The sequence below is a fragment of the Acetonema longum DSM 6540 genome (assembly GCF_000219125.1).
GTDB lineage: Bacteria > Bacillota > Negativicutes > Sporomusales > Acetonemataceae > Acetonema > Acetonema longum.
Genome location: NZ_AFGF01000050.1, coordinates 1 through 57,671 on the forward strand (window position 1 = coordinate 1; position 57,671 = coordinate 57,671).

Sequence of the window (57,671 nt, forward strand, 5' to 3'; positions counted from 1 at the left end):
TTTTTAGTCGTGATCATACATCGCAATAACCTTTCCTTATTTATTCGTACTGTCTTTTTCTCTATCAGAATCGCAAAAGATCTGACTCATAGGAAAGACCCGCTTTCTTGCCTGGAAGCGGGTCTTGTTAACATTCTTTTTTTCTTATTTCGAGATATTTCTTCTTTCTTTTGGTATCCGGTCCTCACAGGGCACGCCGGTCTGACATTTGCCGCAGCCGTAGCGTGGCTTATAGCGGGCCAGCATTGCATCCACATAATCGGAACAAATGGCGTTATCCTTACCGTTCCTGTTAATAGCCTTAGGTGGACAGCGGCGGATACAGGCGCTACAGTGGCTACAGTTGGCGTCAAACTCCTCGTAATCCCGGAGCGTGGGTTCCAGTTTCAGACTGGTAATCACACTGCCCAGGCGGCCGGCGGAGCCCTTTTGGCTAATGAAGGAACGGCTCAGGCTAAAAGTGCCTAAACCGGCTACAAAGCCCACATGCCGCTCTGACCAGTTGCTGCGGCGATTGACCACAGCCATTCGGCTGTCAAGGGCCGGCGCTACAGCCTGGTATCCTTCCTGCTGCAGCCACTCCACCAGAAATTGGCGAAGGGCGTTGTTCATCATTTCCCCTTCGATCCGGGCGTACAGCCACTCAGCGGCAGGCAGGTCCCCTTGCCGGTTGGCAGTCCTTACCCTTTGGCTAAAAGGCAGGAACCAGGAAATAACCGACTGTCCGGCAGGCAGCCATTCCTGCGGCAACAGATGCTGCGGACCGACGACCTCTTCCTCCTTCAGTCTGCCGAACAAGAGGTCATCGGTACTGGCCACTCCTATCAGCGGAGTGTCATAAATGCGCATAGAACTCAATTCCGGCACGATATTTAGGGGGCTTTCCCGCAAGAACCCGGTCAAAGCCTGCTCCACATCCGAAAAATGCATGTCTTTACCCTCCCGTACGATGGTATTGATTTGGCAATTCGCCATTGGTTTATTGCATCCTGCTGCCAAAGCATCAATATCCCGTTCAGTTCTGTTCGGCTATTTTACGACCGGTCCGCGCCAGGAATTCATTCCACCGGTGATATTGTACACATTGCTGAAGCCTTTGGCGCGCAAAAGCTTTGTGCCCTGACTGCTGCGATTGCCGCTGCGGCAGATCAACAGTACTTTTTTATCCTTGGGGATTTCACGCAAACGGCTCTCTAACTGATCCAACGGAATGAGGGGAACCTCCGGAATGTGGCCATCCCGGTATTCCTCCGGAGTCCGTATATCAATAATGGCCGCCTCTTTGTTTTGCCACAGTTCCAAGGCAGTATGAATGGAGACATTGACATCCTCCCGGTTCGCTCCTGTCCTGCCGCAGCCGGCCAGAGCAACGAAAAGCAAAACAGCAGCTAATAGTATAAAGGTAAAAATAAGTGTCTTTCCCATAAAATCCTCCCCAAAAATGATCAGTCTAAAAACGTCATTCTCTTCGCCAAAACTCCCTGGCCCGGCTGACCACTTCCGAAGCGCCCCCCACTCTGGCCACAGGCTTCCACCATTCCGGCAGCAGGGTCCGGTAGATGCCGCGCTGAAATCTCTCGTCCACCAGCAGCACCACACCTTTGTCGGTATCGGTGCGAATTACCCGTCCCGCCGCCTGCATGACTTTGTTCATGCCCGGATAGGTGTAGGCGTAGTCAAAACCCTGACTATTTTGGCTCTGATAGTAACTTCTGATAATCTCCCGTTCCAGGCAGACCTGGGGCAGGCCTACGCCTACAATTATTGTTCCGGACAGGCGTTCTCCCGTCAGGTCGATACCTTCGCCGAAAATCCCGCCCATAACGGCGAATCCTATCAGGGTTTCGGACTGATCCGGCACAAATTGCGCCAGATATTGCTCCCGTTCCGACTCCGGCATCCCCGCTTCCTGGAGGATAGTCCGAACAGAAGGGTATTGAGCGGCAAAGCGGGCGGCGATTTCATTCATATATTGATAGGAAGGAAAGTACACCAGGTAATTGCCCTGTTTTTGGCCCGTCAGAGCGGCGATCAGGCCGGTTACTCCGTCATAGGTGAACTCACGGGCTTTGAAGGTGGTCTGAATCCGGTCGGCCACCATAACCATCAGGTTTTCCCGGGGAAAGGGGGAGCCGGCTTTGATCCGGTAATCGTCCGGGTCCCCGCCCAGAGTAGTAAAGAAATAATCCAAGGGGGTCAATGTGGCGGAGAAGTAGACTGCCGCTCTTCCTTGAAGCAGAGCCTGCCGCAGCAAATGGGACGGATCGATGCAAAATAATTTCAGGGATAAATCGGCGCCTTTTTTTTCGATATAGGTCACATACCGCTTATCATAGAGATCGGTAACCCGCAGAAACCAGGTTATGGCGAAATACAGCTCCAACAGTTTTTCCCGGTATGGCGCCGATTGGTTGCGGACCAGCCATTCATCGGTCTTTTGCACCACCCGCCATAAAGGGGTCAGAAGATCCGGGGGAAAATCCGGCTGAACCAGAGAGTCCGCCCCCTGCGCTTCACAGCGTTTCCTTAAATCGATAAAACAGTTGTTCACCCCCTGAAGGGCTTTAGACAGGGAAGGATTGTCACTTTGGACCAGCCGTTTCATTTCCAGCACTGATCCTTTGTCCAGACAGGCCGAGAACATTTCTCTGGCCCGTTCGGGCAGGTTGTGGGCTTCATCCGCTAAAAAGCAATAGCTGCCGCCGGTTTCACTAAAAAACCGTTTCAGGGACACCCGGGGGTCAAAGACATAATTATAATCGCAGATAATGCAGTCAGCCCACAGAGCCAGATCAAGCGACAGCTCAAAGGGGCAGACCCGGTGCTGCCTGGCGCAGGCCTCAATAGCCTGACGGGAAAATTCCTGTAAAGGGAAAATAGCCTCAAGAGCCTGGTTGACCCGGTCAAAATGGCCGGCGGCATACTCGCATTCATCCCCGTTGCAGCCTGCGCCGGGGGTAAAGCAGATCTTGTCTTTAGCGGTAAGGCACAAAGATTTTAGAACCAGTCCTCTGTCCTTAAGTTTAGCCAGCCCTTGTACCGCCACTTCCTGAGTGACGGTTTTAGCCGTCAGGTAAAAGATCTTTTCAATCTGCCCTTCCCCCAAAGCCTTAACAGCCGGAAACAGTGCCGCCAGGGTCTTGCCGGTGCCGGTGGGTGCCTGAGCGAACAGCTTTCGGCCTCCCAGGATGGTCTTATAGACGGCCACAGCCAGCTCGCGCTGGCCTTTACGATAGGATGAATAGGGGAAATCCAGGCTGCGGCTGGTCTTATTCCGCTGGCTTTGATGCGCCTCAAGGGTTCTGGCCCAAGCAAGATAACGGTCAGAAAGATCCTCAAAAAATAATTTCAGCTGTTCAAAAGTGAACTCCTGCCGGAACTGGAGGATTTCCCTGGTCTCAATGTGGCTGTAGGTAAGCTGTACCCGAATGATTTCCAGGCTGTTCTGGGCAGCGTAGATATAGGCGTAGCACTTGGCCTGAGCCCAATACAGCGGATTGTCCTCTTCCCGGATTTCCCCCAGTTCTCTGGCTGTGCTTTTAATCTCATCCACCGTCACGCCGTCCCGGCCGGTGATAATCCCGTCAGCCCGGCCGCTAATTTCCAGAACCAAACCGTCAGCTTCCCGGCGAAACGACAGGCTTACCTCTTGGCGGTATTCTTCCGGCTGGTCTTTCTGTACCCTTTTGTGGGCCTTAATTCCTTCCAGTGCCCGGGACCCGCCGGCAAAGCCGGAGGTCAAATCCCCGGAGCGCAGAATGAATTCCACCAGGGTACGGACGGAAACCTTTATTGCTTGTATGGATTGGTTGCCTGTCGTTGTCATACTTCATCCTTTTTCATCGCTGGATTTTGCCGTACTCTTAACAGCAACCGGGGTATGGGCAATACTGCCTACCGATTCTATCTTCTATATCTCTATATTACACAATTAATTCCCTAGAGACTAGCGTTTTAAGCTGTCGGCAAATAAATTAAAGGAGCATTTAATGTCAGTTAAATACTCCTTTAACAGCAACTGCAATGTGCAGGTATATAAAAGTTACTTGATAGGATCAGCTGGGGGCGAGCCAAACACCATAAAATCAACCACTAGGCTGCATATCTCACCCTGGGCGTCGATTCCCCAGTAGCAGGGATAATAACCGTCCCCGAAACCGGAGTGGAACATGACCACATTGTGCTTTTGATTTTCGGCGCCTGGCACTGCAAAGTTCAGCCAGTCTCCAATATCATGGGGATCGGACGGGTCTTTGGCGTTGGCCTTAAAGGCCGGATCAAAAAAATCATCATAGATGTTGTCCTGGGGATGAGAGGCATAGAATTCCCTGACAAACTGAATATAGGCTTCCTGGGCTCTGGAATCGCAAAAGCAGCCTAAGCCGGCGTCAACGGGAAAACCGAAATAATCGTCCTCATGTTTTAAGTCATTGATATCATTTTCATCCGTCAGGGCCATTTCCCATTTTACTGGCAGTTGATCGGAGAATTTGACCATTACGGCGGCATAGCGTTCTCCCATATCTTCCGTTGACGCCACACTGACGATCACATCGTAGTCGCCGGGTTTTACTGTCTTGATAAAGGGCAGGCTCACGCTTAAATAGACCAGCGGGTCAGCCGCGACAATTTTGCCGGAAGCAAGATGCAGTTTGCCCACGGGCAATTGTTCAACGGCGATTCCGTCTATTTGTTGAGCTGTAAAAAACTGCGTGTAGTCGATTTTGGCCAAAGGCCCTGCAATATTTTTTTTGCCAAATAGATCTCCAAACATGCCTATTCCTCCCTTTACTGCATACTTTCGTTAAACTCCGAAATCTACTATAACTCTTTCTTTTTTGACAATTATCCACCTTTCTCCTTTTCCCTTGAGACCTTTTTCCTAAAGAGAAGCGAAGTTTATTGGGATAGGGAAAAAATAAGTCACTTTCAGGTAAGCAGCAAGACGCCTGGACTGGCCTGAGTCTGAAAAGTGACATTTCCCAAGTCTACAACAAAATACAAAGCGGCAGAAACGCTATCGCCTTTTCCGCCGCTTTGTTCAAGGGACAATATTTTTTATTGACCGTCACGGGAATCACAGGACAAAAAGCCGCCTTCGTTCAGCAGATATTGCATCCGCACATCATGTTTCTCTGCGGGAAGGCTGTCAACCAACTGAAACTGCCAGGCCAGCCCCAGCCGGATGCACTGCGGGGTCTGTGGTAAAAAGCGGTCATAATAGCCGGCCCCCATCCCCAGCCGGTTGCCGCTGCGGTCAAAGGCCACAGCCGGCACCACGACCAGGTCGATAGCGGCAGGCGATATGATTCGCGCTTTATCCGGGTCGGGCATTTTCAGCTCCAGCTTGCCGGTCACCAGATCATCCAGACCTGTGATCTCGGCCGCAGTCATTTCCCCGTATTTTTCCCCCAGCAGCGGTACACATACCCGCTTATGCCGCCCCAGAGCGTCCTGAATCATCTGCTCGGTTTGAGGTTCATCGGGCATGGCCAGATAGAACATCACCATTGCGCTCTTTTGATACACCGGCCATGAACAGAAAAAGGCAGTTATCTGTTCACTCCCTGCAGCCACTGTCTGGGCCGAGCGGCGACGGCGTTCTTCCCGCATGTACCGACGCAGCTGTTGCTTTGCTTCCTGCAACTCCATGATGTCACCTCTTTTGAAAAAATGGGTCTAACACAGCATTTGCTTTTTGATTTTGTCGTATTCCACGATAACATATTGCTCTGCCCAGCGCTGATCAGCGATCTTATCCACTCTGACGGCGCAATACTTGTACTCGGGGGTTTTGGAAATGGGGTCCAGATGGTCAACGGTCAGCTCGTTGCAAGCGCCGACCCACCAGTGATAGGTCATGTACACGGCCCCGGCATTGATCCGCTCACTGGCCATGACCCGGGCCATCACCTTCCCCCGCCGGGAGGATACCCATACCAGGTCCTGATCCTCCAGTGCAAGACGCCCGGCATCCTCCAGGCTCATTTGCACATAGCCGGGTTCATCGGCCAGCTGCTGCAAAGCGGCGCAGTTGCCGGTCATGGTCCGGGCGGAGTAGTGGCCGGCCTCCCTGACAGTAGACAGGATAAGGGGATACTTTTCATCCGGCAGTTCCCGGGGCGGCCGCCATTCAGCGGCGAACAGCCTGCCTTTGCCGCTGGGGGTATCAAACCGGTTGCCCTTGTACAGATAAGGGGTTCCCGGATGATCTTCCGAAGGGCAGGGCCACTGGATGCTTCCCAGTTCATCCAGACGCTTGTAGCTGGCGCCAGCGAAGCTGGGACACAGATGCCGCATCTCATCCCAGATCTCTTCGGTATTATTATACCTCATAGGATAGCCCATGGCAGTAGCTACTAAGGAAATAATCTCCCAGTCAGGTTTGACGTCGCCTTTAGGCTCTATAGCCTTGTGGAAATGCTGAAAACCCCGGTCAGCAGCAGAGTAGACTCCTTCATGTTCGCCCCATGAGGTAGCCGGCAAAATCACATGGGCGTGCAAAGCAGTCTTATTCATAAAGATATCCTGAACCACGACCAGGTCCATACTGTCAAGGGCTTCCCGCACGGCGGCGGCGTCCGGGTCACTCTGCACCGGATCTTCGCCGAAAATATAGTAGGCCTTGATTTTACCCTCCCTGGCTAAATGGGGCACTTCCGTCAGATGATATCCCGGCTTGGCGGGAAGGTCCTCCACTCCCCAGGCTGCCGCGAATTTCTGACGGACCTTTTCGTCGGTGACCGGCTGGTAGCCTGGGAAGACGTTGGGCAACGCGCCATGATCGCAGGCTCCCTGCACGTTATTTTGCCCCCGCACCGGACCGATTCCCACATTGGGCCGGCCAAAGTTACCGGTTAACAGCGGCAGGGCCGCCAGTCCCTTGACCACATCCACCGCCTGACCGTAATGGGTCACCCCCATGCCGTAGAGGATAAAGGCGCTGGAGGCCGCGGCATAGATGCGCATGGCCTTACGGATATCCCCGGCGGGGATGCCTGTAATTTGAGCCGCATACTCCGGTGTATATTTTGCTACCATGGTCCGGTATTCGTCAAAGCCTTCGGTGTATTTTTCGACATAGTCCTGATTATAGAGCCCTTCCTCGACGAGAACATGGCCAAAGGCATTGACCAGGGCCATATTGGTGCCGTTTTTGATGGGCAGCCACAGGTCGGCAATCCGCGCCGACTCGGTAAGCCGGGGATCCGTCACCACGATTTTGGCGCCTTTCTGCTTGGCGTTCACGATGCGGCGGGCCACAATCGGGTGAGAATCGGCGGCATTATAGCCAAAGACAAATACGCACTTGGTATCTTCTATTTCCGGAATCGAATTGGACATCGCCCCGTTTCCCAGTGTGTAGGCCAGACCGGCCACAGAGGGAGCGTGTCAGACACGGGCGCAGTGATCAATATTATTGGTGCCGATCACTGCCCGAACAAATTTCTGCATGCAATAGTTGGCCTCATTGCCCGGCCCCCTGGCCGATCCAGTGGCCATAATCGCGTCAGGACCGTATTTTGCCTTGATTTCCTGCAGTTTGCCGGCCACGAAGCCAATGGCTTCCTGCCAGGATACCGGCACAAAGTCGCCATTTTTCTTCAGCAGAGGCTTAGTCAGCCGGGAAGTCAGCCGCCTGGTGTCATTCAAAAAATCCCAGCCGTAACGCCCTTTCAGGCACAAAGTGCTTTCATTTGTGCGGCCGGGAGCCGGTTCGGCGCCGGTGATCGCCCCGTTGTCCACTGTTAAGTAGATTTTACAGCCAGCCCCGCAATAGGGACAGACTGTCAGTACTTTGCTAGCCATCAACTCAACCTCCCTGGCGCCGGTGCATGCTCCGCCGCCTGCGGCGGCAGGCGCGACAATTCGACTGCACAGGCCTTTCTTCTTTGCTTGGCATATAGAGATAATGTCTGGCCGGCGACGGGTTTAAATGCTTGGGTGGGACAGACGCCGGCGCAGGCCGGGCCTTCGGGCCGCTCCCGGCATAAATCGCATTTATAGGCTACCAGTTTTTCTTTGGAACGGCCACCGGCGGCATCTACCACTTTCAGGCCCTCCTGCAGCACTGTTTCGCCCTGCATCACCTGGGGCGCCAGCTCCATGACGCCGAAGGGACAGGCCAACAGGCAGCTCTTGCAGCCAATACAGGCCTCTCCTTTGACCTGAATGCTGTGATGTTTATTAATGATCGCGCCTGTGGGGCAAACGTTGGCGCAGGGAGCGTCCTCACACTGGCGGCATTGGACCGGGACTGTGACGGCCGCAATTTTAACCACCTTGAGCCGCGGATGGAAGTCCTGGTCCAGGGTCCCGGCGATAAGGGCATCCTTAGCTGCATGGGCCAGGGCGCAGGCAATTTCACAGGTCCGGCAGCCGATACATTTATCGGGGTCAGCTACGAGAAAATCATTCACCCGAATTCCCCCTTTGTCGGTATTGGCAGGACTTGTTAACGTCTGCCGCGGCAAAGACCCCTAATGATCCGCGCGGCTTCCAGATTCTTTTCCCGCCTTTCTTGCAGCGGTTCAACCAAACGCAGCGCCTTTTCCGGGCAGGATTCCACACAAACCGGCCCCTGATCCCGTCCCCGGCAAAGGTCGCATTTGTCAGCAACCCAGCTCGGGCGCAGACTGCCTGCTCCTCCCTGCCTCTTCGGCGCCAACCGAATCGCACCGAAAGGACAGGCCAGCACACAGTCCGGACAACTTTGGCAGAAAGCAGTATCCACCCGGACCCGGCCATCACAAAACCGTACGGCTCCCCGGGTGCAGCTCCCGGCACAGGGAGCGCCCTCGCACTGCCGGCATGATTCCGCTGTACCCCCGGCCTGCGTCCGCCTGATCCATATCTTGGGCAAAACCGGACCGGTTGCCGTACCGGCTGTCTTTCCCTCTGGATGATGCCAGGCATGGCAGGCCACTTCACAGGTCTTACAGCCGGTACACCGGCTCTGGTCAGCTATGATAAAGGACAGCAGATGCTGCTTCATACTTTGCCCCCTAAGCTCCGCACCTAGATTGTCGCTCATTCCTCCTGGCGCCGGGACGTATAATGGGTATGTAACAGATGATGCGATTCTGAACCCAGGGGCTTTCCCAGGAAGGCTTCATATAACTTTTGAATTTCAGGGTTGTCATGGGATTTTCTGAGAGATAACGCCGCATCGTGGTTATAAATGCTGCCCTTCCGGCCGGCGTAGGCAGCAGGCTTGTCGCCCGGGATCAGTACCTTGGGTTGGCCGCCGCCGCTGACACAGCCGACGGGACAAGTCATAACCTCTATGAAATGGAAGTCCGCCTTGCCGGCCTTGACCTGTTCCAAAAGTTCCCGGACATGTTTTAGTCCGGCCACAACGACTACTTTCAGTTCCAAGTCCCCCAGCTTCACAGCCGCTTTTCTGACTCCTTCCCCGCCGCGGACGGTTGTAAAATCCAGTTCAGGCAAGGACTGACCCGTGACCCATTCGTAAGCGGTCCTCAAGGCAGCTTCCATGACGCCGCCGGTAACGCCGAAAATGGCGCCGGCGCCGGTATAAGTCCCTAAGGGCTTATCGAATTCGGCTTCCGTCAACTTGTCAAAATCAATGCCGGCATCCTTCAACAGCTGGGCCAATTCCCGGGTGGTCAGTACGGCATCCACGTCATGGTAACCGCTAGCCGCCATTTCCGGCCGTTCACACTCAAATTTTTTACAGGTACAGGGCATCACCGACAGGCTGTAGACCCTGGCCGGCTCCACTTCGTCCAGCTTGGCGCCGAAGGTTTTAAACAGGGCCCCCGCCATCTGCTGCGGCGACTTGCAGCTGGAGAGATGGGGAATGAGTTCGGGATAGGTATCTTCCACATATTTCACCCAGGCAGGACAGCAGGAGGTAAACATGGGCATTCTGCCGCCCTGAGTCAGCCGCTGCACCAGTTCGGAGCTCTCTTCCATGATTGTCAGGTCAGCCGCAAAGTTTGTGTCATAAATCCGGTCAAAACCGGCTGTTTTTAAGGCCGCCGCCATTTTACCGGGAGTCAGGCTGCCCAGAGGCAGGCCGAACTCTTCGGCAATAGCCACCCGCACTGCCGGCGCGCACTGAACGATCTTAAACAGGCCGGGATCAGCCAGAGCCGCTTTCACCCGGGGCGCATCCCCCCGGTTATAGGCCGCAAATAAGGGTTCCCGCACTGATGGCAGCAACCCGCGTTCGGCCAGTTTTTGCTCCCGGGGCGCAATCTCTTCGTCAAAAATAGAAGCATAAGCGCTGCAGATCTGAACGCACTGGCCACAGACAATACATCGTTCCCGGCTGATCGTATGGGGCTGGCCTTTTTCGCCTTCAATGGCATCAACCGGACAGACCTGGACACAACGCCGGCAGCCGGTACAAAGTTCCCGGTCAATGTGAATGAATGGGACTACCGCCATATTGTCAGCCTCCCATAAAACTTTTCATGGAATGCAGCAGATTGAGAGCCGCTTCCCGGTTGCGCCTTTTTTGGTCTTTTGGCGGATAAATCACCGTCAGAGCCTTCTCCGGACAGGCTTCCACGCAAGCCAGCCCGCCGTCGCGATCATGGCACAGGTCGCATTTATTGGCCACAATCCATTCTTTGTCCCGAAGACCGGCCTGACTTTCCACCTTCAGGGCACTCTGACTGACCGGCTTGCCGCCGCGATACACAGGCACCAGATCAATCGCCCCAAAGGGGCAAGCCAGCATGCAGGTCTTGCAGCCGATACAGGTATCGGCGTCGATCAGAATGGTGTGATGGGTCTGAGTAATCGCCGCCACCGGACAGGCATTGGCGCAGGGAGCATCTTCACAGTGACGGCATTGGACCGGCACGGTCACTTCCGGTGTCTTAACCAGGTACAATCTGGGAATGACCGGCGCCGTCAGCGTTCCGACCGTGGCCCCCGATTGATCGGAATGAGCTACCGAGCAGGCTAGCTCGCAAACCCGGCAGCCGATACATTTTGCAGGATCAGCCGTGACAAACGCATTTAATTTGTTGTCCACCCTATGGCCTCCCCTCATATTGATTGATCAGTCGGCTGAATCGCCAAGCGCCGATTGGCAGTCCTGCGAAAGCCGTTTGTTCCGGCTCCCGCTGATGACTGCCAATCAGCTGATTTTACTCGTTTCCTTCGAGAATAATCCGATGATCCACCAGCAGTAACTCTTTAATTTTACCTTTAACGATTTTCTGCTGGCCGAAAATATTCCGCAAATGCACTTCTGTTCCGGTAGGAACCACATAAAGCACATCTTCCATGATCAATTTTTCTTTGCCGTTTTCATACAGATAGGCGTTGGATTCGCACATGATTTTATCCTTCCCTCGTTCTTCTTATCAAAATCAATGAGCGGAATGCTGCCGGAATACCTTTTGGTAGGAATCGCAGTAGATGTCTTTATTGAGGATCAGCCGGGCCGTGGCAATAGCATCCACCATCGGGTCATCCATCACGTCCATAATGGCCGAATCCAGACCGGCGCCCATGGCCATAACGGCAAAAGTACGGTTGATCAGCGGGCGATGAGGGGTTTTCTGGGATACATTGCTCAGACCGATGGTGGTCCGAGGCGCCGGATTGGACAGGGTTTTAATCTGGCGCAGGGTCTCCAGGACCTCAATAGCATGTTCCTGGCCTACGTTGACCGGCAGACAGATGGGGTCCAGGTAGAGGTCTTCAAAAGGCAGACCGTAGGCATCGGCATTGGCCACCAGTTCCATGGCAAAGGCTGTCCGGTCTTCGGCGCTTTTAGGCACGCCCTTGTTGGTCATGCACAAGCCGATGAGAGCGGCCTTATGTTCCACCGCCAGCGGGAACAGCCGGTCGATTTCCGCCTGTTCGCATTTGCAGGAGTTGATCATGCCCGGTCGCTTGAGGACTTTCAAGGCGGCTTCAATGGCGTCAAAGTTAGTGCAGTCCAGACACAGGGGCAGGTCAGTGACTTCCTGGACCGCCTGGGCCATCCAGGGCAGGGTTTTCACCTGATCTTCAGCATTAGGCCCGGTGTTCACATCCAGGTAGTGGGCCCCCGCCGCCTCCTGTTTTTGGGCCCATTCCTGCAGCGGTTTAGGATCCCATTCGATTACGGCTTTGCCAATATCCTTAAACATCCCGTTAATTCTCTCACCAATTAGGATCATATATGCTCCTCCTTTTATTCATTGTACGAAAGTCTTATACTGCCTGCGGCACCATCAGCTCGGCGATATTTTTCCGCACTAACTCAATCGCTTCCGGGTGGCGCATAATCAGGATATGAACGCCGCCTTGCAGAAGAGCGGTAGCAGTCATAGCTTCCCAGAGGATGCCCCGCTCAGCCTGGTCTCCCCAAGCCGGGAAGTCGCTGTGAGGGGCATTGGCCTCTTTGGCTCTCCAGGCTTCGTAGCCCACGCTGGCGATAATCGGCGTGGACAGCATCCGGTCGCCCTGCAGCGCCCCCAGACGGCCCCGTTCCAGAATGGAATAAGTATACTCAATGCCGTATCCCAGTCCGCCGGCGCCCGGATCAACCACGATCTTATCCAGGGGCAGACCCATTTCGGTAATCAGGATGTTCAGCTGTTTGCAGATATTAATATCGCAGGGAGTCAGGGCAATGACATTATGCTTGTGGACCATAGCCGCCGCCACTATGGACTTGTAGTTTTCCTGCTCCGCCACGCCGAGAAGCAGGTTTTCGCCGCTGGTTGCCTCTGCCACTAAGGGCATGACCTGATTGTCTTTTTCTTCATTGCCGCAGCCTGATACAATAAGGGGTACGCCCACTGCCGCCAGCACGTCTTTAACGATTTTGACGCATTCCTCGGGACTGTGATTTTCCAGGTCCGGGTCAGCCCCGGCCAGTTTCAGATAGATCACTTCCGCCCCGTATTGTTCGACGCATTTCTTGGCCCAGGCTGCAGGATTGGCCACCACATCGGCAAAGGGAGCCTTCACGACTTCATTCCACTGTTCCGGCACCCGGCTTTGTACCTCCATAGCAATCACCGGTTTGTAAGGAAACTCTCCTTCAAATTGCAAAAAGGGCAGGGCTGTATCGCCGCCCACTGTCACTACGCTGGTCCGGGTCCCTCCTTGTTCTTTGGTGGCGCCCAGAACCACAGAAGTAATTTTTCCTGAATTTCTTTCTTTAAGAATTTGCAGGGCCATAGTCATGCTCCTCTCTCACTTATTCCTATAAATTTACTTTGTCGCAAATGGCATTAACCGCTGTCACGGCCGGAGAATCCTCCGGCAGGTCGAATAAAGGCTTGCTCTCCAGATCATAGCGTACGATGCAGGCGTCATAGGGGATCACTCCGATGAGAGTCAGACCGGTGGCGGCGATTTCCGCCTGTAAGGCTTCCAGGTCCCCGGTCTGGTTCTTGGTCACGATGAGATAGATCTCCTTGATCCGGGAGCTTAAACTCCGGACCAGGCTGTGGACCCGGCCCGCCGAGCGGATGCCTCTGGCTGAGGTATCGCTGACAATAAACAAAATATCCACAGCGCTGGTCACCCGGCGACTGATATGTTCCATGCCGGCTTCATTGTCCATAATGGTATAATTATAACCGTCACTCAAATTCTCCAGGTGCTTGCGCAGGATGTTATTGGGGAAACAATAGCATCCTGGCCCGTCAGGCCCGCCCATGACCAGTAAATCCACGTCCTTGGTCTCGACCAGAGCTGACTGCAGTTTGTACTGGATAAAAGTTTCCTGGGTCATGCCCGCCGGCAGGCCTTCAGCAGATTTGGTCCGGGCAATGACCTCGGAGATGGTTTCTCCCAGTTTCAATCCCAGAGCTTCGTTTAAATTGGCATTGGGATCGGCATCCACCGCTAAAATAGGTCCTTTTTTCTTTTCAATCAGGTAGCGGATCAGTAAGGAAGTAAACGTGGTTTTACCGGTGCCGCCCTTGCCGGCTACTGCAATTTGTCGTGTCATGATATGTCTGCCTCCCCGATTCTATTACTTGTCGATAGACGGAAACAAAGTCAGGTCTGTATGGGGCAAAAACAGCGCCGCCATGAATTCTTCCATAAAGCCATTCCCCAGGGATAATTCCAGGTAGGTCATTCGCCGGGCCAGATCTTCGGCGGCGACAACAGCCCCTGAGGAAACTAAGGCAGTATAAGCGCCTTTGACTGAGGTATTGCCGAGGAAATGATATTTTTCCGGCGCAACATCCGGCAGCAGTCCGATCTCTACGGCCGCCGCCACATTGAGGCAATTGCCGAATCCGCCGGCAATACAGATCCTTTCGATGGAGTCCAGTTCCAGGTCCACCGCCTTGAGCAGGCTGCGCAGGCCGGCATACACAGCGCCTTTGGCCCGCAGCAGATTTTTCACGTCAGCCTCAGTGATGACGATATCCCGACCACCGGCTGTCTCACCTGCCCAGACCAGCACATACTCCATGCCGCCGTCGGACCGGCGCAGCCGGGGCGTGGCCAGATCCTGAATCTTTCCGGCCCGGTCAATGATCCCGGTCTGGCGCATGGCCGACAGGGCATTAATGAGGCCGGAGCCGCAGATTCCCACCGGTTTAGCGCCGTCAATGGCAAAACAGGTGACTTCATAAGTTGCCGGGTCGATGCTAATCCCCTCAATGGCTCCCGGCATGGCTCGCATGCCGTCGGTGATGCCGGCGCCTTCGAAAGCCGGGCCGGCGGAGCAGGCGCAGGTCACGATCCAGTCCTGGTTGCCCAGTGCCATCTCCCCGTTGGTGCCGATGTCGAGGAAGAGAGTTAATGCTTCTGACTCGGTCATGCCATTAATCAGAGAACCGGCGACGATATCGCCGCCCACATAGCTGGCCACTGCCGGAAAGGCATAAACCAAGGCCTGTGGATGAACCGTCAGCCCCAGTTCCCCCGCTATTAGGACAGGAAAGCTGCTGACTGCCGGCACATAAGGCTCCAGCCGGATATAGCGGGGCTGAATGCCAAAAATCAAATGGGTCATGGTGGTGTTCGCCGCCACGGTAACCGCCTTGATCTCTCTGGACTGAATCCCCTGGCGGCTGATTAGGTCTTGAATCAAACCGTTCATGGTGTCCAGCACGGCCTGCTGTAGGTCCGCCAGTCCATTTTCCTGCTCATCGGCGTAGATGATACGGCTGATCACATCATCGCCGAACTGAGCTTGTTTGTTGTGGGTTCCCGCCTGGCCGGCAACAGTGCCGGAAGCTAAATCTACCAGATAAACCGCCACCGTGGTGGTTCCCACATCCACGGCGATTCCCCAGGAGCCGGGGGCAGCATCACCGGCGGGAACCTCCAGGCCGATCAGCCGGGCAGAATCGCCAACGATCCCGTAAGTCAGGTCCAGACGCCAGTTATTGCGCCGCAACAGGTCCGGCAGGGAACGGATCTGCTCCAGTTCCAGCCCGGCCAGCTGCAAGCCGGTGGCTCTGGCAAAGGCCAGGCAAAGCCGGTCCAGGTCATTGCCGGGATCAGTCAGGCTGGGAGGAACAACCTCCAGCCTAACGGTCCGGCACAGAGGTTTAAGAGGAAATGAGGCTGGCAATGCCGGCGCACCGGCCAGCAATACCTGATGTCCGTTTAGCCGGGAAGAAGCCGGTATTTCCACCACCGGATCATCCAGTACCAGTGTCTGGCAGGCAGCCACCCATCCGTCCTGAGTCGGCTGGTCCTGGTAATCTACCGAACCTTTGACCACCTTTACCCGGCATTTACCGCAGCTGCCTTTGCCGCCGCAGCTGGCTTTCATTTCAATGCCAGCCTGGCGGGCCGCTGTCAGGAGATCCGTTCCTTTATCCACTTCTAACCGGATGTTGTCAGGCTGAAACAGTACGGTGCATTGTTGCATAGCAGCCACCCTCACATATGTTATATCAGGCAAAGCGCGCCTTAGCGAAAGTCGGTATGCCGGCAGCTTCCTGAGGCCCCACCAGCACATTCCAGCCGGATTTTTCCTTCAGTTTTCCGCTGAGTACGGCGGTATGGCCGGGGATCACGCAGGTGGTATGATCAATTTTGCTCTTGATGCCGGAACTTTCCAGAAAATCGGCGATGGAATCGGCGCTGAATTTGCCCGAGGCCCAGGATGTGAGCACCGACGTACCGTCGGTATCCACCGGTAGGATATAACCGGGGATCTTGCTGGCAGCCACTTCGCCTTCAACTGCGAAATAGGTCAAAGCAAAGTTGGTGCAGACATAAACCGGCGAGGCAGGAGTGACGGCACCGATTTCATAGATCTTCGCCTCCACCGCAATGGGTTTTTGCGGGTCGGTAAACACATTCTGCCGCCAGGCCAAAAGAGGCAGGATTTGGGACTTTTCGTCAGCCTTCATGACGATAATGCCGGCGAATTTAGCCACATAGACGCTGGCCTGAATGACTTCCTCCCGGGGGTCTTCCGGGGCAGTAAAGGTAATCGTAGGATAGCCGAAAGGCCGGAACTTCTTTTTGACGGCCAGGCGACGGATCTGGGTTTGATCGGCCAGTACCTGGGAGGTGCTCCGGCTGCCGGTATCAATGACCAGTTCTTTATACAGGGGAGCAATTTTTTCCACCAGTTCCGCTGTGTCCGCCAGATTTTTTCCCTTAACGGCCAGCGGGCAGTTGTGGGTCTTGGCCAGTTCCGCCATGGCCTGATAGTTATCGGCCGCAGCAGCGTAAATCAGCGGTTTCTTAACAGCTACTCCCGGCAGGGCCGCTTCAAAGGCCGCCGGATTATCGCTGACCAGAATCAGAGGCAGCGCGGTTTTCTCCGCCACCTGCGCCACGAAGGTTTTATAATTGGCCGGGTCATGGGAGGCATCAATAACGGCGATCAAATTGACGCTCAGTTGCTGACCGACCCTTTCTACCTTGAGATCGTTGATTTTTCCTATCTTAGCGGCCAACTGGTCCAAGGGAAGGGTATCGTTTACGCTGATAGCCAGACCTGTGGGATGGAAAAAGGTTTTATCATGGCGGAAGATCACTGTCTCATCCCCCAGGGCCAGGGCATGCTCGCCACTGCCCACTGTCACCAGCCGAATAGGCGGCGCCGAAGCGGCGCCCAGATTTTCTTTCGCTTCTTCAGATACGTAGGGACAAAGATCCAGGGATGTTTTGGCGGCAGCCAGCGCCATGGCAAAAGCCATGCAAGTAGCTGCGCCGCACTCCTTGCAGTTTTTCTTTGGCAGTTGTTTAAAAATATCTAATCCCGTTAAAGCCATACTGTTATCCCCTTTCATTTCAATAACTGAATTACCCTGTGCGAACTCATCTACAGCCTCCGAATCTGGGCCTGTTCAAAAAGGTCCAGATTCTAGGCGCGACGAGGACGCGCGCGCAGACAGTACGTTTGGGAGGGTACGGCAAGCGCGCGCCCGCAGGAGCAACAACGCAGATGGGCCTTTTTCAACAGGCCCCGTTACATGAGCGGGTCCATAGTCAACGCCGGGTGCCCTTTTTCTTCCAGGAAAGGCAACACCTCATCAATGGCAGTACCGATGCTTTCGTCGGCGATCTTGTCGAGGAAGTCTTCGCCCAATCCTTGCTTTTTGGCTTGTTCGATGAAATCGGCCCGGAGATATTCCTTCAGTTCCTTGGGCATCCAGACAATACGGCCCAGGCCGCCGTCAGCCGGAATAAACTTATTGCTGACAATATAGCGGCGTCCGATGCCCATAAAACCAGGCGACTGCAATCCGCCGCCCACCGAGCCGGCCAGTGTCGAGAAAGACATGCCGCAGGGAGTGTCGCCGCCAAATTCCCGGGTGGTGATCATGATGCCGTTAGCTTCCGGCAGGATAGCCATAATGGCCTCAAAACAACCGCAGGAAGTCATGGGGCGGTCCAGGAGAGTATATAAATTCACTTCTTCCAGGGTGTGATGAGAATTGTTGTAGAGATATTCATTCACGTTCTGCCACATACCTTTGACCTCATCCAGGCAGGTTCCCTTGGCAATAGGCTGATTGGGGCCGGTAGGAGTGATTTCGTTGGATGCCTTGGCATCCAGCCAGCTGACCGCGCCGCACAGTCCCACCCTCTCAGGCGTCACGATACAGACGTGGTTGGGAGCAAAGGACTGGCAGAGGATGCAGGAGTAGAAGGTATCCACCGATTCGTCGGTCAGTCCTTTCAGGCGGGCATCCCGGGCGGCGTATTTTTCCCGGGCGATCTTGATATTTTCGTCTACCTTGGCCTGATCAGTATAGATGGTCACCTGGACCCGGTCCACAATGGCCGGGTAATCCGATTTAAACTTGGCAATCAGGATCTCGCCGATATCGCGGATCTTAAGACCGGCGGCAGCGGCGTTCTTTCCTATGCGGACCCAGGCCAGATCCCTTTGAGCCACGTGCCAAAGCCCTTCGCCATAGTTTACGAAATAATGGATGCGGCGTTCCAGCACCCCTTCAAAATCTTCCTGCATTTTCCGGCCATAGATATTCACCATGATCCCCAGGGGCAGGCGGTCTCCTTCCTTGACATCGGTGATTTCCGGTCCAATCACGGTGATTTTGCCGTCTTCTATGTCATCCGGTCCCACCATCCGTACCAGCTCAAAGGCGGTCGTCTTGCCGCCGCCAAATTCCAGATAGGTATCGGCCCGGCGAATGGTTTCGCCTTCAAAGGCCGGTCCGACAGTAATCGGCACCGGGATATCGACGATTTTAATCTTAATGCCTCTGAGTTCCAGCGCCAGCTTGACCATTTTGTCATAGTCCGGCTCGGAAACAAACCAGTCAGGAATTTCTTCCACCACCTGGTCGGTGATCACCGGGAAGCCCATGCCGATAGCGCCCAGTTCAGCGGCGACCCGCACTTCATCCAATTCGCCCAAGGCCAGCACAAAGGCCAGGACCCGGCGAGCCTGATAATCCAGCTGTTGCTGCCTCTGACCGGGTTTGATGCCGCCAAAGGCCAGACCGGCCCGATAGGCAAAGTTGACAGCATGAATGGCCTGGGTGAAATTACCCAGGGGGAAGGCGATATAGTCAATCCCTAATTTTACGTTTTCTTCCAATAATTGTTCGATAATCTCATTGACCAAAAAGATCATCATGCCTTTGGACTGCAGGCTTTTGATCAGTTTGGCCGCCTCTTTCGAACTGCGGGCCTTGCCGATGATGACCGCCACGCCGGGAATAGTGTTGTCAACCAGGGGCACGCCGAACTTCCGCAGGATAGGGTCAGGCAGAAATCCTGTCCAGGGGGGTGATTCAGGCCTGGCTCCGTGTAAGTAACGCAGCGCCTCAATGATATCGGCGGCATAATGGGTAGCTTCTCCCGCCATTTTGGCGTTGTCGAAGGTGAGCTCTTCCCGCAGATGGCTGGTGCGAATCCGGTTTAGAATCGGCGGCAGGTCTCCCAGCACATTGACCTCTTCCCCGCTTAACGCCGTAATAACCGGTAACCGATAAGCTGTGTCAGGATATTTTACCGGGGTGTCAGCCCCGTGATCTTTAATGGCTTTTTCCAACAGGATCTGGGCATAACTGGTGGCAATCACCGCTCCTTCATAAGCGGCTTTAAACAATGCGCTAGACATTTACATCCCTCCAGTTTCAACTGTCGTAATTTGTCTTCTAGACAACCTGTTCTGTTTGACTATACTTGGCCGCTGCCTCATTGTGAATGCGCAGCTTCCAGTTCCGTTCATTCAGTGCGGCCAGCAGTTTCTCGCCGGCTTTTTGGTGATCGGTTTCCATGATGAAATGGCCGCCGAACACATCCTTGGCGATTTGAGTCACCACCCCATGGACCAGATCGCTGCCGGTCACCGGAGCGATGACTCCGATGTGCACCGGTATGCCCATAGCCACGAACCAGGAGCCAATGGCCACGGCTTTTTCCGACATGGGCTCGGGAGCCGAAGCCACAAAGGGGACTTGTGGCGTGTCAACGCCCATTTCATTGGCCATCATGGTCAGCAGGGCCACGGTGCGGGAGTTATCGACGCAGGAACCCATATGGAAAATCAGCGGCAGTCCGGTTGTCAAATCCGCTTTGGCGTTAAGCCGCCCGATAAAGGCTTTCAGCCCGGGTCCGGCATAGGCTTCCACCGCCTCAGGCGTTAAGAGGCCGTTCATGGCGTAAGCCTGACCGGCGCAGCCGGTCGCAATCATGAATACGTCATTGGCCGCCATCTGTTTGGCAATTTCCAGATGATTTTCGTTATGGGTGCCCTTCAGGTTATTGCAGCCGGCAAACAGTGCTACGCCCTTGATTTCACCGGCCTTGATAGCGTCGGTTAATACGCTGATGGGACGATCCGGATTGATTTTAGAGAAAATATCCAGGATGGCTTCCAGGCTAAACCCGGCTATGACTTTGTTTTTCAGGTCCGGCCGTTCAATCTTTTTGGCATCCCGCAGTTTATAGGTATCAATGGCCAGACGGATAATCGCCTTAGCGCTCTCGGCGGCGTGCTCCTCATCAAACTCATAATGATAGGCGCCGGGAATCTTACTGATGGGCATGGTGGTAATGATTTTGGTGTGGAAGCATTCGGCCAGGCTGCGCAGGCTGGGCATGATGCACTGCACATCCACTACTACCGCATCAACCAGGCCGGTCATGATGGCCAGCTCCTGGGTGGCAAAGTTAGTGGCGATAGCCACGCCGGCCCGCATCAGCACTTCATTGCCGGTACAGCAGATGCCGGACAGCTTAATGCCCTTGGCGCCGACGGCTTTGGCCTCATCCTGCATCTGACGGGCCACGTCCACCACCATCTGGCTGAGCAGCGGATTATGTCCGTGAACGCAGATATTGACCATCTCGGGGTCCAGTACGCCCAGGTTGGCTTCCGATACCGTGGGAGTAGGCGTGCCGAACAGGACGTCGGAAAGATCGGTGGCCAGGTACTCGCCGTCCAGGTCTCCCAAGGCAACTTTTAAACCGTTGAAAATGATATTAACCGGATCGCTGTCCACCCCCATATGGGTTTGGTGCAGCAATTCGGCAATAGAGCCATTAATGCTGGACGTCATAATCGTAGTGTCCTTAAACTTTTTTCTTCTTCCTTCGGTCAGAGTAGTCTCAAGCCAGGTGCAAGGCGAACTGTCCAGACGGCCGAAGTCCAGCAAAGCGGCGCTGGCTACTTCTTTCGCCACCTCGTTGACCGGTTTGCCTTCAGTGGCAATCCCGATGCGTTGCGCGACTTTCATCAGTTTGGCGGTATCATTGATCTTATAGTCCTTGGCATGGCCCTCGGCCACGTGCAGTACGGTGGTAGCAATGTGCCGTCCGTGATCGGAGTGGGCGGCCGCCCCGCCGGCAATAAGCCGCACGGTGTTGCGGGCTACAATCGTATAATCCGCCGCCCCGCAGATCCCCTTATTGGCTCCCGGCTTTTTGGGAATAATCCGGCATGGCCCCTGCATGCAAATCCGGCAGCAAATTCCGGTATTGCCGAAGGCGCAACGAGGTTCTTGGGCTTTGGCCCGCTCAAATGTGGTCAGATAGCCAATTTTCTTGGCTTTTCCCAGCATTTCCCGCGCGGCGGGGTCTACAGTGCTTTTTTCAAATTCTGACATTCTCCTACCTCCCTGTCTTTTTAAGATATATTTTTTTAGATATATATCTAAACAACCGTTGCAAATCCATCTCCGTCCTATAGCCGGGACCGTTCAAAAAGGTCCAGATGCTAGGAAGGACGAGGAAGCGCGTGAGACTGTACGTTCGCAGGGTACGTCGAACGCGCTCCCGCAGGACTGACAACGCAGATGGGCCTTTTTCAACGGTCCTCAACAATCGCTGAGAATGTAATGGTAAATCCTCTGCATTTCAGCCCCGATGGGCCGGCTGCTGTCAGGTACATCCACCGGACCGGCCATGGCCGCTTCCGGCACCGACTCGTCAAAGGGCAACAGGCCGATCAACCCGCCTGACGGAAACTGATCCTGCAAAAAGGCGGCTTCTTTGGATTGGCGAATCTTGTTGCCGATAAACCGGATCTTTTTTACCTCCAGGTCATCGGCCAGATTTTTTACAACTTTGGCGGTTTGCACACTGTTCTTAGTAGGTTCAGTCACCACCAGCATGACATCGACACCCCGGGATGTTCCCCGGGTCAGATGTTCGATACCGGCGCCCATATCCAGGACAACTACGTCTTGCTGCCCCAGCAAAAGCGCATCCACGATGGCGCGCAAAAAGGAATTTTCCCGGCAATAGCAAGCCGAGCCGCCTTGTTTTACGCCTCCCATGCGCAGAAACCGGATATTGCCAAGCTGTATGCTGTAAGAATCAAGGATATCATCCACCTGAGGATTCAGCGTGTAAAAGGCGCCGCCGCCGCTGCGCTCGGCAATGACCTGCTGCATTTCGATCATGGGTTTAACCCGGGCCAATACATCGTCGGCCAGGCCGATGGCGCTACCCAAACTGGCGTCCGGATCGGCATCCACCGCATAGACCTTGTAGCCGTTTTGAGCGAACATTCTGGCCAGATTGGCCGCCACCATGGTCTTACCTACGCCGCCCTTGCCTGACACTGCAATTTTCATAACTTTTCCCCCTTCTTTGTATATTTAATATATTTTCTATGTTCTGTCTATTCTTGGCGAGCGGCTGCCTGTAAAAATCATCCCGGCTTATGTAGCCGCAGAGGGGTTGCTGCTTTTGCCGTTTTTTACTGTCTTCGCCAGCTGACTCACCCCATACCCGGCCGCCACGATCAAATCTTCGGTGGGCAGATAAAAGGGAGCCGTAGCATCAAACAACACGGTAGCCCGCGGCGGAAATTCTTCATCGCCGGCCCACAGGGCGTAAGTGACCGGCAATCGGGGCAAAAGATTGAACCGGATGCCGTAATCGCCGCAATCTACCGCAATACCGCCCAAGGACAACCCGGCCTGAGTCAGGAGTTGGGGCTGACGCCCGAAAACGCCGGTCAGATAATTGACAACCCGTTTGTTAAACGGCTCCAGATAAATCATACCCGCCGAGGGAATTTCCTTAAAGGAGATCCAGCGGTGAGCCAGAGGCTGCCCACCGGCCCGAGTCAAATAGTGCAGGATGACGATTTTTACCGTAATAGGTACCGGGTCTCCACCCCTCTCGGAGATAATCTCACCGGAGGGAAAATGTACGTTATAATTTTCACTTATATAATGAACTAAAAAACTACTGCTGCCGTCATCCCAGCTGCTGCCACTGCTAGCCGCCATATCCAGCGGATTCCAGCGTCGGAAAGCTTCACAAGCCTTTCCGTAAGCCGCGTGATAGGCCTGGCGCAGGTTATCCGCATCCGGCAGCGAATAAGTCACCTGCTGCATCTATGTCCCCCCTTTCCTGATTCATTATATACGAAGATAGATGTATATACATCTATACATGGTTTGCGTAGGAACATCTCCGGGGATGAAACATAGGGTTCCCCCAAAGCAGGGCGGCTGTGCGGCCAGGCCAAGGCCACCCCGCTTTCGGTGATCCAGCACTTCTTTAGAAAGTTTTCTTAAAACAGACCGCTGACTTTCCCGTTGTTCACATCCACATCAATCCGGCGATAGGCTGGGTCGGAACCGGTTCCCGGCATCAGGCTGATGCTGCCGGCCATGGGGCAAAGGAACTTAGCGCCGCCATAGACCAGGACGTCCCGGATGGGCAGCCGCCATCCCTTGGGTATGCCTTTCCAGGATGGCTCGTGGGACAGGGACAAGTGGGTTTTGACCATCATGGTCGAATAATCGGCATACTTGGGATCGGCTTCGAACTTTTTCGCTTTTTCCGCCGCCAGAGGTTCCCAGTCTACGCCGTCAGCGCCGTAAACTTCCTTGGCAATAACCTCAACCCGCTGCCGCAGCGGCATTTCCAGGGGATACAGATATTTGAAATCAACTTCTTCCCTACAGGCATCCATAACGGCATCAGCCAGGTCTAAAGCGCCGTCTCCGCCCTTTAGCCAGTGTTCGGAGACAGCGGCTCTGGCACCCGCCTGCTCGGCGATCCGTTTGACCAGGGCGTGTTCAGCCTTGGTGTCGGTATAGAAGGAGTTAATGCAAACCACCGGCTTGATACCGGACTTCTTGATCACATTGATCAAATGGACCATATTCTCGCAGCCCTTTTCCAGCAGTTGCAGGTTTTCCTTGGTATACTCTTCGGGCAGAGGACGGCCCGGCACTACAGCGGGTCCGCCGCCGTGCATTTTCAGCGCGCGGACTGTAGCCACCAATACTGAAACATTGGGTTTCAATCCGCTCAGGCGGCACTTTACGTTCCAGAATTTTTCAAACCCGATATCCGCGGCAAACCCGGATTCCGTAACATGATAATCAAAACATTTCAACCCGATGCGGTCGGCAATAATTGAGGACTGACCGATGGCGATGTTGGCAAAAGGCCCGGCGTGAACGAAGCAAGGCTGCCGTTCCACGGTGCTGCACAGGCTCGGATTGATGGTATTGCGCATCCAGGCGGCGACAGCACCGTCTACTTCCAGGTCAGCGGCGGTAACCGGCTTGCCCTGTTTATCATAAGCCACTACGATGTGCTTAACCCGCTCCCGCATATCCGCCAGGTCTTTAGCCACAGCCAGGATGGCCATCAACTCGGAGGACACGGCAATACCAAACTTGGATTGCATCAAAAAACCGTCGTTTTTGCCGCCAAGGCCGATGGTGATGTTGCGCAGGCCCTGGGCGCAAAAATCAATGACCCAGCCCATTTCAACTTTTTTCGGGTCAATATCCAGCCGCTTCAGGCCCCGTTTGGCCAGCTCGGCGTCAGTGTAATTGGCTTCATGCTGCATTCTGGCATTCAGGGCAACCATCATCAGGTTATGGGAGTTCATAATATCATTGATATCTCCGGTCAGTCCCAGAGAAAACTCGGTCATCGGGATTAACAATGCATTGCCGCCGCCAGCGGCCGTACCTTTAACGTTCATAGTCGGCCCGCCGGAAGGCTGCCTGAGGGCGCCGCCTACATTGGCGCCGCGCTTGCCCAGACCTTCCATGATGCCTAAGGAGGTGGTGGATTTGCCTTCTCCCAGCGGAGTGGGAGTAATGGCGGTGACCTCGATATATTTTCCATTGGGTTTGTCTTTCAGACGATCAATGACCTTCAGAAAATCCACTTTCGGCGTCTTGCCGTGGGGGATGAGCTCATCCTTTTGCAAACCCAGCATTTCCTGGTATTCTTCCGGGGTCGGCAGATTCTTTTCCGCCTCTTCCGCAATCTGCCAGTCCTTCATTACCGTAGGGTTCCATACCATAAATCTAGGCCTCCTCGTGTTTTTGTATATTCTGGAGATGTTTCAATAAGAAATACTCCATCTGCCACCGCCTCGCACCCGAGACCGTTCAAAAAGGCCCAGATGCAAGGAACGACGAGAACCGCAGCGGAGGCGTACTGGAGGTACGTCGGAGCGAAGGATCGCAGGAGTGACGCCGCAGATGGGCTTTTTTCAACGGTCTCCCAGCTGCAATTGGGCGGCTTTCACTGTATTATGCAGCAGCATGGCAATGGTCAGAGGCCCTACGCCGCCGGGCACAGGAGTAATATAGCCGGCCACCTCTTTGACTTCATCAAATTTTACGTCTCCTACCAGTTTATCGCCTACCCGGTTAATGCCCACATCGATCACTGCGGCGCCAGGTTTAACCATGTCTTTGGTGACAAATTCCGGTTTGCCGACAGCAGCCACGAAAATATCCCCTTGCCGGGTCACGCTGGCCAGATCCTGGGTTTTGGAGTGACAAACAGTGACTGTAGCATTGCGGGACAATAGCAGCATAGCCATAGGCTTGCCGACAATATTGCTGCGGCCCAGGACGACCGCTTGTTTACCTTCGATGGAGATACCGCTGATCTCCAGCATTTTTACGATCCCATAAGGTGTACAGGGGACCAACCATTCCTTGCCGACAGTCAGATTGCCCACATTCACCGGATGGAAGCCATCCACATCTTTTTTCGGGGAGATTTGCTCCAGAACCTTTTCCGCATTAATATGTTTGGGTACGGGAAGCTGCACCAAGATGCCGTTGACCTTCGGATCTCCGTTCAGCCGGTCAATTTCTTGCAGAAGCTGCGCCTCGGCTATGTCTGCAGGCAGACGGACCACTTCGGAGGCAATTCCCAGTTCAGCACAGGCTTTGTGTTTACGGTTTACGTATACTTTCGACGCCGGATCTTCACCCACAATGATGACGGTCAGACCGGGCCTGACGCCATGCTTTGCCTGAAATGTCTCAACCTCCTTTTTTACAGTCTCGGTCAGTCTCGCCGCAATCTTGACCCCATCCAATAACTGCGCCGGCATATCTCTCGACTCCTTTCACCTTCTTTTTTCTCTTTGCCTTCATAATATACTTAAAATAAGTATATATGTATATACATCATTACATCAATACAAATATGTAAAAATAGTGAATATCTTTTTCTGATTATCATGTTTAATCAGAAAATTTCGTCTGTTTTCTTGAAATATCCGGTTTAGCCGTTATCAGTGAATAATTAACGGCCTTCACCTGCAAAATCCCTTCTTTCTTATATATATGTGAAAAGTTTCTCATTATAATATATCTTCGCGCTCAAATTGGAAATTCCTACTTCTGTTCATTTTTTAAAAAATTTTTTATTAAGTTCTGTAGGAATGGGATTCCAGACATTGTACAACAGGCAGTGACCTATTTCGGTATAAAGAAACAAGGGCCAAGCCAGTTCCTCGTCTTGGAACAAGCGGCCCCGACATACTCAAATCGTCTCTGTCACTCAAATGGTCTCAGATATACACTGGCAAAAAAATCCGTTTCAACTGCCGTATCAAAGGCCAGATTGCCATACTTGACAGCTTGTCTCAGTTGATCCAGCATCTCACCGGCCCTGCGGCTGCGCAAAATGTCCTCACAGCCTTTTAGGGCTATATTGCCGCACAGTTCGATTCCTGCCGCGTCTACGCCCGGGAGCAAGCCGATTTTCTGAGCACTGGCCACATCTAACAAACGGCCAAAATGACCGGCCACATAAATTCGCCGGATATCCGGCAGCCACATTTCCGCCTGGTGCAAGAGATTTCTCAGTCCTGCCTCTACGGCCGCCTTGGCCCGCTGTAGGGTATCAATATCCTGCTTGGTGATCCAGATGAAGGGCTCTGCCTGGAGTTCTATTTTTTCATCTGCCGCCGGTTCACCCTGCAGCCGTCCCAGATTGTCCAAACGGTTCGACTCCAAAAGCAGCCGCAATATATCGACATACCCTGAGCCGCAAATCCCCATCGGGCTTTTTCCTTCCAATGTCTCAAACTCAAACAGCCCTTGAGAGGATTCAGACCGTCTGGCCCGGAAAATAGCCCCTGGCAGAGGCGCCGAGCCGCAGCTCAGTCCGTACCCTTCAAAAGCCGGACCGCCGGCAACGGAAGTGACCCATGCGGTCGTGCCATCCCATAGGGCAATCTCAGTATTGGCGCCGAAGTCTATTAGAAGCGTTCCCGGCGCCTGCTCCGGCATCCGGGCAGCCACCATCCCGGCCAAAAGGCCTGATCCCGTAAAGCCCATCAGCGGTTCAATGATTTCTATACCGGCCACCGGGCAAAACTGCCGTAAAACAGTGACAAGGCCTGTCTTGCCGGCAGCCTGAAACGCCCAGGGTTCCTGCCAGGAATCCGGGTCCAAAAACCGTCTTTGTCCCGTATTGTAAAGAAGCGCCAGCATAGCAGTATTTCCTACAACCCCGACGCCGGCAATCTCAGTGCGGCCAATGCCGCTTGCCTGGAGTGCTTCCTGGAGGCATTGCTCGATCCCTTCAATCAGCTTACCCTGCAAATCAGCCGCCACTACCGGATTAGAAGCTTTAACCAGTCGGGCGATCATATCTGCTCCATGTTCCTGCTGGGGATTGCTGAACTGCCGCTCGACGAGCCTCTGCCCATCCCGCATACGAAAAATGGATAATCCTACGTTGGTAGCGCCAATGTCAAGGGCTACTCCGCAATCTTCCTGGCCCAGCCGATACCTATCCGGTGAAAAATCAGCGTCTTCCCGATGCTTCGGATATTCTTCCCTGTTATCCATCCCTTTGCTCCTTCACAGCCTTATATGATCCGGGTTGTCTTCCGGCGAGATTTCCCATCCGGAAAACTGAAGCCGCCCCGATTTAAAATGCGTCAATTAGCGCTTATCAGCCATTAAAATTCCAATGGCTATGGAGTGCAGTTTGGTAATGTCCGAGTCCGCCCTTGAGGTTAGAACAATAGGGGCTTTAGCGCCGACGACGATGCCGGCGATCTTGCCTCTGGCGAAAAATACGATGGATTTATAAAGGGCGTTGCCGGATTCAATAAAGGGAACCATAAGGATATCCGCATGGCCTGCCACGGGGTTGACAATGCCTTTGTGCTTGGCGGCCTCAGGCGATACAGCGTTATCCAGAGCCAGAGGTCCTGCCACCAGGCAGCCTTTCAATTCGCCTGCCTGATTCAGTTTCACCAGTTCCTCGGCATCCAGCGTCGCCGGCATTTTGAGATTCACTTTTTCTACTGCGCAAACACAGGCCACTTTAGGTTGGTCATTCCCCAAGGCATTGGCGACTTGAACCGCGTTTTCAATAATCTGCTTCTTTTCGGCTAAAGTCGGCGCAATGTTCATGGCCGCATCAGTAACGTAGAACAACCGGGCATACCCTTCCAGCTCGGCCACAGCCACATGGGACAATACATTCGCCGTCCGCAGGCCGATTTCTTTATCCAGCACTGCTTTCAGCAAAACTGCAGTATCAATCAGCCCTTTCATAACCACCTGAGCCTTGCCCTGGGAGACAAACTGAACCGCCGTTCTGCAGGCCTGCACATTGTCCGGCTCATCAATGATCTGGAAAGCGTCCAGTGAGATCTGGTTTTCCGCCGCAATACGCCGGATGTCCGCCGCCTTGCCCACCAGTATGGCGCTGGCAATGCCCAGATCAGCCGCGTTCTTCACTGCCAGCAGCACGTCCAGGTCTTGCGCCACAGCCACGGCAATCGTCTTAGAGCCTCGCGCTTTAGCTGTCTTAATAATTGCCTCAAAATTTTTTATTGCCATTTTTCTCACCACCTCATCTAGACCAATGATAACCGTAAATTCGGCAAATCGCAAGAGTGGAAATAACCAATCAGCCGGAGTAGTTTACCGGCGGTTTTTTCTTCCCGTGCAATTGAGCCGAAATCCATTCCACCACCACAAATAACAGAGGGATGAGGAAAATGCCGAAAGCGGTGGCAACCGTCATTCCACCTACAACCGCAGTACCCATCGCTTTCCTGGCGGCGGCGCCGGCGCCGCTAGCCATGGTCAGCGGCAGGCATCCAATAATGAAGGCAAATGAGGTCATCAGAATCGGTCGGAGCCGCAAAGCTGCAGCTTCAACTGCCGCTTGCACCGGTCCCATGCCCTTATCCACCCTGACTTTGGCAAATTCGACAATCAGAATGCCATTCTTGGCGGCTAAGCCGATGAGCATGATGATCCCAATCTGCATATAGACACTGTTTTGCAGATTCATCACATATTGCGACAATAAGGCCCCGAAAATGCCGGCCGGTACCGAAAGCATGACAGCATAGGGAACACTCCAGCTTTCATACAGCGCCGCCAGGCATAAAAAGACAAATACCAGGGCCAGCGCCAGAATCTGCATGGTTGTGCTGCCAGCCTTCTTTTCTTCCCGGCTTTGCCCGGTCCATTCCACGTTAAACCCGGCAGGCAGTGTCTCTTTCGCCAGTTTTTCCATGGCCGTCAGGGCTTGGCCCGAGCTATAGCCTTCCCTTACGGAACCGTTGATCTGAATGCTGCGGGCGGCATTGAACCGGGAAATAATAGACGGCCCGGTAGTCAGTTTCGGTTTTAGCAGGGTATCCAGCGGGATCATGGCGCCATTTGAGGACCGGACATAGATAAACCGGGTCATGTCGGCTTCATTGCGGAACATCGTATCGGCCTGCATAACCACTTTATAGCTGCGGTTAAACATGTTGAAATCGTTCACCTGCATCCCGCCGAAATTGACTTGCAGCGCCGTGAATACATCATCCAGCGCAATGCCAAGATTTTTTACCTTTTCCCGGTCCACTTCGAATTCATATCCGGGAGAATCACTTCTGTACGTAGTATATACCGCAGTCACTTCCGGCAGTTGATTGGCCGCAAGGACAAATTGCTGGATGGCTGCATCCAGTTCCGCTTTGCTATGGCCCGACATATCCTGCAGTACCATGGTAAATCCGCCGACCATGCCGAGACCGGGCAAAGCAGGAATGTTAAAGGCCATAACCGAGGCTTCCGGAAACAGGTCCCCCTTGCCCATCGCCTGGCCGACGAGAGAATCGATCTGGGCGGCAGGGTCCTGGCGCCGGCTCCAGGGTTCCAGCCCTGAAAACAGGGTGGCCGCATTGGATTTGGCCCCGTTTGACAATATATCAAAGCCGGTGATCGCAATGACCTGATTGACGCCGGAAAGCTGCCTGATCTCCGCCGCCAACCGGTCGGCGACCGCCTGGGTCCTGTTCAGGCTCGCCCCTTCCGGCAGGTTGACTACCGCCGCAAAAAACCCCTGGTCTTCATCCGGCACAAACGTGGTGGGAACAATTTTGTATAAGTACACCGTTCCCACCAGAATGACCAGCAAGAAAATGCAACCGTACTTTGCCTTGGCAATGAATGCTTTCACCGTTTCACGGTACGCGCTGGTGGTTCGTTCAAACCAGTCGTTAAACCGGTCGAAAAACCTACCCGCAACACCGGCCTTCGCCTGGGGTTCATGAGGCTTTAGCAGCAGGGCGCACAGCGCCGGCGTCAGCGACAGGGCGACGAGGGCTGATAAAGCCATCGACACCGCAATCGTCAGGGCGAACTGGCGATAGAGTACGCCCACCATGCCGCCGATAAAAGCAACCGGGACAAATACGGCGGCCAGTACGAAGGCAATGGCGATAACCGGTCCCGACACTTCGTCCATGGCCCGTCGTGTGGCCTCCAGCGGGGTCAGCCTGCTATAGCGGATATGATGCTCGACCGCTTCAATCACCACGATGGCATCATCGACTACCAGGCCGATAGCCAGTACCATGGCGAACAGGGTCAGGGTATTGATTGAAAAGCCGAGAATCATAAAGGCGCCCAATGTGCCGATTAATGACACGGGCACAGCCAGCATCGGAATGAGCGTGGCCCGCCAGCTTTGCAGAAAGAGAAACACGATGATCATAACCAGAGCCATGGCTTCCAGGAAGGTTTTAACCACCTCGGCCATGGATTCCGAAATATAGTCCGTATTATCAAAAACCGCCCGGTATTTCATATCCGGCGGAAAATCCGCCGCTGCCGCGGCCACTGCCTGCTTTATTCCGGCAATGGTATCCATTGCGTTAGCGTCACTGGTAAGTTGAATGCCTATCGCGGCTGCATTGGCCCCATCCTGCTTTGAAGAAATATTCAACTCCTTGCCGGCGTTTTCGATGCGCGCGATATCTTTCAGATAAATAAAAGCGCCATTCGGCTGGGCCTTGACGATGATATTTTCAAAATCGGCGATACTTTCCAGGCGCCCCCGCACTTTCGCAGTATATTGAAACTCCTGGCCCCGGGGTACGGGCATGGCGCCAATGGTGCCAGCCGGCGCCTGCACGTTCTGTTCCCTGACGGCGGCAATCACATCGGTAACCGTTAATCCCAGTTCCGCCATGCGGTCCGGATTGATCCAGATACGCCGGGAAAAATCCGACCCTAAAACCATCACGTCGCCGACACCGTTAACCCGCTTAATCGCATCCTTCAAATAAACATTGAAATAATTCGTTAAAAAGGTATTGTCATAGGTGCCCTTGGGTGAATAGAAGCTCACCAGCATAGCCATGTCGGAAGAGGCTTTTCTGGTAGTAATGCCGGCTGCGGTTACCTCTGCCGGCAAAGAGGAGTTGGCCTGGGCCACACTGTTTTGCACCTTTACGGCGGCAATATCCCCGTCGACCCCCAGATCAAAAACGACTTCCAGGCTATAGGTGCCCGAGTCGTCGGAATTGGAGCTCATATAGTTCATGCCCTGTACGCCGTTGATCTGTTCCTCCAGAACCTGGGCTACCGTCTGGTTGACCACCTCGGCGTTGGCCCCGGTATACATCGTCGATACCGATACGGTGGGCGGCTGGATTTGCGGGTATTGGGCAATGGGAAGATTCAAGCCGGCAATCGTTCCCGCCACTACAATCATAATGGAAATGACGATGGCGAAAATGGGCCGGTCGATAAAAAAACTGGCCATAATTATTTACACCTCCTAGGAGTTAATTGATAACTCCAACTCCGCCGGCGTCACAACGGTTACGTCAAGCGCCGCTCCTTCCCGGACCTTGGTCAATCCTTCCACAACAACTGTGTCGTCCGCTGTCAATCCTTCCTTGACCAGCCAGAAACCGCCCACCTTTTCCCCCAGCGTTACCGGCCGCGGCTCAGCCTGATTGCCGGCATTGACCACCATGACCAGCGATTTGTCCAGGATCTGCTGCACGGCCCGTTGGGGAACCAGTATGGCGTTTCTGATCGGCGCGCCGGCAATTTTAACTCTGGCGAACATGCCCGGAATTAAAATCCCCTCCGGATTGGCAAGGGTGGCTTTTAACGTCAGGGTGCCGCTGTTATTGGCCAGCCCCCTGTCCACCTGCGTTACTTTGCCGCTCAGCGGATAGGCCGCGCCGTTGCTTAAGGTAATCGTCACGCCCTCGCCCCAGCCGCCGTCGGCAATGTTGTCCGGCGAAACCTGCCGCAGGTTAAGGTATTCATTTTCGCTCATATTAAATTGGACAAACACCGGGTCCTGAGACCCCACTGTGACCAGCGTGGTACTGCCTGCCTGTACAAAGGTTCCCACGCCGACATCATCTACGTCGATGCGCCCGTCTATTGGCGAAATGACCAGGGTGCTATCGACATCATCCTGCGCCTTTTTGACCAGCGCGCGGTAAGAAGCCACAACAGCTTCATTCTGCCGCTCAGCCGCTTTCTGGGTAGTCAGGCGCTGTTCGGGGATCGCCGCCTGCTGCAGCAGATTTTCATACCGCTCTGTATCAAGACGCGAGTTTTCCCAATTGGCCTCGGCCTGCGCCAGCTGCGCTTGAGCGGAAAGCAAGCTGCTTTCATATTGAAGGCTGTCGATGCGGAACAATGGCTGCCCTGCCTTTACCATATCACCGCCGGCGACCATTTTTTCCATAATATGGCCTGACACGCGGGCCTGAATTTTCACTTCGGTTTTCGCCTGTATTTGGCCGGCATATTCATTGGCGATCTGTACATCCTGCTGAATAATCTTTACGGCTTTGACCGGCACTGCTCTTTCCTGCGCCGCCTCTTGCGGGCCGCCGCAGCCGGCCAGGATTAAAATTGTCACAGCTGCACTCAATCCTGCCCGGCAGCCCTTGATCATCTTTACTGAAAACACGGTTTTTCAACCTCCCTGTTTTGTGGCCGTCATCTATTTGCCTCTCATAATTGACCATTTTTGCCCTATTGGTTTATTATAAAGTATACAGTAACTGAATAGTCAAGAGGAGAGGGCGCACGGATGAACGAGTTTTTGCAAAAACAGCTTACTACCAGCCAATTTGCCGCTATGTACGGCATTAACAAGCGAACCCTGATGTATTATGACAGCATTGATTTATTTAAACCGGCCGTGGTAAAAGAAAACGGCTATCGGTACTATACATTAAGTCAAATGATATTATTTGATGCGATTCAGCTGCTGCGCAAACTCCGTGTACCGCTGGAAGAGATTAAAGCCCAATTGGCGAAACATTACACCCCGCAAAACCAGCTGGCATTTCTTTACAAGCAAAATCAGCTGCTGGAGCAGGAAATGGATGAACTGCGATGGCTGCAAAGAGTGGTACAGAATAAAATCGGCAGCATGGAAGCGATCTCAACAGTCGATCCTGCCAAAATCGAGATTTTAGAACAAGTCGCGCAGGCAATCGTCATCAGTCAATCCATTTTCGATCTGCCGATAGAAAAAGCGTTAAAAGTGCTCACCAATTTTATGCGCGACTGCTATCATACCCGCAGCTATACTGGTTACCCTGACGGCTACATGGTGGACGCCAGGCAGTTGCAGCAAAGAAATTTTAATCCAAACTCCTTTTGCCAAATCACGCATTGTTTTTACCCTGTTGATGCAGAACAGGCCCAATCGATGACTTGTGCTTATAAACCCAGCGGACGCTACCTGGTAGGCTATCATAAAGGGAACCTGCTCCAGATAAGCCAAGCCTTGCAACGCTTGGCGGACTATGCGGATGCGCATAAACTGACATTCACCGGACACGCCTATATCGAAAGAGTCCTCGATGATATCGCGCCCGCCGAAGATCCTTTCTATTCCGAAGTCCGCATTTCAGTTTTATTGGAATAAATGAAGGGGATCGCAAAACGCTTTTACCAAGCGCATGCAATGCCCCTTTTGCAGTTTTACCTCCCTTCATTTATTACAGTCGCGGGTCTACCGGCTCGCTCTCCAAGGCCAAGACGGCAAACACGCATTCATGGATTCGGTGAAGAGGCTCCTGCCGGACAAACCGCTCCAGGGCCTCCACGCCGAGAGCAAATTCCTTCAGGGCCAGGCTGCGTTTCTTCCCCAGCCCTCTTTGGCGCAGGCGCTCCAGATTTTCAGCCAGGGTGTATTCCGGGCCGTAAATGATGCGCAGATATTTCCGGCCGCGGCATTTCACGGCCGGCTGCAGCAGTTCCCGTCCATTTTTCACGATAAAATCACAGGGTTTTACCACCATGCCTTCCCCGCCGGCGGCAGTCAGATCAGACCACCAGGCGACGCCCCTGGCTGTATCTTCCTCCTTGGTAACGTCCACCACAATATGATTGGTCGGCATGAACAGCGCATCCTCCCCGGCGCAGTACTTCGCAACGGCGTTCATATGCCAAAGATGATTTTGATCGGTATGCGCCTTGCCTTCCGTTGCCAGGATGTGGAAAGGAGCCAGTCTCAGGTCCTCGATCGAATCCACCGGCCAGCAGTAGCTCCGGTAGGCCTCGACGTACTGATGCATCATAGCGGAACGTTCCGTAAACCGTTGCAGCAAAGCCCGAATATCCGCGTTCTGCCCCGAGGCTTCCCTGTCCACAGCCCGGGGCAACCTTTCATGCGCCGCAGCCTGCCGCAGCAGGGCTGCGGCTTCATCCAGGGCTACTCTGCCCGCCCGGCCGACGGCCGCGTACTGTTCGGTCAACAGCGCCTGGGCCTTGGCCGACCAGGGCATTAATTCACAGTCGAGGCACACCCAGTCAGTGGTAAAATCCTGCCAGAAACCGGAGCGGGTGAGGACTTGCCGCAGCCTTTCCAGGAAGGCGGCTTCCAAATCACTGTTGTCAAAAAAATGCCGTCCGGTGCGGGTATAGCAAATCCCAGCCGAACCGTCAGCCACGCCGAAACGGGCTGCCGCTGCCGCCTGGTCTTTGCAGACAATCACCACGGCCCGCGAGCCCATATGTTTCTGCTCGCAGACAACCCGATCCACACCCCTGGCCCGGAAATAGGCGAAAGCTTCATCGGGATGCTCCAGCATCCCCTCCGCGTGGCTGGTCTCAGTGGGCGACATGGTCGGCGGCAGATAGATCAGCCAGCGGGGATCGGCCGCAAAGCGGCTCATTACTTCCAGGGCAGCCATGGCGTTTTCCTCCCGCACCATGATATTGCTGTACAGCCGGGTGCCAATGACGCGCTTGCCCAGGACATCCTGAATATCCAGGATATTGTGATCCCGCTGCGGTTCCGTGAGCGGCGCCTGCGCATCCTCCGGCAGGAACGGCTTGGCCGGTTCATAATAGGTTTGCAGGGCCTTTACCTCGCTGAAGCTTTTCTCCGGGTAGCGGTATGCGGTAAGCTTGCCGCCAAACACGCAGCCGGTATCGATATTGATGGTATTGTTCAGTTCGGCAACGGCCGCCTGGGGCGTATGGCCGTACACAACCGTGGCCCGGCCCCGGTAATCGGCCGCCCAGTCATAGCGCACCGGCAGACCGTAACTGTCGGTTTCGCCGCTGGTTTCGCCATAAAGGGCGAAATCCCGCACCTTGCCTGACCCCCGGCCCTGCAGGTTTTCTTTCATGCCGGCATGAGCTACCACCAATTTGCCGTCGTCCAGCACATAATGACTGATCAGCCCGTCGATAAACAATTTTACCTTTGCAATAAAGGCAGGGCTTTCGGATTCCAGTTGCGCCAGCGTTTCGCCCAGGCCGTGGGTGACCTGAACATTGCCGCCCTTCAGCTTCTTCAGCAGCTTCACGTCATGGTTCCCCGGCACGCACAGCGCATTGCCGTCCCGCACCATGGCCATCACCAGCTTTAATGTATCCGCAGTCCGCGGGCCGCGGTCAACCAGGTCGCCGAGAAAAATCGCCTTGCGCCCGTCCGGGTGGGCTGCCCGGAAATCCTTTTCCCCGGCCGCGTCCACGGTCTCTTCAACCATATACCCCATATTGGCAAGCAGCATTTTTAGTTCAGCAAAGCAGCCATGAACATCGCCGATGATGTCAAAGGGCCCGTGCTCGTGCTTCAGGTTGTTCCAGAGCGGCTGCCGCCGGCACTGCACCTGTTCCACTTCCTCCGGCGAATTCAGGACATAGACCTGCCGGAATCCTTCCTTGCGCAGATTGCGCAGGGAACGCCGCAGCTGGGCGATATGGTTTTTGATGACGTAATCGCCCACCTGCCGGTCGGTCCGGCTTTTATTTCTGTCCTGGCAGACCCGTTCCGGCAAATTCAATACGATGGCCACAGGAATGCAGTGGTGGTCCCGGGCGAGCTGCAGCAGCGGCTTGCGGGCCGCTTCCTGCACATTGGTGGCGTCAACAACCGTCAGTTTGCCCAGCTGCAGCCGCTTGCCGGCAATATAATGCAGCACCTCAAAGGCCGGATTGTTTACCGCCTGGTCATTTTCATCATCGGCAACCAGGCCGCGGCAAAAGTCGGATGAAATGACTTCCGTCGGCTTAAAATGCCGCCGGGCAAACGTCGATTTCCCGCAGCCCGAGGGGCCGATCAACAAAACCAGGGACAATTCCGGCAGCATCAATTCCATAATGTAAACACCCCCATCTGAGTCGGACTGCCAACTTCCGGATCGGCTGCGCCGACCGGCATAAAGCGTACGCTGTAGCCGTAACACTCCGCCACCCGTGTCGCCCAGGCGGCGAATTCGCCGCGGGTCCATTCAAAGCGGTGATCCCGGTGCCGCATGTCGGATGCGGTCAGGCCATAGCGAGCATTGTATTCTTTATTTGGCGTAGATACAATCACAGTGTGCGGCTTGGCAAACCGAAACAGGACCTGCTCCAGGGCAGCTAAGCGGTGAGGGTCCAGATGCTCGATCACCTCCACCAGCGTGGCCGCGTCATAGCCGGCAAAACGCTGATCACGGTAGGTTAAAGACCCCTGCAAAAGGGTGATCCTCTGCCGCTGCAGGTCCGACAGCCGCTCGAGCTTCAGCCTGCTTTTGGCCCGCTCCAGCGCACTGCAGGAAACATCCACGCCGGCAAGCTGTTCAAAGCTTTTGTCCCGCAGCAGCAGGGCCAGGAGTTTCCCCTCACCGCAGCCAAGGTCAAGCACGCGTTTGGCCTGAGCGCTCTTAAGGGCGGCGACCACCGTTCCCAGGCGCTCTTCATTCAGGCTCCGCTTGTCTTCCGCTTCTTCCTCCGGCAGTTGGCCGGCCTCTTCCTCTGCTGCCGACACATCGGGCAGCAACCGGTTCAAGGCCTGGTCCACCAGATTTCTTTTTCGTTTCAGGTATCTGCCGATTATGAGCTCCCGTTCCGGATGGCCGGCCAGCCAGCCTTCGCCGTGGCGCAGCAGTTTATCGATTTCAGCCTCGCCGATCCAGTAGTGCTTGTCGCTGTCCAGCACCGGAATCAGCACATAGAGATGGCGCAGCAGGTCCTGCAGCCTGACTGCTGCGGTCAGCGTAACATTAAAATATCGGCTTTTACCCCACTGGGGAAATTGTTCGTCCAGCTCATAGTCTTCCGCCCCGACAGTATAGCCCAGCGGCTCAAACAGCCGGCGGATCATCGCCGTCTGGCCCCGACAGGGCAGCATAACGATTCCGGCCTGAAACGGCAGGGCCTGCGCCGCCAGTTCCGGCCGATCCTTGCATCTGCCGGTCATGGCCGTGCCGAATACTTTGGCGATGGCAACGCTTAAAAAGGAAGAGGCCACATAGGGCCTGTCATTGACATAGTCAAACAGGCCGCCTGCCGCGGAACCCCTTTTGCCGCGCGCCAGGTCCAGGGGATCGATATCCAGCAGCAGGACTACCGTGCACCGTTCATCGGTGACTTCGGGATAAAAGATATGGGCCTGCCCGTGGCTGAGATCAAAAGTCTGCGGCCGCGAGGGATTTTTGTGCAGCAGATAGCCCAGATCGGCAGCCGGCTGCCGGGTGTAGGTAATGGTTAACAGCATAGTTTCACTCCTTACAATGTGGACGGAACAATCCACTGTACGGAAGGCGCTTCGGTAAGGACAGGCACCTCCAGCTTGTGGATCATCCGATGGATGGCTTTCTCCGGCACCGGAGCGGAACGTTCCCGGTTGCGCCGCAGCAGCAGCGCGTAGGGCACTTCCAGATAGACTATTTTCACCCTGGCGCCATAAGCGGTAAAAAGGGCAATGAGCTGCCGGCGGGTTGCTCTGCTAATATTCGTCGCGTTCCAGACGAAAGGCCGCTGGTCGCGCAAAAATTGCCTGGCCCTTTCCTTGGCTGCCTGGACAACCTGGCCCTGCTCCTCATCGGGAGCGATTTTAAGCTCCTGCCGCAGCCGGTCCAGGGAGACCACCGGCAGGCCGGCGCAATGCCGCGCAACCCAGGTGTCCTTGCCGGCCGCCGGCAGCCCGGACATCAGAATCACTTCAAATTTTGTATCATCATAAGCCCGATAAGCCGGGTCGGCCTTTTCCTTCTGAAAGTACAGGAAGCGGCTGTAAGCATCGGCAAACCTGCCGCGCTCCCGGTAGCAGCCGTGCTCCCGGCAAAAATCGGCAAACAATTCGATTCGTTCCAGCAATTCCTGCCGGTCCGGGCACCGCCGGCCCAGGACGTCGGCTTTCGCCAGCAGGGCCAGCCAGTCCAGCCTTACCATCTGACTGGCTTCCAGGACCGCGCGGACCGGGTCCTCCTTTTCCAGAAAGAATAACGGCAGGCCGTGAAAGCGCACCAGCTTGGCGATCTCTTCCCGGCAGGCAAAGGGAACCGGCGTTGTTAACCCGGTTTCCTTATACAGTATCTCTCTGGTTAGGAACTCTCCCAGCAGGGCATGTCCCCCGGAAGTAATCCGGCCATGATCGACCCTGGTGCAAAAAGGCTTGGCCACGTCATGCAGCAATGCCGCCGCCAACAGCATATTTCGGACGGGCTCAGTCATCTGCCGCCATTCCGCCATCTGCATGAGCGCCTCGCATACCAGCCGGGTATGGGTCAGCACATCGCCTTCCGCGTGAAATACCGGGTCCTGTACAATGCCCTGCAGCTCCCTGAGCCAGGCAAAACGGCCGCACAGCCCGTCCCAGTCAAGCTCCCAGTCAGGCGCGCCGGGACAATGGGGAAAGACCCAGGGATCATAAAAATTTTGCATGTCCTGTCACCCCTGTCCGGCTGAAAACAGATCCGTTCCGTCCCGGAGCAGATTGGAAATAACCGGCCGGTCCAGCCAGTGGCTTTCGGCGTTGAGGATGCTGGTCAGAAAGCTGGCTCGCACATATTTGTAACGTTCCTTGACCACGCCCGCTTCTTCCACTTTAATATACAGCCCTTCCATCAGCGGCCCCATGTCCGTCTCCCGCAGCACCCGGGCAGCGTCCAGTTTTTTGCCGTCACATATTCCCCGCAGTTTATCCCCGGCTGCCGCGGAGATAAAACGCGACGGCCCCAGCAGTCCGGCCAGCGCTTTGTGCTGCTGCAGCCGGCCTTCAAATAAAACCAGCACCGGCGTAATAAAAGGGTGATTTTGCAGCAGGCTGCGCCGTCTGACGGTGCTGAGAAACTGCTGTTCCGCTTTGTCATAGATGTCAAACTCCATGAAATAATGCGGCAGCTGGTCATAAAAAACAGTGTGCTTGGCATACAGCCATTCGCCGTACAGGATATAGCGGCCGCCAAGGATGTCCCAAAAGTCGGCTTGATGGGCATTGGCCCATGTTTTGAGCAAATTGAAATGTTTCTCCCGGCCCCCGCCGGTTAAATAATGCCCCCGGCTTTGCAGCCTCAGCTCGCCTTCCGGGCTAAAGCTTATGCCGCTGTTGGCGCCATCGACCTTTTCCTCGACCACCAGAAACCGGTTGGCAATCCGGCTGAACGGCACGCTCTCCAGGTCTTCATCCCCCGGCTGACAGCGGGAGCCTTCGATATGGGGGGTTCTAGGATACTTTATTAGCATGTTTATCATCTTCTTTCCCGGCCATGACGATTGATTAGAAAGTCATAGCGTTTTGCATCTTTAGGGCAGTAAAATACTTGAAAAGTATCGCTCATTCTGATGTTTAGTACGCTGCTGAGCCGCCGTTATCAAGCAGGTTCGCGATAAACAGGTTATATTGATCCTTCAGCGGCAAATCGTCATCCACTTTGATCCGCCTTCTTGGAACTGTCGTTTGCCCTGTTATTACATTTTCACAGACTTTCTCATATTGCTCCCAGTATAGGCCGATGCCGCTCTTTTGCCATGAAGGAACATCGTTAAAGTTCATACCGTATTGATAGAGAAGCTCGTTTTTATCTTTTACACCCATGCCTAATAACAAGCTGTTCGCTTCCGCCACGGTTTTGCCGTTACGCCTTAACAGCCAATAGCAGTGAGCATTCAGCGCATTGCGGCAAGCATCCTCATAGCGCCAGCGGAAATAATTTACCACCAGTTCTTTATTGGGCAGTACGGATATCCTGCAGTCAAAAGAGGCAGCACCGCCCAGCAGCAAAGAAAATTTCGCGCTTGCTTCCCCGGCCAGAATAGAGTTGAATTTACGCGTTTTTCGCCCAAAGGCGGTTTCATCCAGGTGGAAAAGGAGTGAAATCTCATCACTCTGGGTATAGCCGTAAATGACCCGAAACCCGCATTGCATCAGATGTTCAACCGTAGCCACCATATAATCTCTAAACCGAATATCATATGGGCTTTCAAATTGATAAACTTCTTTGGTCAATCTGGTAAATGAGCGGCCATCTATGCGCGCTGCCATGTAAACGCCAGGAATCACGCAATAATCATGGGCCGTCTCATATACCCTCATTTTTATGTCAAAGTCACTGAATTTCATGCTTCCACTCCTGTACTATGAATATTTTATTATGATTACTGCTATCATGACCCGTTCTGACAAAATACAGGGCGTCAAAGCCTTCCTCCTGCCTGGGCAGTTGCAGCTTAGCATACGTGCTTTTGATGCCCGGCACGGGAACAGCCTCCCTGCCGGTTCTGCTTTCATTCCGCCGGATCGATTCCTGAATGCAAGAGTGAAAATAATAGCCTGTCACTGTAAACCCGGCGTTTTTAACTATGGTTATGTATCTTTTACGGTCTTCAACAGTCGGATTGGTATTATCCACGACAAAAGGCTGTTTACCGCGAATGCAGGCATCCAGTAAGATGCTTTCCCGATGCCGGGTTTTCAGCATATCCAGGTTAATTCTAATATGGGTTTTAAAAAAATTTTCCTGATAAAAAGTACTTTTACCCGCAGCTTGAATACCGATAAAAATAACCGCTTCCATCATCAAAACCCCCTGCATATCCATGCTGTTCAGTCTTAGCAAAAAAACTTATTGTTTCTCCTTGTCCTTAAAATATTGCTGATATAACTTCTTTTTTCTTTGATTCAACCGCGCCGGATTACTTATAAAATAAAAATGTGGCAGCCCTGCGGCGTCTAAGTTGGGCTCATGCGGTTCGTACCTGTCCCTCTCTCCTTGCCTTAACGGATTTCTGAGACAAATTCCAAAGCTGCAGCTGCAAAAGGATTCATGGACTATTTTGGCTGCTTGCATCGCTTCCTCCAAATTGGTATATAATCCCGGTGCAAAAGAAGAATTTTTTTCACACCAAAAAAAGCAAAATTCCTTAGGGCACTCAAAGGGGGAAGGCTTTTCACGCGGTATATAGGTTCTGTTTTTCATATTGTCATCCTCTTCAAAGGTTTTGTCCATGCCATAGCCCCCTGAACTACTTTCGTCTTCAATCCGCCGCCTTAAAATTATAATTAGACTCCAAATAAATAAAGTCTCTTACCGCATGCAAGCGCATCGCACATGTGTGAAATAAGTTCAATATGGATACGTTTCAATTGCTCCAGCCATTCCATCCAGTGAACTTCAAAATCGGCAAAATCCCTGATCAGAGTTGCTACAAACCAGGTTTCTACTACATGGCTGAAAAAATCAGCATAACTGCAAACCAAGTTTAAAGCAGCTAAACTGTCGATCAATCCATCCAGCACCTGCCTCATATCCTGTATGGAATATTCAAAGTTTCCATAGATACTAAATGTCGGAAAAGGCTGAGCAAAACATTTATGAACTTCCATAAAAATACAATCTTCTATATACCAGGAATCCGGATGCCACGGTTTATGCTGATCGGTATTCTCCGCAAAATAAAACTCAATACAAGGTCCGCCGATAACTTCCTTTTGCAGTGCCATCACTGGAGTATGCTGAGCGTAAGGATAAAAATTCCTGAATTTTATATAATCATCACGGGCTTCCGACCATTGTTTAAGTTGTATATATAGTTCGCCCCGCCGATTATAAAATCGCCAGTCCTGTGGTTTAAGAGAAATCCCTTTGTCATAATCACCCAGTGCTTGATGATACCGTTTCAAACTCTCAAAACATTCTCCACGTTCCAAATAAAAATTGACATTGTCCATATTAGATTGAATGGCATCGCTAAAATATGCGACCGCCGCCGCATAATCACGTTTTTCATATTTTAGAATATTAGCCAGTTCGAACATGGCTTGTGCATGACCAGGATTCATTTTTAGAACTTCATTGAAATAATACCAGGCTTGTTCGACAGAATGCTCTAACGCATGATTATCGCGATAGGTCATAGCCAAGTTAAAAAGCAGTTCCTGCTCGGCCTGGCCTTGTTCCAATGCGTTTTCGAGAATTTGAATCGCCTTGTTCAAATCATCAGTCTTTCTGTCGTACTCTTCCAGTAAGCCATAAACCAGAGCTCGTTTACGGTAGGCGTCACCATAAACAGCATCTCTCTCGATGGCTTGGCTATAAAAATCCAGGGCCGTTATAAGGTATGCCTCTTCGTAACACCGATCATATTCACGCATAGCTTCTTCCGCTTTGTTAAAGCATTCAATACCCGTCATGCTATCACCATTTAAAATTCGTTTTGCCCATTCCTGTTTTACATATAGGCTTGATTTCCAGGCATGAGTCTCACTACGCTTTAATTTTTTTCCTCAATATCGATATACTTTGCCACAACAAATTCCGCCAGCCATACCAGGTCGTTTCCCTTATAGAAGGCTACTCCGTCCTGCCGGGCTTCCCGGGCTTTAATGGTAAGCAATACCGGCTTATTATCGCGGCGTTTGCCCACCTGTAAGGCCATCTTGGGATCAACCGCCATGTGCACATACTGCCTGCCCCGCGGCTCAAGGCCATTGGCCATAATCGCGTCAGCCTCCTGTCTAGAGGTGCCGTGATAGAGTAATTGCGGCGGTTCGCCGGGGGCCTTTATGATCCTGAGGGGAATGGAGTGCCCATACAGCGCTCTGATTTTGCTGTCCGCTATTTCGAAGCGGCCCTTATCCGAGGTTTTGGCCACATAATAGATATTCTCGGCTTTGACATCCGACCATTTCTGCTCTTCCTGCAGGGAATGCAGCAGTTGAATAATTGAAACCCAGCCGCCTTCATCCATCTCCAGCTCATATTCCCACGGTGCATGCCGCAAGGCATAGGACATGGTTTTGCTTAATTTAATATAGTCCATAAGACAAACCTCTCTAACTATCTTTACTTTCTTCAATTATCAACCCGTACACCACTTGTCCGCCGATAATCAACAGTTTTTTGGCATATAAGCTTCTCTTTTCAGGATTAGTTTTTTATTCTTAGGAAAGACGCTTGTCAGCCTTTTACCGTAAAAACAGGCTCTACTTCTGCCATATAGCGCACAAATAAAAAGGCGGCTAAATCCGGCTGAACGGACTTAACCACCTTTTATAACCATATCCATTATCCCGAGGAAGCCGGAAGAAAGGCTCAGGCCTTCCTTGCGGCAGGCTGGATTCAACAGATCGATCAGTCTTTCCAGCATCCCGGGGAAAAAATATAAAAGCGGTTAAGCTTTATTGGGCCTAACCGCTCTGACAACTATGCAAGATAAATAGTTAACAAAACACTATCTCTCCTGACACCGTTTCGACAGAGGATTAAGCCAATGTATGCCAATGTTCCCCATTGAGTTTTCTGATGCAAATATTTCTTGATTGTGTTTAGACTCATAGTCATATAAATGATACATTGCTAGTCCTCCTTTCCGGCTATTCTGTACTTAGCTGCCGATGGTATCGATAATATCCGGCAGGTACAATCTTTGGGAAATACAATGATTAAATAATATCACAGGAAAATTAGCCCTGTCAACAATTTCCGTCTTCTGGTTTGTTTCAAACTAAATTCCAAGATGTTTTGTATAAAAAGGGAGCACCTGTAAAAATAATAGTAACATACTGAAAAATCGGGGGGCTGCATCATGAGTAATCAGGTACTTTTGTGGAGCGCGCTGCTTTTACCTTGGCTGACCCTATTCTTCATGCCGAGAGGAGGTATTAAGCGCTGGATGCCTGTCGCTTTATTCTCCTCGCTTATTAGTGTATTATCCGTAGAGTTGGGAGAAAATCTGGGCTGGTTTATCTATGAACCAGCCGTCTATCCGCTTCGTACATCTTCTTATATCATTTTTGGGCTAAATATGGTCACCACGATATGGTTGTTCTCTTTTTTGTACGGTCGGTTTTGGCAATATCTTGCAATCGATACAGCGTTAAATTTTGGATTCATTTACCTAATTCATGTCTATGTTCTAGGCGGCAGAGGTCTTTTTTCCGAGGTCGGTATTACCCCCTTCCTAAATGTGTTAATTGTTACCTTCGCCGGTGTTTTGGCCTATGGCTATCAAATGTGGCAGGAAGAGATTTTGGTTCGTGCTGACATCCCATCAGCCGGTTATCTTCCCGGCCTGAAACCGGCAGCAACCAAACCGTTGCCCGAAGATCAGGGCAATGAAAAAAACGAATAGATGACTATTTGATGGCAGATTGTGCAAAATCTCATCGCTGGAATCAGCTTGTCCATAAGCATAGCTATCATTATTGCGCCACAGCCAGCATTGTTTCCTGCCGGACGTCAGACGGAACCTGCCATTCTGCCCGGCTCCGGGCTTGTTGCTGTTCATACAGCAGCGATATAGCCGCCTCGATCCGGACAGTTTGCTGCTCTTCGGCCAGAAAAAACCACCAGGCATTAGTTGTATCACAAATTTCAAAGTCATCTTTGAATTCAGTGGAAATGGACGGCAGCATTTCGCAGGAAAAAGACAATTCAGCCGCCTGTCCGTCTATCATGCCATAAAAATGCAGTCCTTCCTGATTGACTGTCATTTCTCCGTAACCGCAGCTGCGATAGGCGCCGGAATATTTATCCGCCACCTGTAAGTCTCTGACCCGGACACGAATCTGATAGTTCTCATCCTGTAAACAGACCAACATGTTCTGACGCTGCCAGGCGTTCCATTCTACCGGATTGTTAAAAATAACGCTTTTCTTGTTAATAGGCAGCAAAAATCCATATACATCAACTATCGCCCCGTTACCGCACCGGTTGCACAAGAGCTTGTTCCGGCTGCTGCCCATGACGCTTTCGCCATGGCAGCGGGGACATTGATGCAAAATAAGATGCAGGTTTTCAGCTGCATCGTTATGAGGATAAATCTCCCGGGCATTACGATTCCATTCGTAGTCATTATAGGTCAAAGCCCGGCAAACTGTATCATATATTTCCCGGGTGCTCATTCCGGCAATGTCTTCGGCTGACAGCAGCTGCACCGCCACCGTTTCCACCCTCCCCCGCCGCCAGTCAGGCGACCAGCGGGGCCAGACAAAGTAACCCCCGTTTGTTTTGACGGCCACAACGGGAACCTTTAATTTTTTAATAAGCTTCGCCACTGATTCCGGTATCGGGCAGCAACTCCCGTCAACCGAACGGCGTCCTTCCGGAAATATGCCCACCACGCCGCCCCGGGAAATCACCTCTACTGTTTTGCGCGCCGAGCGCATGTCAGGGGAGAATTGTATCTTTGGAATGGCTTCGAACAGCCGTAACAGCCTGCCGATAACCGGCAGGCGAAAGTAGTAATTCGAGGTGAGAAAATAACAGGGATAGGGAATGGCATACTGCACCAGCGCCGGATCAAAATTCGATGTATGATTGCCCAGTACGATAAACGGCGGCTTGATTCCCTGTATCCCGCTGCGGTCGATCTTTATTGCCGCTCCCGGTTTAAATACGACATATACAATGATATAAGCCGCCGCAATCTGCAGCAGCGCTAATATGTTTCGTTTAAGCCGGATTGCGGCTGAGAGAACAAAGTTCTTCATACTTATTGACCTCTTTATGTGACGGAATTTGAATGTAAATAAGGATAATTTCAGGATGCCCAGCTGGGATATTTTTCGGCCGGGAAAATCGTAAAAAAGTCAACTACCGGCGGATTGAAATCAGCGTCAACAGACGGTTCGCTGATAAACTCCGCCCCGTATTTATAATAGGCCAGCATAAGGGTGGACATCTTATTGATGATTTCCCGTTCACTGACAGCGGCGATGGTGTAACTCCCTCCCTCGGCTTCGTCGATATAGAAATCTTTTTTTGGCTTTACGCCAAAAGAGATGTTAACCACTTTTTTCTCAGTCAGATATTCGATGATCATTTTGATATCGGTCCTGGAATCAAATGACACAGTGGTAAGACCAATCATGTAATCATGGGGAAATAACTTCAGATAAGCGCCTACACCGGAAAATAGCAGTTTAAAGACTTTGGTATTCCGGTACGGGATATCGATACAAGCCCGCCCCAGTTCCAAAACTCTGTTTCTTTCACACTTTAACTGTCCAATATCAAACCATTGCTCCGAATAAAAGCCTTGGTTTCCCTGCAGCCTTTTACCCGATAAAAACCGAAAAGTCCCGACGCATTGGCCTGCTTCCTCATCGCAAATCATCAGATGATCGCAAATTTCATCATAAGAGTCATATTCCTGTTCACCTTCTGTCTGTTTGCCCGCAAAATTCATTTCTTTATGGTAAACATTATGCCGGAGCCGGTAAACCTGTTCTTTTTCGCTTGCATTTTCAGCCAGTTTGACTAAGTATTTTCCTTCCCGGAGCTGCATCGTCATACCTCCCTTATACTTAAACCTGTTGTAATGCATAGTCTAATTGTACCGTTTAGCCATTTATAAAAAATTAACCCACTGTTAATTTTTGTTAACGTTTTGTAACGGTTTGTAAAAAAAGATAGAAAAAGATTGATTCAAAGACAAAAACCGGGATATTCTCCGCCAGATTCGGCTGGAATATCCCGGTTTACGATCTAAGCTATGTTCAAAACAGAAGCACCCTGCGCCCAAATGCCCGGCTAATCCTGCTGACCTTTCGCGTCATCAGGGGCAGACCGCTCTTTGCTCCCCCGGGCCAGCGATGCAAATACCCCAATAATGCAGATGGCTGTAAACACCATGAAGGATGCCCGGGAAGCGGCCACGATCATAGGAGCGGAATTCTTGTTCAGGCCCGCATCTCCCACAAAGCTGGCGATCAGCAGGGTGACCACAGCCATGCTGACTGCCTGGCCCACCAATCTCATGGTCCCCAGGGACGAGGAAGCCACGCCGTAAAGCTTCTTCTCCACCGCGCTCATGATGGCGTTATTATTAGGAGAGGCAAACAGGGCGAAGCCTACTCCGATCAGCGCCAGATTGGCGATGATCAGCCCTAAGTATGTGTCGACGCTGATAAAGACGAACAGGAATAACCCCAGGGCGGTGATGCCCATGCCCCAGGAAGCCAATATGGAAGGCGATATACGGTCTGAGAGGGTGCCGGCAAAGGGGGAGAGCGCCGCCATCAGCACGGGCTGCGACAGCAAAATCAGGCCGGCCATCTGGGAATCATACCCCATCACCAGCTGCAGATGCAGCGATATCAAAAAGCCTACCGCAAATGTGGCGCTGTAGTTAATCATGGCCGCCAGGTTGGAATAGGCGAAAACCTTGTTTTGGCGGAATAGCTCCACCTGCAGGATGGGATGCTGCTGGCGGGACTGGTGATGCAAAAACAGGGCCATCAGCGCCAGGCCTGCAACCAGGATGTATTTTGCCCAGATCACGCTGGAGATGGAAGAAAAGCCGTACAGGACGGCCGAAAGCGCCAGGATGTAGCCAGTGCTGCCAATGAAGTCAAAGGTCTCTCCCCGGGCGCCTGCCCATTCCCCTTCCAGCCGCCAGATGGCCAGCAGGGCTGCCAGTATGCCGATGATGGCGGTAAAATGAAAGATGCTGCGCCAGCCCAGATAATGATTCATCACGCCGCCCAGCACCGGTCCCGCCGCCAGGCCAATATAGACAACTGCAGCCGTCAGGCCCATAGCCTTGCCCCGCTTTGGAGCCGGATAGACGGTGGTCAAAATGGCCATGCCGGTGCTAAAAATCATGGCGCTGGCAATGCCCTGAGCCGCCCTGAACCAGATCAGTGATGTCAGGGACCAGGCAAGGCCGGATAACGCGGCAAACAGAGAAAATAAGACGGTACCGGCAATAAAGACTTTTTTCCGGCCCACAATATCCGCGTAGCGGCCAAAAGGCAGCAGAAACACCGCCGAAGTCAATAAATAACCGGTGACCATCCATCCCAGCAACAGGGCATTATCGCCAAATTCGGCTGCAATGGCCGGTATGGACAGGTTCACAGCGCTGCCCATAAACGGCGTCAAAAAAGATGTAGCCATAACCACAATCAATACAGCTGTTTCCAATGGAAGAATCCTATTCATGCATAGTCCTCATTTTTCATATATTTGCATCCCCGTTAAGCCGCAAATAGGTCTGCTGCAACTATTATAATGCTTTTTATATCTAAAATAAAACAGCCACTGCGTTTAACAGCGCCCTGCTCTTTTCACCGCGACAATGTCAGCTTAATCCGCTCCAGCGGTAAAAGCCGCATGATTAAGAGGCAGATGAGCAGGTTAGGAATCAGGTAGCCGGCGTTGAAGATGGCGGAATATACATAAGGAGACATGCTTTCTGGAGCATAGCTGGCAAAAAATACAATTCCTGATATGTAATGGCAGATAAACCGTCCCAAAACGCCGACAATTGTTCCCCAAAAAATCCGGTCCCGAAAATAGCCTGCAAGGCCAAGCGCCATATACGGCAAAGGGTAATCGAACAACACCTGCACCGGATGTAAAATATAAGGACTCTGAATCAAATGGATCAGACCATAAACAAACCCGGCAAGATAACCTACTTCCGGTCCGTACAAAAAGGCAATCAGCAGCAGTGGCACCATCGCTCCCAAAGTGATGCTGCCGCCCTGCGGCATGTGATACAGGCGGAAGGTGTGCAGTATGAGCGCCAAAGCAAGCGCCAGGCCGATATGTGTGATTAGCCGCGGCTGCAAAGCGATTTTTTTGATGCGCAGGAAGGCCAGTATCAGAAGCATCAATCCTAAAAGGACCGCGATACTGACCGGATTGTCCGCAAGCATATTCAATTTTTTAATCAATGAGTCAGTCATAAGATCATCTCCCCTTACTTTTCTTTAATGCGTTATGCGTTTATGTACTAGCAAGGACGCAAGGCGTCTCTTATTAATTCTGATATAAAGAAAAACGCAATCCTGCAGGATCGCGTTTTAACATTTATCATATTATATCGCTTCCCTACACTGGCATTATCCAGATCAGGTGATGAGGGTCAATGAAATTGCTTTCATTTCTCAGCCTGCGGCACCCCTAGCTATCCTGTATTCAATTTATACTTATTCTAATATATTTGCTTATTTTTGGCAATCCGCAATTTTCTTTTAGGACAGGAGCACCACGGAGACAGGAACTGAGCCTTATTATGTTTTCTTCCCAGCTCATGTATACTAACAGTTAAGCAGCTATTAGGTATCGTCTGATATGTATCCCATAGATCTTTGGTAAAGAAGGAGTGGATTCAAATGGAAACCAAATTGTTGGCCGTTAACGACTTAGTCCCGGGCATGATCATCGGTTCGTCTGTCTTGTCGCCGACCGGTAAAGTCCTCCTGGGAAAAAACGCGGCGGTGACGACCAGGACCATCTCGCTTTTAGCGATGTGGGACATTCGCTTTGTATACATAGTGGATGATGTTGCAGCTGCGCCAAATCAACCGTCGGAACAGCCGGAGCAGCCGGACAGTCTGTCCCAGGTGTTTAAAGATTTTTATAAGGAATATAGCAGCATTGTCGACAGTTCCTCCCGGTCTTTCGATTTTGTCCGCAACCAAAAGCAAGTACCGGTACCGGAACTTAAAGATATCTCTTTCGGCATTTATTCCACCGTGCTGTCAACCGGCCCCACCCTTATGGAGTACCTTCTAGTCTGCGATCAGAAATTGGCCGATGAGGTTTCCCGTCATTCGGTTATGGTGGCATTTATCAGCGGCATGATTGGCCGTGCCATGAGGCTGCCGGAAGAAACCGTCCAAACACTGGTCCTGGCCGGACTGCTGCATGATATCGGCAAATTAGTCATTCCCCAGGATGGCAGTTCCGGACCGGAAGATCATGTCATTCACGGAGCTAAATTGCTGCGTAATGTAGACGGCATTTCCCAGGATGTTCTGGCGGCTGTTCTCTACCACCATGAATACATGGACGGCAGCGGCTTTCCCCTGGCTAAGCAGGGCGACAAAATTCCTGTCCTTGCCCGGATCATCGCCGTAGCAAATGCTTTTCACAGGGAAGCTTACCACGATACTGTCAATCCGTTTATCTCGCTGGAGCATATTGCTCAGAATAAATTTACTAAATTCTGCCCTGAAGTCTGCCAGCCTTTCCTCGACAGTGTGCGAGACTGCCTTATTAACAGCTCGATCATGCTAACCGATGACCGTACGGCTCAAGTAGTACTTTTCGACAGAGAACGGTTCACCAAGCCACTGGTTAGAACCACAGCCGGTGCAATCATCGACTTGTCCACCGTGAAAGGGATTGCCATCAAACATATATTAAATCAAGAATATCTGGCCGCAGTTAACGGCGGAATTTCATAGAATAACCTTAACCGCCCGCCGGAGCCACTGTTCCGGCAGGCGGTCCACTTCTGCGCAACTTGATTGTCACCGGGGAAACATGGTATGGTAGTAAATATCAGAAACTCAGGTGACAAGGGGGAAACCGCATGCTGCTTCAGAAAGAGCGGGAACTGATCGTAGAATATGGCCAGAAACTGATTACCACCGGCCTGACAAAGGGGACCGGCGGTAATATCAGCATCTATAATCCGGAAAAACAATTGATGGCGATCAGTCCCAGCGGACTGGAATATTTTAAAACCCTGCCGGAAGATGTGGTAGTGCTGGATCTGGCCGGGCATGTGGCCGACGGCGGAAGAAAACCTTCCAGCGAATTCGAGATGCACTGTATCTTTTACCGACGGAGGCCCAATATCCAGGCGGTGGTCCATACCCATTCCCTGTACGCTGCGGTCCTGGCCTGCCTGCACTGGAATATTGAACCGACTCACTATCTCATCGGCTTTGCCGGCAGACAGGTGAAATGCACACCTTACGAAACCTTTGGCACCCGGGAATTAGCCGAAGCCGCCTTTGCCGCCATGGAGGACAATTACACCGTGCTGCTGGGCAATCATGGCCTGCTGGCAGTTGGGCCGGATATTGTCCGCGCCTTTCAGACGGCGGAGGAAACGGAGTTCTGCGCCCAAATTTACTATCTGACAAAAACCGCCGGTCAACCGGTAATTTTGTCCGACAGTCAAATGGATGTAGTTCTGGAGAAGTTTAAGACTTATGGGCAGAAGGAACGGTAACCCAGCCTTCCAGCAGCCAATCCAGCACATTCCGTTTGAGGATGCCATCATAATTCCCTTCGCTGAACAGGACATCCATCGTCAGCAAGGTTTTGGGGTGGTTATCTTTGATACGGCGCAAGGGTGTCAACTCACGGTGTAATATGCTTTCGTCCAAGGCCGTCCAAGCCACTTGGTAATAAGCTAAACTGTCGCCGTCCTCCGTCACAAAATCCACTTCACCCTCATTATCCGCCACGCCGACAAACACGCGTCCGCTTCTGCGCAGCAATTCCAAATAGACGACATTTTCGAGGACATGCCCGGCATCGCTCTCTTTTCCGCGCACAAAAGCGTTGCGCAGTGCGGTGTCTACACAATAATACTTGCTCTGGCTGGATAGATACATCCGTCCTTTGATATTGAACCGATTGGCTTCATACAGCAGCAAGCTGTCCGTCAGGCCGCGTATATAGCGGTCAACCGTTTTAGGGTCAACGCCTTTGCCATCGGACTTCAGCGTGTTGGCAATTTTGGTCGGGGCAATCTTGTTGCCGATGTTGTGCAAAAGGAATTTTGCCACATTTTCCAGAGCGTTAACATCGGGAATACGCAAACGCGCCACCACATCCTTGAGCAAAACAGTGTTGTAAACTCCGCGTAGGTAATCCAATGTCTCCGCCGATGTTCCGGGAAAACGGGAAAGGTAGGGAAAAGAGCTTTGGGTTAAATACGCCTGAAAGGCCTCTTCTTTGGACAGTTGCCGGTCGTGCAGGGCCAATCCTTCATAAAACTCCGAAAATGAAAGCGGAAGCATCTTCAATTCGACGTAGCGTCCGGAAAGCAGGGTGGCCAGCTCTCCGGACATAAAATACGCATTCGAGCCGGTTATATATACGTCACAGTTGTTTTTAATAAATAAGCTGTCCACCACTCGCTCAAAGCTGTTGACATGCTGGATTTCATCCAAAAAAATATAGTTCATCCGGTCAGACAGCAATCGGGCTTCAATGAAGGCGTACAGTTTGCGGTAATCGAGGTAGTCTTCATAGGCGATATCTTCAAAATTTAACGCAATGATTTGCCGCTCGGCAACACCGATTTGCATAAGATGGGAGCGATATAACTCAAACAGCGTCGATTTTCCCGAACGTCGGACGCCAGATACAACCTTAATGATCTGCCGGTCTTTCCAACGCAGCAACCAATCCATATAGGCTTTACGCGGGATATTGATTTGTGAATCAAACATAGCAATACCTCCTATCGAGTGATTTCCATTATAGTCAGATTGGATAAAAATGTCAAGAATTTTGTGGAATGGAATCCTCAATCATTGTAACAAAGCGATATTTACGGAGTCATATCCCATAACATTGATTCGCGATAAAATAAACAAGCCCCTTCTCTCGTCTGGGCATGGTGTAGAGCCCCAGAACGACCAGACAGAGAATAAAAGCCCCGGAGGCAGGAAATCGTGAAATTACGCGAACTGACGCCGCTTTTCAAGTGGCGTCAGTTTTGTACTTATTTGAATTCGCTCATTGTTGTAGAACCAGATATAATCATCAATGAGATTAACAGCATGCTGAAAAGAGAGGCTCTTTTGCCGATAAATGCACTCAGACTTAAGAATGGAAAAGAAGTTTTCTGCCATAGCGTTGTCATAACAATTGCCCCGTCTTGACATGGAAGAAGTAATCCCGTACTCTTTAGTCAGGCTGAAATATGCGTGTGAGGTATAAAATTAATAGCCTCGGTCGCTGTGGAGGTGGATCTCCCCAGTGACCGCTCTCTTTCTATGGGCATCTTTACGGTATTTAGTACCAGATTCACAGTTCGCTGAGTGGCGGTTCTGTGGGCAACGTGCTGTTATCGAACAGATCACGGATCACTGACAGGTACAGTATGCCCTGAGAGGTGTGGATATACGAAATATCCGTTACCCACTTTTGGTTTGGCTGAACGGCTGTGAAATCACGGTTTGGTAAGTTGTCATATCGGTGGAGCTGCTGTCCCATCGTTCTGTATTTCCTGCGGCGGCGCACTTCGCTGAGCAGGCCATATTTTCGCATCATCCGCAAGATAGTTTTGGGATTGTGGTAGATTCTCTGTCTCTCCAGCCAAATATGTACTCGCCGGTAGCCATAGGTTTTCCGGCTTTTCTCCTGGCATTGGGCAATTCGCACAGACAGAAGTTCATCTCGGTCTGGTCTGCCCATTCGATTCACATAATCATAATACCCACTCCGGGATACTCCGAAGAATCGACACATCACCTGAATTGGATAGTTGTCACGATGTCGCCAGATCGTCAAGTATTTCACCACCGCTCTCACCTCCTTCCAGCGAGCTGAAGAAAATCCCGCAGCAGCCTGTTTTCCATGCGCAGTTGTTGTATTTCATAATCCTTCTCTTCTCCGGCTTTCTTGTACCTTTTGGAAGGGCGACCTTTAGGACGAATTTCAATTCCAGCCATCATTTTTTCTTCCTTGCGCCTGCATCGCTTCAAAAAATTGTGTACGGGTCGATCTCCTTCCAGCCATAATACTTTTCTATTTCCCTGTGACTTTTCCCCTGCGCTATCATTTCGTCGATTTCTTTTTCCAGCATGCCTATTTTGGTATACCTTCTACCCATGACAAAGCCCCCAGTCGTAGTCATTATCCTACGTCTGGGGGCTTTCTTGCAATGTCCGTTTTCATTGGTTCTGGGCAACACGGGAGGGATTTATTTAACTCAAATTCTCCTGTAGGACCTGCGTGTTCAGAGTCTCCGAGTGGCCATCCTAGAACGCCAATCCAGCCTCAATATACCCTTTCAGCTCGCTAATCGGCATCCTCACCTGCTCCATAGTATCCCGGTCGCGTACTGTGACCTGGCCGTCGGTTTCCGAGTCGAAGTCGTAGGTTACGCAGAAAGGCGTGCCGATTTCGTCATGGCGGCGGTAGCGTTTGCCGATGGAGCCGGCTTCGTCGTAATCCACCATGAAGGATTTGGCCAGGTCCTGGAACACCTTCAGGGCGCCGTCGGACAGTTTCTTGGACAAGGGGAATATGGCCGCTTTGTAAGGCGCCAGGGCCGGATGCAGGTGCAGTACGGTGCGAACGTCGTCTTTTTCCAGCTGCTGCTCTTCATAGGCGTCAATCAGGAAGGCCAGGGTCACCCGGTCAGCGCCCAGAGAGGGTTCAATGCAGTAGGGGATGTACTTTTCGTTGGTTTCCGGATCGAGATAGTGGAAATCTTCGCCGGAATGCTGCATGTGCTGTTTGAGATCGAAATCGGTCCGGTCGGCGACTCCCCACAGTTCGCCCCAGCCGAAGGGGAACTTGTATTCAAAGTCGGTGGTGGCGTTGCTGTAGTGAGACAGTTCCTCATGGGAATGATCCCGCAGCTTGATATTTTCTTCTTTCATGCCTAATTTCAGCAGCCATTCCCGGCAGAAGCTCCGCCAGTATTCAAACCATTGCAGATCTTCGCCGGGTTTGCAGAAGAATTCCAATTCCATTTGTTCAAACTCCCGGGTACGGAAGGTGAAGTTGCCCGGGGTAATTTCATTGCGGAAGCTTTTGCCGATCTGGCCGATGCCAAAGGGGACCTTTTTGCGCATGGTCCGTTGAATGTTCTTGAAGTTGACAAAGATGCCCTGGGCGGTTTCCGGCCGCAGGTAGATTTCGTTCAGGCTGGATTCGGTGACGCCCTGGAAGGTTTTAAACATCAGGTTAAACTGGCGGATGTCGGTAAAATCGTAACCGCCGCATTCAGGGCAGGCGATTTTGTATTCATCGATCAGTTGTTTCAGTGCATCGAATTTCAGACCGTTGATATCTCTTTCGATTCCTTTGGCAGCCAGCTCGTTTTCAATCAACTTGTCGGCCCGGTGACGGGCCTTGCATTGCTTGCAGTCCAAAAGCGGGTCGTTAAAGTTGCCAACGTGGCCGGAAGCCACCCAGGTCTTGGGATTCATCAGAATAGCCGTGTCACAGCCTACGTTATAGGGGGATTCCTGGACAAACTTGCGCCACCAGGCCCGCTTTACGTTGTTTTTCAGTTCCACGCCCAGGGGGCCGTAATCCCAGGTATTGGCCAGGCCGCCGTAGATATCGGAACCGGGAAAAATAAAGCCCCGATGTTTTGCCAAGGATACGATTTTGTCCATAGTCACACTCATTCTCATTCCACTCCTATTATTTATTCCGGATAATAAAAACAGAAAAGCTCCCGCCTACGGCCGAATCGAATCCGGCCATAGGGACGAGAGCTGCTGCACCCGCGGTTCCACCCTATTTGACGCACCGTGCAATAGGGTGCATCCCCTTAAAAATCAGCTCCGGACTGCCGTTTCACCGATGCCTTTTCCCGGGCTCCCACTCTTCCCGGATCGCTGTCAAAAGGTTGTATCAGGTACTTATTGGTCCATCACAGCCAAGATATAGTCTTATTTTTAAGGATACAGAAATTGTCGGCAAAAAGCAAGAGAGCATCGCTATTTTTTGCAAATTCCCGCTTACTTTTGTTCACTCAATCCTGTCACCCAGGCAAAGGCTTTTTCCGCCGTAAAATCAGCAATGCCGTTTCGGCATAGAAAATCAGCCCGGCCGAAGCAGTCAGGCAAAGGATCCGCCGCCAGGCAAGGCAGGGCGATGCAATACATCCCGGCGTTTTGGGCGGCTTCCACCCCGTAGCGGGAGTCTTCCACCACCAGGCAGTTTTCCGCCGGCACTCCCAGACGCCGGGCAGCCTCCAGGAAGATATCCGGCGACGGTTTGCCCCGCTTTACATTTTCCGCCGAAAGGACCACATCAAACTGACCCGTCAAGCCGGTTACCGACAATACCAGTTCAATGACTTCCGGTGAAGATCCTGAGGCAAGGGCTACCGGGTAATGGCTGTCTTTCAGCAGATGCAAAAATTTGATCATTTCCGGATAAGCCACTGTACCGGTCCGGGCGATTTCCAGATAATAATCATTCTTTTTGCGCAGCAGGACTTCCATCGATTCTGTAATAGGATAGATCTGCTTCAGGTCTTCCAGCATCTCCCGGGATCCGATTCCCACATATTTGTTTTTCATTGCCTCGTCAAAATCCGGAATGCCGTATTCGGCCAGAAGCCTTTTGTCCGAGGCGAAATAATTGGGTTCGCTGTCAACAAGGGTTCCATCCAGGTCAAAAATAATGGCTTTTATTTTTTTCATTGATTTTCCTACTCCTATTTCCCATAAAAAATCATCGGGCCAAAAAATAGCTTTTGGCCAGTCGTAACCATTCCCGCGTCGCAAACGAGAGGTACTTGTCTTTTTTCCAGATAATCGCCAGGTTCCAGGGAATCACCGGGTCACACAGGGCGATGCTCTTAAAGCGATGGGGGTCCAGTTCTTTGCAGATTGTTTCCGGCAGCAAAGCGATGCCTAACCGGGCGCCGACCATTTCGACGATGAAGTCCCACTGGGAGCTTTGGCAGGCGATGGACGGCGTCATGCCTCTTTCGTGGCAGTGAAAGAGAATATGATCATATAACGAAAAATCATCCTTATAGAGTACAAAAGGCTCATCCTTCAGATCCAGCAAGGTCAATGCC

At 52.5% G+C, this 57,671-nt stretch carries 51 protein-coding genes and 1 riboswitch (1 of these 52 running past the window's edge); of the genes, 4 read left to right on the forward strand and 47 right to left on the reverse strand.

Going from position 1 to position 57,671, the window contains the following annotated elements; all coding sequences use genetic code 11:
• Nucleotides 1-144: 144 nt before the first annotated feature.
• The 26 genes from ALO_RS05960 to ALO_RS06090 form a co-directional block, all read right to left on the reverse strand.
• On the reverse strand, nt 145-975 hold the full coding sequence (locus ALO_RS05960) for an epoxyqueuosine reductase (RefSeq protein WP_004093907.1): 831 nt from the start codon (nt 973-975) through the stop codon (nt 145-147).
• 54 nt (nt 976-1,029) lie between these two features.
• Nucleotides 1,030-1,425 carry a rhodanese-like domain-containing protein gene (locus tag ALO_RS05965; protein WP_004093909.1) on the reverse strand — a complete coding sequence of 132 codons (396 nt, stop codon included), beginning with the start codon at nt 1,423-1,425 and terminating at the stop codon, nt 1,030-1,032.
• Between the two features lie 34 nt (nt 1,426-1,459).
• Entirely contained in the window at nt 1,460-3,826 is a 2,367-nt protein-coding gene (locus ALO_RS05970; RefSeq protein WP_004093919.1) for an ATP-dependent DNA helicase, read from the reverse strand.
• 216 nt (nt 3,827-4,042) lie between these two features.
• Entirely contained in the window at nt 4,043-4,774 is a 732-nt protein-coding gene (locus ALO_RS05975) for a DUF4241 domain-containing protein (protein ID WP_004093922.1), read from the reverse strand.
• A gap of 284 nt (nt 4,775-5,058) precedes the next feature.
• Nucleotides 5,059-5,652, reverse strand: a complete 594-nt coding sequence (locus ALO_RS05980) for a 5-formyltetrahydrofolate cyclo-ligase (protein WP_004093923.1) — start codon at nt 5,650-5,652, stop codon at nt 5,059-5,061.
• A gap of 27 nt (nt 5,653-5,679) precedes the next feature.
• Nucleotides 5,680-7,809, reverse strand: a complete 2,130-nt coding sequence (gene fdhF, locus ALO_RS05985) for a formate dehydrogenase subunit alpha (RefSeq protein ID WP_083821037.1) — start codon at nt 7,807-7,809, stop codon at nt 5,680-5,682.
• Nucleotides 7,809-8,420 carry a 4Fe-4S dicluster domain-containing protein gene (locus ALO_RS05995; RefSeq protein WP_004093925.1) on the reverse strand — a complete coding sequence of 204 codons (612 nt, stop codon included), beginning with the start codon at nt 8,418-8,420 and terminating at the stop codon, nt 7,809-7,811. Before ALO_RS05995 ends, fdhF begins: the two co-directional genes overlap by 1 nt.
• 35 nt (nt 8,421-8,455) lie before the next feature.
• Complete coding sequence (locus tag ALO_RS06000; protein ID WP_004093926.1) at nt 8,456-8,995, reverse strand: 4Fe-4S dicluster domain-containing protein; 540 nt, start codon at nt 8,993-8,995, stop codon at nt 8,456-8,458.
• A gap of 35 nt (nt 8,996-9,030) precedes the next feature.
• A complete protein-coding gene (locus ALO_RS06005) occupies nt 9,031-10,416 on the reverse strand; it encodes a [FeFe] hydrogenase, group A (RefSeq protein ID WP_004093927.1) in 1,386 nt (461 codons plus the stop codon).
• Nucleotides 10,417-10,420: 4 nt separating this feature from the next.
• Nucleotides 10,421-11,011, reverse strand: a complete 591-nt coding sequence (locus tag ALO_RS06010; RefSeq protein ID WP_004093928.1) for a 4Fe-4S dicluster domain-containing protein — start codon at nt 11,009-11,011, stop codon at nt 10,421-10,423.
• Between the two features lie 115 nt (nt 11,012-11,126).
• On the reverse strand, nt 11,127-11,318 hold the full coding sequence (locus ALO_RS06015) for a CooT family nickel-binding protein (RefSeq protein ID WP_004093929.1): 192 nt from the start codon (nt 11,316-11,318) through the stop codon (nt 11,127-11,129).
• A gap of 33 nt (nt 11,319-11,351) precedes the next feature.
• Entirely contained in the window at nt 11,352-12,149 is a 798-nt protein-coding gene (locus ALO_RS06020; RefSeq protein WP_004093930.1) for a methyltetrahydrofolate cobalamin methyltransferase, read from the reverse strand.
• A 34-nt stretch (nt 12,150-12,183) separates the two neighbouring features.
• Entirely contained in the window at nt 12,184-13,158 is a 975-nt protein-coding gene (gene cdhD, locus ALO_RS06025; RefSeq protein ID WP_004093931.1) for a CO dehydrogenase/acetyl-CoA synthase subunit delta, read from the reverse strand.
• A gap of 25 nt (nt 13,159-13,183) precedes the next feature.
• Nucleotides 13,184-13,936 (reverse strand): ATP-binding protein, encoded by a 753-nt coding sequence (locus ALO_RS06030; protein WP_004093932.1) that lies wholly within the window; start codon nt 13,934-13,936, stop codon nt 13,184-13,186.
• Nucleotides 13,937-13,960: 24 nt separating this feature from the next.
• Entirely contained in the window at nt 13,961-15,823 is a 1,863-nt protein-coding gene (locus ALO_RS06035; protein ID WP_004093933.1) for an ASKHA domain-containing protein, read from the reverse strand.
• Between the two features lie 25 nt (nt 15,824-15,848).
• The gene (gene acsC / locus ALO_RS06040) at nt 15,849-17,183 is read right to left on the reverse strand and encodes an acetyl-CoA decarbonylase/synthase complex subunit gamma (RefSeq protein WP_004093934.1); all 1,335 of its coding nucleotides are present in this window, start codon (nt 17,181-17,183) and stop codon (nt 15,849-15,851) included.
• A 197-nt stretch (nt 17,184-17,380) separates the two neighbouring features.
• A complete protein-coding gene (gene acsB / locus ALO_RS06045) occupies nt 17,381-19,507 on the reverse strand; it encodes an acetyl-CoA decarbonylase/synthase complex subunit alpha/beta (protein WP_004093935.1) in 2,127 nt (708 codons plus the stop codon).
• Nucleotides 19,508-19,544: 37 nt separating this feature from the next.
• Nucleotides 19,545-21,497 (reverse strand): anaerobic carbon-monoxide dehydrogenase catalytic subunit, encoded by a 1,953-nt coding sequence (cooS, locus tag ALO_RS06050; protein WP_004093936.1) that lies wholly within the window; start codon nt 21,495-21,497, stop codon nt 19,545-19,547.
• Nucleotides 21,498-21,707: 210 nt separating this feature from the next.
• On the reverse strand, nt 21,708-22,469 hold the full coding sequence (locus tag ALO_RS06055) for an ATP-binding protein (protein WP_004093938.1): 762 nt from the start codon (nt 22,467-22,469) through the stop codon (nt 21,708-21,710).
• An 87-nt stretch (nt 22,470-22,556) separates the two neighbouring features.
• Entirely contained in the window at nt 22,557-23,240 is a 684-nt protein-coding gene (locus tag ALO_RS06060; protein ID WP_004093946.1) for a DUF3786 domain-containing protein, read from the reverse strand.
• Nucleotides 23,241-23,419: 179 nt separating this feature from the next.
• Complete coding sequence (locus ALO_RS06065) at nt 23,420-25,180, reverse strand: formate--tetrahydrofolate ligase (RefSeq protein ID WP_004093947.1); 1,761 nt, start codon at nt 25,178-25,180, stop codon at nt 23,420-23,422.
• A gap of 192 nt (nt 25,181-25,372) precedes the next feature.
• On the reverse strand, nt 25,373-26,230 hold the full coding sequence (gene folD / locus ALO_RS06070) for a bifunctional methylenetetrahydrofolate dehydrogenase/methenyltetrahydrofolate cyclohydrolase FolD (protein WP_004093948.1): 858 nt from the start codon (nt 26,228-26,230) through the stop codon (nt 25,373-25,375).
• A 448-nt stretch (nt 26,231-26,678) separates the two neighbouring features.
• Nucleotides 26,679-27,980, reverse strand: a complete 1,302-nt coding sequence (locus tag ALO_RS06075) for an ASKHA domain-containing protein (protein WP_004093949.1) — start codon at nt 27,978-27,980, stop codon at nt 26,679-26,681.
• Between the two features lie 96 nt (nt 27,981-28,076).
• A complete protein-coding gene (locus ALO_RS06080; protein WP_004093950.1) occupies nt 28,077-28,985 on the reverse strand; it encodes a phosphate butyryltransferase in 909 nt (302 codons plus the stop codon).
• A 70-nt stretch (nt 28,986-29,055) separates the two neighbouring features.
• The gene (locus ALO_RS06085) at nt 29,056-32,199 is read right to left on the reverse strand and encodes an efflux RND transporter permease subunit (RefSeq protein WP_004093951.1); all 3,144 of its coding nucleotides are present in this window, start codon (nt 32,197-32,199) and stop codon (nt 29,056-29,058) included.
• Between the two features lie 15 nt (nt 32,200-32,214).
• Nucleotides 32,215-33,375 carry an efflux RND transporter periplasmic adaptor subunit gene (locus ALO_RS06090; RefSeq protein WP_004093952.1) on the reverse strand — a complete coding sequence of 387 codons (1,161 nt, stop codon included), beginning with the start codon at nt 33,373-33,375 and terminating at the stop codon, nt 32,215-32,217.
• Between the two features lie 123 nt (nt 33,376-33,498).
• Between ALO_RS06090 and ALO_RS06095 the strand changes: the two genes are divergently transcribed.
• Complete coding sequence (locus ALO_RS06095; protein ID WP_004093953.1) at nt 33,499-34,344, forward strand: MerR family transcriptional regulator; 846 nt, start codon at nt 33,499-33,501, stop codon at nt 34,342-34,344.
• Between the two features lie 73 nt (nt 34,345-34,417).
• Here the strand turns inward: ALO_RS06095 and ALO_RS06100 are convergent, their stop codons facing one another.
• The 9 genes from ALO_RS06100 to ALO_RS06140 form a co-directional block, all read right to left on the reverse strand.
• The gene (locus ALO_RS06100; protein WP_004093955.1) at nt 34,418-37,030 is read right to left on the reverse strand and encodes a polynucleotide kinase-phosphatase; all 2,613 of its coding nucleotides are present in this window, start codon (nt 37,028-37,030) and stop codon (nt 34,418-34,420) included.
• Nucleotides 37,021-38,409, reverse strand: coding sequence for a 3' terminal RNA ribose 2'-O-methyltransferase Hen1 (locus ALO_RS06105; protein ID WP_004093964.1), 1,389 nt, complete (start codon nt 38,407-38,409; stop codon nt 37,021-37,023). The genes ALO_RS06100 and ALO_RS06105 overlap by 10 nt, the downstream gene beginning before the upstream one ends.
• A gap of 11 nt (nt 38,410-38,420) precedes the next feature.
• On the reverse strand, nt 38,421-39,578 hold the full coding sequence (locus ALO_RS06110) for an AAA family ATPase (protein ID WP_004093965.1): 1,158 nt from the start codon (nt 39,576-39,578) through the stop codon (nt 38,421-38,423).
• Nucleotides 39,579-39,584: 6 nt separating this feature from the next.
• Nucleotides 39,585-40,388: an RNA ligase family protein gene (locus tag ALO_RS06115; RefSeq protein ID WP_040292869.1), complete on the reverse strand. Its 804-nt coding sequence runs from the start codon at nt 40,386-40,388 to the stop codon at nt 39,585-39,587.
• A 94-nt stretch (nt 40,389-40,482) separates the two neighbouring features.
• Complete coding sequence (locus tag ALO_RS06120) at nt 40,483-41,256, reverse strand: tRNA(His) guanylyltransferase Thg1 family protein (RefSeq protein ID WP_004093967.1); 774 nt, start codon at nt 41,254-41,256, stop codon at nt 40,483-40,485.
• Nucleotides 41,243-41,710 (reverse strand): AAA family ATPase, encoded by a 468-nt coding sequence (locus tag ALO_RS06125; RefSeq protein ID WP_004093968.1) that lies wholly within the window; start codon nt 41,708-41,710, stop codon nt 41,243-41,245. Before ALO_RS06125 ends, ALO_RS06120 begins: the two co-directional genes overlap by 14 nt.
• 48 nt (nt 41,711-41,758) lie before the next feature.
• Entirely contained in the window at nt 41,759-42,142 is a 384-nt protein-coding gene (locus tag ALO_RS06130; protein WP_004093969.1) for a hypothetical protein, read from the reverse strand.
• Nucleotides 42,143-42,195: 53 nt separating this feature from the next.
• Entirely contained in the window at nt 42,196-43,326 is a 1,131-nt protein-coding gene (locus tag ALO_RS06135; RefSeq protein WP_004093970.1) for a tetratricopeptide repeat protein, read from the reverse strand.
• An 80-nt stretch (nt 43,327-43,406) separates the two neighbouring features.
• Nucleotides 43,407-43,955, reverse strand: a complete 549-nt coding sequence (locus ALO_RS06140; RefSeq protein WP_004093971.1) for an RNA 2'-phosphotransferase — start codon at nt 43,953-43,955, stop codon at nt 43,407-43,409.
• Nucleotides 43,956-44,720: 765 nt separating this feature from the next.
• Here ALO_RS06140 and ALO_RS20750 point away from each other — a divergent pair.
• A complete protein-coding gene (locus tag ALO_RS20750) occupies nt 44,721-45,266 on the forward strand; it encodes a hypothetical protein (RefSeq protein WP_072031812.1) in 546 nt (181 codons plus the stop codon).
• A gap of 70 nt (nt 45,267-45,336) precedes the next feature.
• On the opposite strand, the gene ALO_RS06150 is transcribed toward ALO_RS20750, so the two are convergent.
• From ALO_RS06150 to thiT, 4 genes are all read right to left on the reverse strand, one after another.
• Nucleotides 45,337-46,626, reverse strand: a complete 1,290-nt coding sequence (locus ALO_RS06150) for a lysophospholipid acyltransferase family protein (protein WP_004093973.1) — start codon at nt 46,624-46,626, stop codon at nt 45,337-45,339.
• 50 nt (nt 46,627-46,676) lie between these two features.
• Complete coding sequence (locus ALO_RS06155; RefSeq protein WP_004093974.1) at nt 46,677-47,423, reverse strand: GNAT family N-acetyltransferase; 747 nt, start codon at nt 47,421-47,423, stop codon at nt 46,677-46,679.
• Nucleotides 47,424-47,668: 245 nt separating this feature from the next.
• Complete coding sequence (locus ALO_RS06160; protein WP_004093975.1) at nt 47,669-49,081, reverse strand: MFS transporter; 1,413 nt, start codon at nt 49,079-49,081, stop codon at nt 47,669-47,671.
• Between the two features lie 125 nt (nt 49,082-49,206).
• Complete coding sequence (gene thiT, locus ALO_RS06165; RefSeq protein ID WP_238528220.1) at nt 49,207-49,800, reverse strand: energy-coupled thiamine transporter ThiT; 594 nt, start codon at nt 49,798-49,800, stop codon at nt 49,207-49,209.
• Between the two features lie 155 nt (nt 49,801-49,955).
• Nucleotides 49,956-50,059: riboswitch (TPP riboswitch) on the reverse strand.
• A 200-nt stretch (nt 50,060-50,259) separates the two neighbouring features.
• Between thiT and ALO_RS06170 the strand changes: the two genes are divergently transcribed.
• Together ALO_RS06170 and ALO_RS06175 are read left to right on the forward strand one after the other, a co-directional pair.
• Entirely contained in the window at nt 50,260-51,336 is a 1,077-nt protein-coding gene (locus ALO_RS06170) for an HD-GYP domain-containing protein (RefSeq protein WP_004093977.1), read from the forward strand.
• Nucleotides 51,337-51,464: 128 nt separating this feature from the next.
• Complete coding sequence (locus ALO_RS06175; RefSeq protein ID WP_004093978.1) at nt 51,465-52,112, forward strand: L-fuculose-phosphate aldolase; 648 nt, start codon at nt 51,465-51,467, stop codon at nt 52,110-52,112.
• On the opposite strand, the gene ALO_RS06180 is transcribed toward ALO_RS06175, so the two are convergent.
• The 8 genes from ALO_RS06180 to ALO_RS06200 form a co-directional block, all read right to left on the reverse strand.
• Nucleotides 52,084-53,343, reverse strand: a complete 1,260-nt coding sequence (locus ALO_RS06180) for an ATP-binding protein (RefSeq protein ID WP_004093980.1) — start codon at nt 53,341-53,343, stop codon at nt 52,084-52,086. The two genes, ALO_RS06175 and ALO_RS06180, sit on opposite strands and share 29 nt — an antisense overlap.
• Before the next feature lie 231 nt (nt 53,344-53,574).
• The gene (locus ALO_RS23755) at nt 53,575-53,781 is read right to left on the reverse strand and encodes an IS3 family transposase (RefSeq protein ID WP_169313129.1); all 207 of its coding nucleotides are present in this window, start codon (nt 53,779-53,781) and stop codon (nt 53,575-53,577) included.
• 142 nt (nt 53,782-53,923) lie between these two features.
• Complete coding sequence (locus ALO_RS22035; protein ID WP_004093984.1) at nt 53,924-54,421, reverse strand: IS3 family transposase; 498 nt, start codon at nt 54,419-54,421, stop codon at nt 53,924-53,926.
• A 5-nt stretch (nt 54,422-54,426) separates the two neighbouring features.
• Nucleotides 54,427-54,573, reverse strand: a complete 147-nt coding sequence (locus ALO_RS22375) for a hypothetical protein (protein WP_169313130.1) — start codon at nt 54,571-54,573, stop codon at nt 54,427-54,429.
• A gap of 26 nt (nt 54,574-54,599) precedes the next feature.
• Nucleotides 54,600-54,731, reverse strand: coding sequence for a hypothetical protein (locus tag ALO_RS23435; protein WP_004093987.1), 132 nt, complete (start codon nt 54,729-54,731; stop codon nt 54,600-54,602).
• Between the two features lie 148 nt (nt 54,732-54,879).
• Complete coding sequence (locus ALO_RS06190) at nt 54,880-56,262, reverse strand: glycine--tRNA ligase (protein WP_004093990.1); 1,383 nt, start codon at nt 56,260-56,262, stop codon at nt 54,880-54,882.
• A gap of 336 nt (nt 56,263-56,598) precedes the next feature.
• Nucleotides 56,599-57,288, reverse strand: coding sequence for an HAD family hydrolase (locus ALO_RS06195; RefSeq protein WP_004093992.1), 690 nt, complete (start codon nt 57,286-57,288; stop codon nt 56,599-56,601).
• A gap of 31 nt (nt 57,289-57,319) precedes the next feature.
• Nucleotides 57,320-57,671, reverse strand: partial view of a LysR family transcriptional regulator gene (locus ALO_RS06200; RefSeq protein WP_004093994.1) — the end only. The gene runs 536 nt beyond the window's last position; the window shows 352 of its 888 coding nt (coding positions 537-888); its start codon lies off the right edge, out of view — the gene reads right to left on this strand; its stop codon occupies nt 57,320-57,322.

What these genes read in the sequence shown, in the direction of transcription:
- ALO_RS05960 (WP_004093907.1), bottom strand. Translation starts at nt 975, where the DNA reads ATGGCGAATTGCCAAATCAATACCATCGTACGGGAGGGTAAAGACATG.
- ALO_RS05965 (WP_004093909.1), bottom strand. Translation starts at nt 1,425, where the DNA reads ATGGGAAAGACACTTATTTTTACCTTTATACTATTAGCTGCTGTTTTG.
- ALO_RS05970 (WP_004093919.1), bottom strand. Translation starts at nt 3,826, where the DNA reads ATGACAACGACAGGCAACCAATCCATACAAGCAATAAAGGTTTCCGTC.
- ALO_RS05975 (WP_004093922.1), bottom strand. Translation starts at nt 4,774, where the DNA reads ATGTTTGGAGATCTATTTGGCAAAAAAAATATTGCAGGGCCTTTGGCC.
- ALO_RS05980 (WP_004093923.1), bottom strand. Translation starts at nt 5,652, where the DNA reads ATGGAGTTGCAGGAAGCAAAGCAACAGCTGCGTCGGTACATGCGGGAA.
- ALO_RS06000 (WP_004093926.1), bottom strand. Translation starts at nt 8,995, where the DNA reads ATGAAGCAGCATCTGCTGTCCTTTATCATAGCTGACCAGAGCCGGTGT.
- ALO_RS06005 (WP_004093927.1), bottom strand. Translation starts at nt 10,416, where the DNA reads ATGGCGGTAGTCCCATTCATTCACATTGACCGGGAACTTTGTACCGGC.
- ALO_RS06015 (WP_004093929.1), bottom strand. Translation starts at nt 11,318, where the DNA reads ATGTGCGAATCCAACGCCTATCTGTATGAAAACGGCAAAGAAAAATTG.
- ALO_RS06020 (WP_004093930.1), bottom strand. Translation starts at nt 12,149, where the DNA reads ATGATCCTAATTGGTGAGAGAATTAACGGGATGTTTAAGGATATTGGC.
- cdhD (WP_004093931.1), bottom strand. Translation starts at nt 13,158, where the DNA reads ATGGCCCTGCAAATTCTTAAAGAAAGAAATTCAGGAAAAATTACTTCT.
- ALO_RS06030 (WP_004093932.1), bottom strand. Translation starts at nt 13,936, where the DNA reads ATGACACGACAAATTGCAGTAGCCGGCAAGGGCGGCACCGGTAAAACC.
- ALO_RS06035 (WP_004093933.1), bottom strand. Translation starts at nt 15,823, where the DNA reads ATGCAACAATGCACCGTACTGTTTCAGCCTGACAACATCCGGTTAGAA.
- acsC (WP_004093934.1), bottom strand. Translation starts at nt 17,183, where the DNA reads ATGGCTTTAACGGGATTAGATATTTTTAAACAACTGCCAAAGAAAAAC.
- acsB (WP_004093935.1), bottom strand. Translation starts at nt 19,507, where the DNA reads ATGTCTAGCGCATTGTTTAAAGCCGCTTATGAAGGAGCGGTGATTGCC.
- cooS (WP_004093936.1), bottom strand. Translation starts at nt 21,497, where the DNA reads ATGTCAGAATTTGAAAAAAGCACTGTAGACCCCGCCGCGCGGGAAATG.
- ALO_RS06055 (WP_004093938.1), bottom strand. Translation starts at nt 22,469, where the DNA reads ATGAAAATTGCAGTGTCAGGCAAGGGCGGCGTAGGTAAGACCATGGTG.
- ALO_RS06060 (WP_004093946.1), bottom strand. Translation starts at nt 23,240, where the DNA reads ATGCAGCAGGTGACTTATTCGCTGCCGGATGCGGATAACCTGCGCCAG.
- ALO_RS06065 (WP_004093947.1), bottom strand. Translation starts at nt 25,180, where the DNA reads ATGGTATGGAACCCTACGGTAATGAAGGACTGGCAGATTGCGGAAGAG.
- folD (WP_004093948.1), bottom strand. Translation starts at nt 26,230, where the DNA reads ATGCCGGCGCAGTTATTGGATGGGGTCAAGATTGCGGCGAGACTGACC.
- ALO_RS06075 (WP_004093949.1), bottom strand. Translation starts at nt 27,980, where the DNA reads ATGGATAACAGGGAAGAATATCCGAAGCATCGGGAAGACGCTGATTTT.
- ALO_RS06080 (WP_004093950.1), bottom strand. Translation starts at nt 28,985, where the DNA reads ATGGCAATAAAAAATTTTGAGGCAATTATTAAGACAGCTAAAGCGCGA.
- ALO_RS06085 (WP_004093951.1), bottom strand. Translation starts at nt 32,199, where the DNA reads ATGGCCAGTTTTTTTATCGACCGGCCCATTTTCGCCATCGTCATTTCC.
- ALO_RS06095 (WP_004093953.1), top strand. Translation starts at nt 33,499, where the DNA reads ATGAACGAGTTTTTGCAAAAACAGCTTACTACCAGCCAATTTGCCGCT.
- ALO_RS06100 (WP_004093955.1), bottom strand. Translation starts at nt 37,030, where the DNA reads ATGGAATTGATGCTGCCGGAATTGTCCCTGGTTTTGTTGATCGGCCCC.
- ALO_RS06105 (WP_004093964.1), bottom strand. Translation starts at nt 38,409, where the DNA reads ATGCTGTTAACCATTACCTACACCCGGCAGCCGGCTGCCGATCTGGGC.
- ALO_RS06110 (WP_004093965.1), bottom strand. Translation starts at nt 39,578, where the DNA reads ATGCAAAATTTTTATGATCCCTGGGTCTTTCCCCATTGTCCCGGCGCG.
- ALO_RS06115 (WP_040292869.1), bottom strand. Translation starts at nt 40,388, where the DNA reads ATGATAAACATGCTAATAAAGTATCCTAGAACCCCCCATATCGAAGGC.
- ALO_RS06120 (WP_004093967.1), bottom strand. Translation starts at nt 41,256, where the DNA reads ATGAAATTCAGTGACTTTGACATAAAAATGAGGGTATATGAGACGGCC.
- ALO_RS06125 (WP_004093968.1), bottom strand. Translation starts at nt 41,710, where the DNA reads ATGGAAGCGGTTATTTTTATCGGTATTCAAGCTGCGGGTAAAAGTACT.
- ALO_RS06130 (WP_004093969.1), bottom strand. Translation starts at nt 42,142, where the DNA reads ATGGACAAAACCTTTGAAGAGGATGACAATATGAAAAACAGAACCTAT.
- ALO_RS06135 (WP_004093970.1), bottom strand. Translation starts at nt 43,326, where the DNA reads ATGACGGGTATTGAATGCTTTAACAAAGCGGAAGAAGCTATGCGTGAA.
- ALO_RS06140 (WP_004093971.1), bottom strand. Translation starts at nt 43,955, where the DNA reads ATGGACTATATTAAATTAAGCAAAACCATGTCCTATGCCTTGCGGCAT.
- ALO_RS20750 (WP_072031812.1), top strand. Translation starts at nt 44,721, where the DNA reads ATGAGTAATCAGGTACTTTTGTGGAGCGCGCTGCTTTTACCTTGGCTG.
- ALO_RS06150 (WP_004093973.1), bottom strand. Translation starts at nt 46,626, where the DNA reads ATGAAGAACTTTGTTCTCTCAGCCGCAATCCGGCTTAAACGAAACATA.
- ALO_RS06155 (WP_004093974.1), bottom strand. Translation starts at nt 47,423, where the DNA reads ATGCAGCTCCGGGAAGGAAAATACTTAGTCAAACTGGCTGAAAATGCA.
- ALO_RS06160 (WP_004093975.1), bottom strand. Translation starts at nt 49,081, where the DNA reads ATGAATAGGATTCTTCCATTGGAAACAGCTGTATTGATTGTGGTTATG.
- thiT (WP_238528220.1), bottom strand. Translation starts at nt 49,800, where the DNA reads ATGCTTGCGGACAATCCGGTCAGTATCGCGGTCCTTTTAGGATTGATG.
- ALO_RS06170 (WP_004093977.1), top strand. Translation starts at nt 50,260, where the DNA reads ATGGAAACCAAATTGTTGGCCGTTAACGACTTAGTCCCGGGCATGATC.
- ALO_RS06175 (WP_004093978.1), top strand. Translation starts at nt 51,465, where the DNA reads ATGCTGCTTCAGAAAGAGCGGGAACTGATCGTAGAATATGGCCAGAAA.
- ALO_RS06180 (WP_004093980.1), bottom strand. Translation starts at nt 53,343, where the DNA reads ATGTTTGATTCACAAATCAATATCCCGCGTAAAGCCTATATGGATTGG.
- ALO_RS23755 (WP_169313129.1), bottom strand. Translation starts at nt 53,781, where the DNA reads ATGTCAAGACGGGGCAATTGTTATGACAACGCTATGGCAGAAAACTTC.
- ALO_RS22375 (WP_169313130.1), bottom strand. Translation starts at nt 54,573, where the DNA reads ATGATGGCTGGAATTGAAATTCGTCCTAAAGGTCGCCCTTCCAAAAGG.
- ALO_RS23435 (WP_004093987.1), bottom strand. Translation starts at nt 54,731, where the DNA reads ATGGGTAGAAGGTATACCAAAATAGGCATGCTGGAAAAAGAAATCGAC.
- ALO_RS06190 (WP_004093990.1), bottom strand. Translation starts at nt 56,262, where the DNA reads ATGAGTGTGACTATGGACAAAATCGTATCCTTGGCAAAACATCGGGGC.
- ALO_RS06195 (WP_004093992.1), bottom strand. Translation starts at nt 57,288, where the DNA reads ATGAAAAAAATAAAAGCCATTATTTTTGACCTGGATGGAACCCTTGTT.